The 56146-nt window shown below is 52.9% G+C and carries 63 protein-coding genes, 1 pseudogene and 1 riboswitch (1 of these 65 cut by a window edge); of the genes and pseudogenes, 6 read left to right on the top strand and 58 right to left on the bottom strand.

The genetic code is table 11. The features are described from left to right. The 24 genes and pseudogenes from D3P08_RS08330 to D3P08_RS08215 all read right to left on the bottom strand — a co-directional run. Window positions 1-341, bottom strand: partial view of a segregation and condensation protein A gene (locus D3P08_RS08330; RefSeq protein ID WP_119599049.1) — the start only. 439 nt of this gene lie to the left of the window's left edge; the window shows 341 of its 780 coding nt (coding positions 1-341); it begins with the start codon at window positions 339-341; the stop codon falls past the left edge of the window. Window positions 342-372: 31 nt separating this feature from the next. Continuing rightward, window positions 373-843, bottom strand: a complete 471-nt coding sequence (gene ribH, locus D3P08_RS08325) for a 6,7-dimethyl-8-ribityllumazine synthase (RefSeq protein WP_119599048.1) — start codon at window positions 841-843, stop codon at window positions 373-375. A 40-nt stretch (window positions 844-883) separates the two neighbouring features. Beyond that, window positions 884-2131: a bifunctional 3,4-dihydroxy-2-butanone-4-phosphate synthase/GTP cyclohydrolase II gene (locus D3P08_RS08320; protein WP_119599047.1), complete on the bottom strand. Its 1248-nt coding sequence runs from the start codon at window positions 2129-2131 to the stop codon at window positions 884-886. Window positions 2132-2165: 34 nt separating this feature from the next. After that, on the bottom strand, window positions 2166-2831 hold the full coding sequence (gene ribE, locus D3P08_RS08315; protein WP_119599046.1) for a riboflavin synthase: 666 nt from the start codon (window positions 2829-2831) through the stop codon (window positions 2166-2168). Next, window positions 2816-3968: pseudogene (gene ribD / locus D3P08_RS08310) on the bottom strand (bifunctional diaminohydroxyphosphoribosylaminopyrimidine deaminase/5-amino-6-(5-phosphoribosylamino)uracil reductase RibD). Before ribD ends, ribE begins: the two are co-directional and overlap by 16 nt. 281 nt (window positions 3969-4249) lie before the next feature. After that, window positions 4250-4453: riboswitch (FMN riboswitch) on the bottom strand. Window positions 4454-4694: 241 nt separating this feature from the next. Next, window positions 4695-5126 (bottom strand): peptidylprolyl isomerase, encoded by a 432-nt coding sequence (locus D3P08_RS08305; protein ID WP_119599044.1) that lies wholly within the window; start codon window positions 5124-5126, stop codon window positions 4695-4697. A gap of 53 nt (window positions 5127-5179) precedes the next feature. Next, window positions 5180-6511, bottom strand: coding sequence for a diaminopimelate decarboxylase (gene lysA / locus D3P08_RS08300; protein WP_119599043.1), 1332 nt, complete (start codon window positions 6509-6511; stop codon window positions 5180-5182). 135 nt (window positions 6512-6646) lie between these two features. Beyond that, a complete protein-coding gene (locus D3P08_RS08295; RefSeq protein ID WP_119599042.1) occupies window positions 6647-8275 on the bottom strand; it encodes a spore germination protein in 1629 nt (542 codons plus the stop codon). Between the two features lie 30 nt (window positions 8276-8305). Beyond that, window positions 8306-8734 (bottom strand): stage V sporulation protein AB, encoded by a 429-nt coding sequence (locus tag D3P08_RS08290; RefSeq protein ID WP_119599041.1) that lies wholly within the window; start codon window positions 8732-8734, stop codon window positions 8306-8308. Next, window positions 8727-9380 carry a stage V sporulation protein AA gene (locus D3P08_RS08285; RefSeq protein WP_119599040.1) on the bottom strand — a complete coding sequence of 218 codons (654 nt, stop codon included), beginning with the start codon at window positions 9378-9380 and terminating at the stop codon, window positions 8727-8729. Before D3P08_RS08285 ends, D3P08_RS08290 begins: the two co-directional genes overlap by 8 nt. A gap of 96 nt (window positions 9381-9476) precedes the next feature. Further along, complete coding sequence (gene sigF, locus D3P08_RS08280) at window positions 9477-10232, bottom strand: RNA polymerase sporulation sigma factor SigF (protein WP_119599039.1); 756 nt, start codon at window positions 10230-10232, stop codon at window positions 9477-9479. 21 nt (window positions 10233-10253) lie between these two features. Beyond that, window positions 10254-10700, bottom strand: a complete 447-nt coding sequence (gene spoIIAB / locus D3P08_RS08275) for an anti-sigma F factor (protein WP_119599038.1) — start codon at window positions 10698-10700, stop codon at window positions 10254-10256. Continuing rightward, the gene (spoIIAA, locus tag D3P08_RS08270; RefSeq protein ID WP_119599037.1) at window positions 10697-11050 is read right to left on the bottom strand and encodes an anti-sigma F factor antagonist; all 354 of its coding nucleotides are present in this window, start codon (window positions 11048-11050) and stop codon (window positions 10697-10699) included. Before spoIIAA ends, spoIIAB begins: the two co-directional genes overlap by 4 nt. Window positions 11051-11213: 163 nt before the next feature. After that, a complete protein-coding gene (locus D3P08_RS08265) occupies window positions 11214-12401 on the bottom strand; it encodes a D-alanyl-D-alanine carboxypeptidase family protein (RefSeq protein ID WP_119599036.1) in 1188 nt (395 codons plus the stop codon). Between the two features lie 236 nt (window positions 12402-12637). Next, window positions 12638-13969 (bottom strand): pyrimidine-nucleoside phosphorylase, encoded by a 1332-nt coding sequence (locus tag D3P08_RS08260; protein WP_119599035.1) that lies wholly within the window; start codon window positions 13967-13969, stop codon window positions 12638-12640. Between the two features lie 28 nt (window positions 13970-13997). Continuing rightward, window positions 13998-14171, bottom strand: coding sequence for an aspartyl-phosphate phosphatase Spo0E family protein (locus tag D3P08_RS08255; protein WP_119599034.1), 174 nt, complete (start codon window positions 14169-14171; stop codon window positions 13998-14000). Between the two features lie 110 nt (window positions 14172-14281). Then, a complete protein-coding gene (locus tag D3P08_RS08250; protein ID WP_119599033.1) occupies window positions 14282-15106 on the bottom strand; it encodes a purine-nucleoside phosphorylase in 825 nt (274 codons plus the stop codon). A 70-nt stretch (window positions 15107-15176) separates the two neighbouring features. Continuing rightward, a complete protein-coding gene (deoB, locus tag D3P08_RS08245; RefSeq protein WP_119599032.1) occupies window positions 15177-16361 on the bottom strand; it encodes a phosphopentomutase in 1185 nt (394 codons plus the stop codon). Window positions 16362-16430: 69 nt separating this feature from the next. Continuing rightward, window positions 16431-17321, bottom strand: a complete 891-nt coding sequence (gene xerD / locus D3P08_RS08240; protein ID WP_119599031.1) for a site-specific tyrosine recombinase XerD — start codon at window positions 17319-17321, stop codon at window positions 16431-16433. Between the two features lie 123 nt (window positions 17322-17444). After that, window positions 17445-17678, bottom strand: coding sequence for a DUF4227 family protein (locus D3P08_RS08235; protein ID WP_119599030.1), 234 nt, complete (start codon window positions 17676-17678; stop codon window positions 17445-17447). A 70-nt stretch (window positions 17679-17748) separates the two neighbouring features. Continuing rightward, window positions 17749-18870: an alanine dehydrogenase gene (gene ald / locus D3P08_RS08230; RefSeq protein WP_119599029.1), complete on the bottom strand. Its 1122-nt coding sequence runs from the start codon at window positions 18868-18870 to the stop codon at window positions 17749-17751. A gap of 149 nt (window positions 18871-19019) precedes the next feature. After that, a complete protein-coding gene (fur, locus tag D3P08_RS08225) occupies window positions 19020-19481 on the bottom strand; it encodes a ferric iron uptake transcriptional regulator (RefSeq protein WP_119599028.1) in 462 nt (153 codons plus the stop codon). A gap of 93 nt (window positions 19482-19574) precedes the next feature. Then, window positions 19575-20192: a stage II sporulation protein M gene (gene spoIIM / locus D3P08_RS08220; RefSeq protein WP_240647380.1), complete on the bottom strand. Its 618-nt coding sequence runs from the start codon at window positions 20190-20192 to the stop codon at window positions 19575-19577. Window positions 20193-20306: 114 nt separating this feature from the next. Further along, window positions 20307-20876, bottom strand: coding sequence for an NUDIX domain-containing protein (locus D3P08_RS08215; RefSeq protein ID WP_119599026.1), 570 nt, complete (start codon window positions 20874-20876; stop codon window positions 20307-20309). 94 nt (window positions 20877-20970) lie between these two features. Between D3P08_RS08215 and mciZ the strand changes: the two genes are divergently transcribed. Beyond that, entirely contained in the window at window positions 20971-21180 is a 210-nt protein-coding gene (gene mciZ / locus D3P08_RS08210) for a Z-ring formation inhibitor MciZ (RefSeq protein ID WP_119599025.1), read from the top strand. Here mciZ and D3P08_RS08205 read toward each other — a convergent pair. From D3P08_RS08205 to lpdA, 6 genes are all read right to left on the bottom strand, one after another. Continuing rightward, window positions 21152-22282 (bottom strand): M20/M25/M40 family metallo-hydrolase, encoded by a 1131-nt coding sequence (locus D3P08_RS08205; protein WP_119599024.1) that lies wholly within the window; start codon window positions 22280-22282, stop codon window positions 21152-21154. The two genes, mciZ and D3P08_RS08205, sit on opposite strands and share 29 nt — an antisense overlap. 178 nt (window positions 22283-22460) lie before the next feature. Beyond that, window positions 22461-23153 (bottom strand): lipoyl(octanoyl) transferase LipB, encoded by a 693-nt coding sequence (gene lipB, locus D3P08_RS08200; protein ID WP_119599479.1) that lies wholly within the window; start codon window positions 23151-23153, stop codon window positions 22461-22463. A gap of 18 nt (window positions 23154-23171) precedes the next feature. Beyond that, the gene (locus tag D3P08_RS08195; RefSeq protein ID WP_119599023.1) at window positions 23172-24494 is read right to left on the bottom strand and encodes a dihydrolipoamide acetyltransferase family protein; all 1323 of its coding nucleotides are present in this window, start codon (window positions 24492-24494) and stop codon (window positions 23172-23174) included. 52 nt (window positions 24495-24546) lie between these two features. Further along, a complete protein-coding gene (locus D3P08_RS08190; protein WP_119599022.1) occupies window positions 24547-25530 on the bottom strand; it encodes an alpha-ketoacid dehydrogenase subunit beta in 984 nt (327 codons plus the stop codon). Continuing rightward, the gene (locus D3P08_RS08185; RefSeq protein ID WP_119599021.1) at window positions 25530-26564 is read right to left on the bottom strand and encodes a thiamine pyrophosphate-dependent dehydrogenase E1 component subunit alpha; all 1035 of its coding nucleotides are present in this window, start codon (window positions 26562-26564) and stop codon (window positions 25530-25532) included. Before D3P08_RS08185 ends, D3P08_RS08190 begins: the two co-directional genes overlap by 1 nt. A gap of 100 nt (window positions 26565-26664) precedes the next feature. Further along, window positions 26665-28092, bottom strand: coding sequence for a dihydrolipoyl dehydrogenase (gene lpdA, locus D3P08_RS08180; protein ID WP_119599020.1), 1428 nt, complete (start codon window positions 28090-28092; stop codon window positions 26665-26667). A 220-nt stretch (window positions 28093-28312) separates the two neighbouring features. Between lpdA and D3P08_RS08175 the strand changes: the two genes are divergently transcribed. Together D3P08_RS08175 and D3P08_RS08170 are read left to right on the top strand one after the other, a co-directional pair. After that, window positions 28313-28606, top strand: a complete 294-nt coding sequence (locus tag D3P08_RS08175) for a DUF2627 domain-containing protein (RefSeq protein ID WP_119599019.1) — start codon at window positions 28313-28315, stop codon at window positions 28604-28606. A 135-nt stretch (window positions 28607-28741) separates the two neighbouring features. Continuing rightward, window positions 28742-28906, top strand: a complete 165-nt coding sequence (locus D3P08_RS08170) for a mechanosensitive ion channel protein MscL (protein ID WP_119599018.1) — start codon at window positions 28742-28744, stop codon at window positions 28904-28906. A 1-nt stretch (window position 28907) separates the two neighbouring features. On the opposite strand, the gene D3P08_RS08165 is transcribed toward D3P08_RS08170, so the two are convergent. The 27 genes from D3P08_RS08165 to D3P08_RS08035 form a co-directional block, all read right to left on the bottom strand. Next, a complete protein-coding gene (locus D3P08_RS08165) occupies window positions 28908-30011 on the bottom strand; it encodes a diguanylate cyclase (RefSeq protein ID WP_119599017.1) in 1104 nt (367 codons plus the stop codon). A 128-nt stretch (window positions 30012-30139) separates the two neighbouring features. Further along, window positions 30140-30952 (bottom strand): sporulation transcription factor Spo0A, encoded by an 813-nt coding sequence (gene spo0A / locus D3P08_RS08160; protein ID WP_119599016.1) that lies wholly within the window; start codon window positions 30950-30952, stop codon window positions 30140-30142. Window positions 30953-31218: 266 nt separating this feature from the next. After that, the gene (spoIVB, locus tag D3P08_RS08155; protein ID WP_119599015.1) at window positions 31219-32550 is read right to left on the bottom strand and encodes a SpoIVB peptidase; all 1332 of its coding nucleotides are present in this window, start codon (window positions 32548-32550) and stop codon (window positions 31219-31221) included. A gap of 121 nt (window positions 32551-32671) precedes the next feature. After that, a complete protein-coding gene (gene recN / locus D3P08_RS08150; protein WP_119599014.1) occupies window positions 32672-34384 on the bottom strand; it encodes a DNA repair protein RecN in 1713 nt (570 codons plus the stop codon). Window positions 34385-34408: 24 nt separating this feature from the next. After that, window positions 34409-34858 (bottom strand): transcriptional regulator AhrC/ArgR, encoded by a 450-nt coding sequence (gene ahrC / locus D3P08_RS08145; RefSeq protein WP_119599013.1) that lies wholly within the window; start codon window positions 34856-34858, stop codon window positions 34409-34411. Between the two features lie 21 nt (window positions 34859-34879). Next, window positions 34880-35344 (bottom strand): hypothetical protein, encoded by a 465-nt coding sequence (locus D3P08_RS08140; RefSeq protein WP_119599012.1) that lies wholly within the window; start codon window positions 35342-35344, stop codon window positions 34880-34882. 147 nt (window positions 35345-35491) lie between these two features. Then, window positions 35492-36316, bottom strand: a complete 825-nt coding sequence (locus D3P08_RS08135; protein ID WP_119599011.1) for a TlyA family RNA methyltransferase — start codon at window positions 36314-36316, stop codon at window positions 35492-35494. Between the two features lie 14 nt (window positions 36317-36330). Further along, on the bottom strand, window positions 36331-38229 hold the full coding sequence (gene dxs, locus D3P08_RS08130) for a 1-deoxy-D-xylulose-5-phosphate synthase (protein ID WP_119599010.1): 1899 nt from the start codon (window positions 38227-38229) through the stop codon (window positions 36331-36333). A 120-nt stretch (window positions 38230-38349) separates the two neighbouring features. Then, complete coding sequence (locus D3P08_RS08125) at window positions 38350-39264, bottom strand: polyprenyl synthetase family protein (RefSeq protein WP_206098940.1); 915 nt, start codon at window positions 39262-39264, stop codon at window positions 38350-38352. A 2-nt stretch (window positions 39265-39266) separates the two neighbouring features. Beyond that, window positions 39267-39521: an exodeoxyribonuclease VII small subunit gene (gene xseB, locus D3P08_RS08120; protein WP_206098939.1), complete on the bottom strand. Its 255-nt coding sequence runs from the start codon at window positions 39519-39521 to the stop codon at window positions 39267-39269. Beyond that, complete coding sequence (gene xseA, locus D3P08_RS08115; RefSeq protein ID WP_420819023.1) at window positions 39511-40887, bottom strand: exodeoxyribonuclease VII large subunit; 1377 nt, start codon at window positions 40885-40887, stop codon at window positions 39511-39513. The genes xseB and xseA overlap by 11 nt, the downstream gene beginning before the upstream one ends. Next, the gene (gene folD / locus D3P08_RS08110; RefSeq protein ID WP_119599009.1) at window positions 40887-41747 is read right to left on the bottom strand and encodes a bifunctional methylenetetrahydrofolate dehydrogenase/methenyltetrahydrofolate cyclohydrolase FolD; all 861 of its coding nucleotides are present in this window, start codon (window positions 41745-41747) and stop codon (window positions 40887-40889) included. Before folD ends, xseA begins: the two co-directional genes overlap by 1 nt. A gap of 15 nt (window positions 41748-41762) precedes the next feature. After that, a complete protein-coding gene (gene nusB / locus D3P08_RS08105) occupies window positions 41763-42206 on the bottom strand; it encodes a transcription antitermination factor NusB (protein WP_119599008.1) in 444 nt (147 codons plus the stop codon). Between the two features lie 116 nt (window positions 42207-42322). Further along, window positions 42323-42553, bottom strand: a complete 231-nt coding sequence (locus tag D3P08_RS08100; RefSeq protein ID WP_119599007.1) for a DUF2273 domain-containing protein — start codon at window positions 42551-42553, stop codon at window positions 42323-42325. Between the two features lie 14 nt (window positions 42554-42567). Further along, window positions 42568-43125 carry an alkaline shock response membrane anchor protein AmaP gene (gene amaP, locus D3P08_RS08095; RefSeq protein ID WP_119599006.1) on the bottom strand — a complete coding sequence of 186 codons (558 nt, stop codon included), beginning with the start codon at window positions 43123-43125 and terminating at the stop codon, window positions 42568-42570. Window positions 43126-43224: 99 nt separating this feature from the next. After that, on the bottom strand, window positions 43225-43632 hold the full coding sequence (locus D3P08_RS08090) for an Asp23/Gls24 family envelope stress response protein (protein ID WP_119599005.1): 408 nt from the start codon (window positions 43630-43632) through the stop codon (window positions 43225-43227). Window positions 43633-43749: 117 nt separating this feature from the next. Further along, a complete protein-coding gene (accC, locus tag D3P08_RS08085; RefSeq protein WP_119599004.1) occupies window positions 43750-45123 on the bottom strand; it encodes an acetyl-CoA carboxylase biotin carboxylase subunit in 1374 nt (457 codons plus the stop codon). A gap of 46 nt (window positions 45124-45169) precedes the next feature. Beyond that, on the bottom strand, window positions 45170-45670 hold the full coding sequence (accB, locus tag D3P08_RS08080; protein WP_119599003.1) for an acetyl-CoA carboxylase biotin carboxyl carrier protein: 501 nt from the start codon (window positions 45668-45670) through the stop codon (window positions 45170-45172). 174 nt (window positions 45671-45844) lie between these two features. Continuing rightward, entirely contained in the window at window positions 45845-46462 is a 618-nt protein-coding gene (locus tag D3P08_RS08075; protein ID WP_119599002.1) for a SpoIIIAH-like family protein, read from the bottom strand. 49 nt (window positions 46463-46511) lie between these two features. Further along, window positions 46512-47141: a stage III sporulation protein AG gene (spoIIIAG, locus tag D3P08_RS08070; RefSeq protein WP_119599001.1), complete on the bottom strand. Its 630-nt coding sequence runs from the start codon at window positions 47139-47141 to the stop codon at window positions 46512-46514. Between the two features lie 30 nt (window positions 47142-47171). After that, on the bottom strand, window positions 47172-47891 hold the full coding sequence (gene spoIIIAF / locus D3P08_RS08065) for a stage III sporulation protein AF (protein WP_162848399.1): 720 nt from the start codon (window positions 47889-47891) through the stop codon (window positions 47172-47174). Between the two features lie 95 nt (window positions 47892-47986). Beyond that, window positions 47987-49207, bottom strand: a complete 1221-nt coding sequence (gene spoIIIAE / locus D3P08_RS08060) for a stage III sporulation protein AE (RefSeq protein WP_119598999.1) — start codon at window positions 49205-49207, stop codon at window positions 47987-47989. Then, window positions 49204-49605, bottom strand: coding sequence for a stage III sporulation protein AD (gene spoIIIAD / locus D3P08_RS08055; protein ID WP_119599471.1), 402 nt, complete (start codon window positions 49603-49605; stop codon window positions 49204-49206). Before spoIIIAD ends, spoIIIAE begins: the two co-directional genes overlap by 4 nt. A 9-nt stretch (window positions 49606-49614) precedes the next feature. Further along, window positions 49615-49818: a stage III sporulation protein AC gene (gene spoIIIAC / locus D3P08_RS08050; RefSeq protein ID WP_119598998.1), complete on the bottom strand. Its 204-nt coding sequence runs from the start codon at window positions 49816-49818 to the stop codon at window positions 49615-49617. 15 nt (window positions 49819-49833) lie between these two features. Then, the gene (gene spoIIIAB / locus D3P08_RS08045) at window positions 49834-50349 is read right to left on the bottom strand and encodes a stage III sporulation protein SpoIIIAB (protein WP_119598997.1); all 516 of its coding nucleotides are present in this window, start codon (window positions 50347-50349) and stop codon (window positions 49834-49836) included. Then, window positions 50346-51386: a stage III sporulation protein AA gene (spoIIIAA, locus tag D3P08_RS08040; protein WP_119598996.1), complete on the bottom strand. Its 1041-nt coding sequence runs from the start codon at window positions 51384-51386 to the stop codon at window positions 50346-50348. Before spoIIIAA ends, spoIIIAB begins: the two co-directional genes overlap by 4 nt. Window positions 51387-51477: 91 nt before the next feature. After that, window positions 51478-51744 carry a YqhV family protein gene (locus tag D3P08_RS08035; protein ID WP_119598995.1) on the bottom strand — a complete coding sequence of 89 codons (267 nt, stop codon included), beginning with the start codon at window positions 51742-51744 and terminating at the stop codon, window positions 51478-51480. A gap of 138 nt (window positions 51745-51882) precedes the next feature. Here D3P08_RS08035 and comA point away from each other — a divergent pair, with 138 nt between their 5' ends. The 3 genes from comA (at window position 51883) to D3P08_RS08020 (ending at window position 54012) form a co-directional block, all read left to right on the top strand. Further along, window positions 51883-52710 carry a phosphosulfolactate synthase gene (gene comA / locus D3P08_RS08030; RefSeq protein WP_119598994.1) on the top strand — a complete coding sequence of 276 codons (828 nt, stop codon included), beginning with the start codon at window positions 51883-51885 and terminating at the stop codon, window positions 52708-52710. A gap of 21 nt (window positions 52711-52731) precedes the next feature. Continuing rightward, the gene (locus tag D3P08_RS08025) at window positions 52732-53442 is read left to right on the top strand and encodes a 2-phosphosulfolactate phosphatase (RefSeq protein WP_119598993.1); all 711 of its coding nucleotides are present in this window, start codon (window positions 52732-52734) and stop codon (window positions 53440-53442) included. Window positions 53443-53550: 108 nt separating this feature from the next. Beyond that, window positions 53551-54012 carry a DUF441 domain-containing protein gene (locus D3P08_RS08020; protein WP_119598992.1) on the top strand — a complete coding sequence of 154 codons (462 nt, stop codon included), beginning with the start codon at window positions 53551-53553 and terminating at the stop codon, window positions 54010-54012. A gap of 160 nt (window positions 54013-54172) precedes the next feature. On the opposite strand, the gene D3P08_RS08015 is transcribed toward D3P08_RS08020, so the two are convergent. Then, window positions 54173-55426, bottom strand: coding sequence for an aspartate kinase (locus D3P08_RS08015; RefSeq protein WP_119598991.1), 1254 nt, complete (start codon window positions 55424-55426; stop codon window positions 54173-54175). Window positions 55427-56146 lie beyond the last annotated feature (720 nt).

Genomic DNA, 56146 nt, shown 5'->3' with positions numbered 1-56146 from the left:
TGCTCCGCAATCTGCTTAAACTTGCGGTATTCGACGAGCTTTTGAATCAGTTCATCGCGCGGATCAAAGCCTTCATCCTCCCATTCGTCGAAATGATCCTCGATGACGGGAGGTTTCGGTAAGAGCTGATAGCTCTTAATGGCAAGAAGCGTTGCCGCCATTACGAGAAATTCGCTTGTAACATCGAGCTCCAGCTCTTTCATCGCGTCCAAATATTCCATATATTGAACCGTTATTTCGCTGATCGACACTTCGTGTATATCGATTTCAGCCTTATCGATCAGATGAAGCAACAGGTCGAGCGGACCTTCGAATGCTTCAAGCTTGTAAAGCACAGACACTTATCGCGACCTCCCGCATTTCAGCTCATCGTTACCCTTGAAGCTGCTTCGTCAAATTAGCCATTTCGATTGCGGTTACCGCAGCCTCGTATCCTTTATTGCCCGCTTTCGTTCCCGCGCGCTCGATCGCCTGCTCAATCGAATCAACGGTCAGCACGCCAAAGATCGTAGGCACGCCCGTTTTCAGCCCGACTGCCGCGACGCCTTTTGCCGCTTCATTGCACACATAATCGAAATGCGGAGTTGCGCCTCTAATGACCGCGCCAAGCGTAATCACCGCGTCATATTTGCCGCTTTCCGCCATTTTTTGAGCGATCAGAGGAATTTCGAACGCCCCCGGCACCCACGCAACCTCAACATCGGATTCCGCAGCGCCGTGACGTTTAAACGCGTCCAGCGCGCCGCCAAGCAGCTTGCTCGAAATAAACTCGTTGAAACGGCCTACAACAACCCCATATTTTAAACCTTCGGATACTAAATGTCCCTCATAAAATTTTGTCATCTCGTAAACTTCCTTTCTACTTGTTATCGTTTTTTAGTTATTAATCTTGCTTCGGAGCCGCGCCCTGCTCGATCCCGTCGATACGGAGCATATGTCCGAGCTTCGCTTGTTTTGTGCGGAGATAGTTGCGGTTGCTTTCATTCGCTTCCATTTGAATCGGAACCCGTTCCACGACTTCTAAGCCATAGCCTTCAAGCCCTTTAATTTTACGGGGGTTGTTCGTAAGCAGGCGCATCTTCGAAACGCCAAGATCTTTCAAAATTTGAGCGCCTATGCCATATTCCCGCAAATCCGGAGCAAATCCTAGCTTTATATTCGCCTCAACCGTGTCGAATCCCTGCTCCTGCAGCTCATAAGCTTTCAATTTGTTAATAAGCCCGATGCCCCGGCCTTCTTGTCTCATATATAACAGAACGCCGCTGCCCGCCTCGTCGATTTGCTTCAGCGCCGCCGCAAGCTGCGGTCCGCAGTCGCAGCGGTGAGAGTGGAACACATCGCCGGTCAAGCATTCCGAATGAACGCGCACAAGCGTCGGCACATCCGGCTTGATCTCGCCTTTGACAAGAGCCACATGCTCTTTCTGGTCGACTTGGTTCGTATAGGCGACCGCGCGGAACTGTCCGAAGTCGGTCGGCATCTTTACGTCTACCGCCCGTTCTACCAGCTTCTCCTTCGCGTTGCGGTAGCGAATCAGATCTTGAATGGTAATGAGCTTCAGCCCATGCTTCGCTTTAAATTCGGCCAAATCCGGCAATCTTGCCATGGTCCCGTCTTCTTTTATAATCTCGCAAATAACCGCCGCAGGCTTTGAGCCGGCCAAGTGGGCGAGGTCGATTGCCGCTTCCGTATGGCCTGCCCGGCGCAATACGCCGCCAGCCTTGGCGATCAGCGGGAAGATGTGGCCCGGTCTGCGGAAATCGGAGGCTTTCGCTTCCGGGTCGATTAAGGCTTTAACGGTAAGCGAACGCTCGTACGCGGATATGCCGGTTGTGGTCGATACATGGTCGACCGATACCGTAAACGCAGTGCCGTGATAATCCGTATTGTGCGCCACCATCGGCGGCAGGTCAAGCTCCTCCGCTCGTTCCTGAGTAATCGGCGCGCATACAAGACCTCTCGCTTCGGTTATCATGAAATTGATTACATCCGGCGTCGCCGTCTCCGCAAGGGCGATCAAATCCCCTTCGTTCTCCCGGTCTTCGTCGTCAACAACGATGATAGGACGGCCTTGCTTTAGATCGTGGACCGCTTCTTCAATCGAATCGAATACGTATTGCTCGTTATTCATTTCGTTTCCCTCCCTGTTTCCTTTTATCTATCTTTTAAAGAAAGCCGTGCTCGGCCAAATAGGCGGTCGAAAGCTTGGAGCCGCTGCTCCTCTGAGACGCGTCCGGTTGTCTGAAACGAAGCAAATGATCGACATATTTGCCGATAATATCCGTTTCGATATTGACAACCGCGCCGGCCTGCTTGTGCTGAAGCGCGGTTTCGGCCAGCGTATGCGGAATGATCGAGACGGTAAAGCCGTCATCGCTTGTGTCGACGACTGTAAGACTGATGCCGTCGACCGTAATGGAGCCTTTCGGGATAATGTATTTCAGCTGTCCCGGATCGTCCAGGCGAATCCGGAATACGACCGCGTTCGCATCCGATTGGCGCGAGATGACCGCGCCTGTGCCGTCAACATGCCCTTGGACGATATGACCGCCGAATCTAGCGCCGGCCTGCATTGCGCGCTCCAGATTAACCGCCTCCCCCGGCTTCAGCCGGTGAAGGCTGGAGCGCCGGAACGTTTCCGGCATGACGTCGACGGAGAACGAAGAGCGGTCAAACGACGTAACCGTTAAACAGACGCCGTTAACCGATATGCTGTCCCCAAGCTTGACGTCCTGCGTCACGATCCCGGCGCCGATCGTCATGACCATCGCTTCTCCTTGCTTGACAACCGATTTGATCTGGCCGATCTCTTCTACTAATCCGGTAAACATGATTCCCACTCCTTTTGTTTATCCGTCATGCTGCGCTTCATAGCGAGGATAGCCGGTAACACATATGTCATCCCCCGCCATTTCGACCTGTACATGCTCCAGCACAATGGCGTCCGACATTTTGGGGCGGCCGGGGAAGGAGAAGCTTACAGGCGCTTGATCGCCTCCGATCAGCTTCGGCGCAAAAAATAAAACCATCTTATCGATTAGTCCGGCATCCAGCATTGCCCCGTTAAGCTTTCCGCCGCCTTCCAGCAGGATCGAGCCGATCTCGCGGCCGCCCAGCTCCTTCATCGCTGCGCGAAGGTCGACCTCGGCGCCTTCCCCGCAAGGAATGACCGTTACGCCAGCCTCTTCAAGCTGCCGTTTCTTCGCTTCATCCGAGCCTTGCGTCGTCAAAACAATCGTCGGAGCGGAGCGATCCGTCACAACCTTCGCGGATAACGGAAGCCGCAGCTTGGAGTCGACGATGATGCGCACCGGATGAATTGCCGGAACAACGGCTCTCGTCGTCAGCATCGGGTCGTCAGCCAGCGCCGTGCCGATTCCGACCATAATCGCGTCGTGCTGATGGCGCAGCGTATGCGTCTGCTCGCGGGCGGCAGCGCCGGTCACCCATTTGCTGTGCCCTGTCTCCGCCGCAATCTTGCCGTCAAGCGTGCTTGCCGTCTTCAACGTAACGAACGGCAGCTTCGTAGTGATATATTTGTTGAATTTTTCATTCATGAGCCGGGCTTTGTCGGCAAGCAAGCCGACATCCACCACTATCCCGTTTTCCCGCAAACGTTCGATCCCTCGTCCCGAGACGACAGGATTCGGATCCGCGGCGGCTACAACGACGCGGGATGCCTTGGCCTCTATGATCCGTTCGCAGCATGGCGGCGTCTTCCCATGATGGCTGCACGGCTCCAGCGTGACATAGACGGTCGCGCCTTCGGCCTCGGCCCCGGCCATCTTCAGCGCATGGACCTCGGCATGTCCTTCTCCCCGCTTCAAATGAGTGCCGATCCCGACGATTCGTCCCTCCTTCACGACCACGCAGCCGACAACAGGATTTATACCCGTCTGTCCGGCCGCTTTCGCTGCCATCTCTAGAGCTAGTGACATGTAATACTCGTCATTCAAAACGTCCAGCATAATCAAAAACCCCCCAACCGGCAAGCTTTACCGACGGGGGGTGCAGATTGAGAGTCTAAGGCCATGCGTTAAACCATGAGATGCGCAAATGAAATCGAAGCCTCACCGTTCACGCTTGCGAAAAATAAGCGTAAATGCAGGCCTGTTCCATATTCGCCGATCCCAAAGAGACCGCTACGTAAGCGATCGTAAACACATTTTGCGCGTGACAAGCCAATTCATCCGACTAGTTGTGAAATTATGCACAAATAAATCGGACAATAGCCGGCGCGTTGCCAAAGCTTCTCCTTCTCCCATCCAGACTATACTGTCGGTCCCGGATTCGCACCAGGTCCACCGTTCCAATTCGCGCAAAGAGCTATTGCTCGCATGAGCTCATTAGCCCGGGTCACGGACTTACGGATTGCACAGATCATGAGTTGAATCCCATAAGCTGCGTCCCGATCACCGCCGGTTGGGAATTTCACCCTGCCCCGAAGGAAAGCATCAATTGTTAACACTATATGTTGTGACTTTCATACTTAAAAGCATGAATAAAACGTCATATGATGTTGAAATCTTACCACTCCGTCTAAAAAATTGCAAGGACTTCGCCGCATCTACGAAACTACCGGTTCCATCATACATACCTACGACGCATAATCGACGGCTAACAAAAAATCCGCCAAAACCAATGCCTAACAAAGGTTTTGACGGATTTTCCCTTACGGTCTCGTTACCTCAAGCTTAGGCTTCGAACACTTCGACTTTTTCCATTTTGTCTCCGCCTTTAAGCGCATCGACAAACTCCATGCCTTTCGTCACTTTGCCGAATACGGTATGTCCGCCATCCAGATGCGGCTGCGGCTGGTAGCAGATATAGAACTGGCTTCCGCCTGTGTTCCGTCCGGCGTGAGCCATTGCAAGCGTGCCGCGCTCATGCTTGTTCGGATTGATCTCGCAGTTGATTGTATAGCCTGGACCACCCGTTCCGTTGCCGATTGGGCAGCCGCCTTGCGCGACGAAACCAGGAATGACACGGTGAAAGCTTAAACCGTTATAGAAACCTTCATTCGCCAGCTTCTCGAAGTTAGCGACCGTGTTCGGAGCATCTTTATCGAATAGCTCGAGTTGAACCTCGCCGCCGTTCGCCAGTTTAATTTTTGCTTGTTTTGCCATTGTGACATCTACCTCTCTTTATTCCGAATAAGACTACGTTACCAATTCTGCCCTTATTTCGCAAGTGGCGATTTCTGCAGTCTTGCCGGAATAACGTCGTTGCATACAATATTGTCGAGCGATTCGCGCTTCACCGCGAGGTCGGCCTGGCCGTCCTTCACGAAGACAACCGCCGGTCTGCGAATGCGGTTATAGTTGCTTGCCATCGCGTAGTTGTAAGCGCCTGTGCAGAATACAGCCAGCAAATCGCCGCTTTCCGCTTTCGGCAGATCCAGATCCCAGATCAGCATGTCGCCGCTCTCGCAGCATTTGCCCGCGATGGATACCGTCTCTTCGGCTTTCTCGTTCGCACGGTTCGCCAGAATCGCTTCATATTTGGATTGGTAAAGCGCCGGACGCGGGTTATCGGTCATACCGCCGTCTACGGCGATATACTTGCGCACGCCAGGGATATGCTTGCTTGTCCCAACTGTGTACAGCGTTGTTCCCGCGTCGCCGACCATGCTGCGGCCAGGCTCTACCCAAATTTCAGGCAGCGGGTAATTCGCGTTTGCAAAATTGGTTTTGATTGCGTCTGTAATCGCGCCGACATAATCGCTGATCGGCAGCGGCGTGTCGCCTTCTACGTAGCGGATGCCGAAGCCGCCGCCAAGGTTGATTACCTTAAATGTCAGACCTAGCTCTTCGCGGATGGACACGGCGAAAGCCGCTACCTTGTCAACCGCCATGCGGAAGCCTTCCACCTCGAAGATCTGCGATCCGATATGGGAATGCACGCCGAGAATATTAAGGTTCGACAAATCCATCGCTTCCTGAATCGCCTTCTTAGCCGAGCCGTTGCCCAGGTCGAAGCCGAACTTGGAATCCTGCTGTCCCGTCGAAATGTAGTCATGCGTATGAGCTTCTACGCCAGGCGTAATGCGGAGAAGGATATTCACCTTCTTGCCCTTGTCGCCTGCGAGCGCGTTAAGCAGCGCGAGCTCGTGGAAGTTGTCGACGACAAAGCATCCGATGCCCGCGTCGAGCGCCATATTGATCTCGTCAGGCGTTTTGTTGTTGCCGTGGAAGTGGATTCTCTCCACCGGGAATCCCGCTTGCAGAGCCGTATACAACTCGCCGTCTGACACGACGTCGAGGGACAGGCCTTCTTGCTCCGCGATCGCGCACATTGCCATTACGCTGAACGCTTTGCTCGCGTACGCGACTTGGAATTTCAAGCCGGACGCTTTGAACGCTTCCACGTATTCTCTCGCGCGCTGACGGACGAGCGTCTCGTCAACGATATATAACGGCGTGCCGAACTCCTTCGCCAAGTCGGTTACGTCGCAGCCGCCGATTTCCAGGTGGCCTTTTTCATTTATTTTGCTAGTTCCATGCAGATACATTGCTACCCCTCGCCTTTCGACGCTCCGTATAGTCGGAGCGCTCCTGAAATGTTTGCATCATCTAACATCAGTATAACGCAAGAGGGTGCGATCCGAAATGGATAATTTCGCATTTGATTTGTATTTTTGCGATCGTTACTTTCTCTTCGGCATCCGATCCTGCTGCTGAGCGCGCACGATACTCGGTCTTTGCCGGTTATAGAGCAGCGGCTTCCGGATGATGAGCGAGTAGAACGCCCGGGCGTCAAACGGAATAATCGGCCACAGATACGGGCGGTTCAAGGAGCGCGAACGCGCTAAAAAGATGACAACCAGCGCCGTCGTCACAACAAATCCCGGCGCTCCGAATGCCGCGACCGCAATAAGCAGAAAAAGCCTCACAATTCGATTGGCGAGTCCAAGCTCATAGCTTGGCGTCGCGAACATGCCGATCGCGGCGATCGCCATATAAAGAATGACCTCGTTCACGAACAGACCGGTCTGCACGGCGATATCCCCAATCAAAATCGCCGCTACCAATGACATCGCGGTTGCAAGCGTAGTCGGCGTATGGACCGACGCCATCCGCAGCAAATCCACCCCGATTTCAACGAGCAGAAATTGCACAAAGAGCGGGATTTTTCCTGTCTTATTAGGCCCGATAAAGTCCAAAACCGCCGGTTTGAACTCCGGATGCATAACGATGAGCAGCCAAAGCGGCAGCATAATCAACGAGGAGAGAATGCCGGCGAACCTCACCCAGCGAAGGTATGTGCCGATGAACGGCGTCTGCCTGTATTCCTCCGCATGCTGCATCAAATCGGTAAACGTAGTCGGCAGCGTCATGACGCTCGGAGACGTGTCGACGAATATAGCGATCGATCCTTCCAGCAGATGGGCCGCAACGGTATCCGGTCTTTCGGAATAACGGACGAGCGGAAACGGATTCCACCCCCGCTTGATCGTCGCCTCCTCCAGCTGCTTATCGGCTAAAGGCAGTCCGTCGACCTCAATGGCCTTTATTTTATCCTTGACGGACTCCAGAAGCTCCTTATCCGCAATATCGTCGATATAAGCGATACAGACATCCGTCTTCGTCCGCTCTCCGACCTGAATGACCTCGTATCGCAGCTTCGGATCGCGAAGCCGCCTGCGGACGAGCGAGACGTTGACCATTAACGTCTCGTTAAACCCGTCTCGCGCGCCGCGCACGACCTTTTCAAGAACGGGCTCCTCCAAGCCTCTCGCCGGAAAGTTTTTGGCGTCGATTTTCAGCGCGCTGTCCTCTCCGTCGATAAATAAGGCCGTTCCCCCTGCCAGTACAGCGTCGACCAGTTTATTCCAGTCGCGCTCCACGTCGACCTGCGATGCGGGCACATAGTGCTCGAAGAACGAATGAAGCGCGTCGGCGCTTAAATTGTCCGGATGAAGATAGGTAAGCCGTTTCAATACCTCCGTCAGCAAGTCGTCCTTCACAAGTCCGTTCATGCAGAACAGCGCGGTCCGCTTCTCGCCGAACGTCATTTCCCTGACAACAACATCGAAGCTCGTTTTGTAGCCGACCTCCTCCAGCTTCTCGAGCACGTGGTCAAGCTTGGACGGAATCGCGACCTTTACTTCTTCCTTCTCCTTCTTTTGCGGTTCTTCATGCTTCCAGCCTCTTAGAGCCTCGCTATGTCCCCAATCGCGAGACTCCTCTTGCCGCTGCTCTTCCGGCATATCGAAAGGCGGGACATAACCTGCCGTGCGGCTTCCCTGCTCATTATCCTTTTGCCAATCACTCATTTGCGAGCACCTCCGTGTTAATCCATCGCTTTACCATTGAAAAAATAGCCAGTCGAACAAGGATCCCAGCGTTTTCCCCAGCACCATCGCCATGAGCAGGCCGACCATATAACGAGAAAGCTGCATCCGTCTCGCCAAAATCGGCAGCACGTTCATCACCTCGGTTAACGCCGCCGCCAGCATCCCGACGAAGATCCCGTCGAGCAAGCCCGCTCCGGAGAGGAACAATGGAGCCGGTAAACGCAGCTTCCAATCCATAAAATCCGCAAAGGTCCAGTACAGCGCGCCGAATATAATAGCCGTCTCGAACCAGATCGAAAGCCTGAATGCATTAGCGAGCTGAGCCAATCTCGGAATAAGGTCGAAGACGATCAGGATGGCTACAAGCCCGCTTCCGACCGCAAGTCCCCCCGCGATGCCCAGTATCGCGACGAACAGATTTTCGCACAGCTCAATCATCGGCATTCACTCCATGGATTTGGTCGTAATCCGCTTTTTTGCGCATTTCATCCGCGATCACGTAGTCGTTTACGTTCTCCTGGTACATGAACAGCTCCACTTCAAGCGGATTCGGCTCCTCGTTAAACCGTTTGCGGAATAAGTGGTTGAAAAAGAGCACCATGCCGAGTCCGACCCCCAGCGAATAGGGAATTTGGAACCAAAGCGGGTGCTCGGTTTTTTTGCCCGTAATCAGCTCGACAATACGAATATGGACTTCCTTCATGCTGACGTCGGTGTGAAAATTCATAATGGCGAGTCCAGCCCCGAAAAAAAGCAGCAGCCATGCGAGCGCAAGCACAGCATACCTAGGCTTTACGGGCTTGTCCGCCACCATTAGGAGCACCTGCGGATCGCCGTAAGCCTCGACGCTGACATGCGGGAAGCTGCGCCGAATCGACTTCACGATCTGCAGCAGGTCGATTACGACGCGGTTCCCGTCCGATTCCCGGTGCTTGTAAAGCGCCAGCTCCTTAAGCTGACTCTCCAGCTCCTCATCCTCCGTCGTCAGCCTTGACACTTGTCCAAGCGTCACGGTATGGCCGGACCGGATATAAATTCTCCGTTTCAGCCGAAGATAGAGGACCGAATGGTTTGATGCGCCCATCTGTCATCATCCCTTCTGCATGAACTTGGCGCCTTCGATTCCTCCTTATTATGGAGCAAGGAGGATAAGGATACTCATACAAAAAAGACCAAACCGCTATTGAGCGATTTGGTCCTTGATCGACTGCAATATTTTTTTCTCCAAACGCGATACCTGCACCTGTGATATGCCCAGCCTGCTTGCGACTTCGGATTGTGTCTTATCCCTGTAATAACGCAAGTACACGATAAGCCTCTCCCGCTCGCTTAAGCCTTCTATCGCTTCGACAAGCGCCAGCTTATCGAACCAGCGCTCCTGCGAATCGTCGGCGATCTGATCCATCAGCGTAATCGGATCGCCGTCGTTTTCGAATACCGTCTCATGAATGGAAGTCGGCGGTTTATTCGCCTCCTGCGCGAACACGACATCCTCCGGCGTAATACCGAGCCTCTCCGCCACCTCAGTGATCGTCGGCAGCCGGCCGAGCGTCTTCGACAGCTCGTCCTTCATCTTCCGGACTTTATTGGCGGTTTCCTTCAGCGAGCGGCTAACCTTCAGCGTTCCGTCATCGCGGAGAAAACGTTGAATCTCCCCGATGATCATCGGAACCGCATAGGTCGAGAATTTCACGTCATACGACAAGTCGAACTTGTCCACCGATTTCAATAAGCCGATACAACCGATCTGGAACAGATCCTCGGGCTCGTACCCGCGGTTGATAAACCGCTGCACAACGGACCATACAAGCCGAATGTTGCAATTCACGAGCGTGTCCCTTGCGACGGTATCTCCCGATTGGCTGAGAGCGATAAGACGCTTAACCTCCGCGTCGTCCAAATATGGCTGGGCTGTTTGCTTCATATCGACATCCATGAGGCCTCGCCCCCCTATGCTCTAGTTATAGAGCGCTTTTTTTGACTCGATTCTTTTCTGCATCTCTACTCGGGTTCCGCCGCCGACTGAACTTGCAACCTCGAAGCGGTCCATGAAATTTTCCATAATCGTAAAGCCCATCCCTGAACGTTCCAGCTCCGGCTTGGACGTGTAGAGCGGCTGTCTCGCCAGCTCAACATCCTCGATGCCCCGTCCGTCGTCGCTAACCGTAATCGACACCGTGTCTTTATCGATCGCGGCTTCAATCGTCACTTGCTTGGAGGCGTCATTGTCATAGCCGTGGATAATCGCATTGGTTACAGCCTCCGAGACGGCGGTTTTCAAATCGTTCAGCTCCTCCAGCGTCGGATCCAGCTGAGACACGAACGCGGCGACCGCGATTCGGGCGAACGCCTCATTCTCGGAACGCGCGCTGAACGACAGCTTCATTTCGTTGCGTCCAGTCATGACACCACCTCCAAACTCGTTATGGCACTGCGCTCATTGTCGTGAACCGCGATGATCTTGAACAGACCCGATAGCTCGAACAGGCGGCGTACGCCGGGATTGACGTCGCAGACAACCATTTTGCCGCCCTTCGCTTTCACCTGCTTGTAACGCCCCAGAATAACGCCGATTCCTGAGCTGTCCATGAATGAAAGCTGCTTCAAGCTCAAGATGACATGATGGGCGCTATCCCGCATCAGCGCTTCTTCCATCTTGAAGCGGACGACACTCGCCGTATGGTGATCGAGCTCGCCATGGAGGCGAACAATCAGCATGTTTCGGTAATGCTCCAATTCGATTTGCAGACTCATGTTAGCTGTTCATCTCCTTCAGGGTAATGGTTACTCTTGCCGAGATAGAACTAGCAATTCTCCGAACCCGGGGGCGATTCCTGCATGCCGACAAAACTAGAAGCATACCGCTACAAGCTGACAAAAGACGCGTTAATGCGAATTAGAGCCGAATCCGCTATCGTTAATGGAACAGTCCGCCTACCGAGCGTCTCAGCAGACGCCACCAGTTGGCTTTATCGATCGTTTGCGGCGCCGCCAAATCAAACTCTTTAATCAGCTGGTCGCCTTGATAGACTGCCAGCTTGCCGATTGGCTGACCTTGCTGGATCGGCGCTTTCAGCTTGTCCTCCAGCTTCAGCTCGTAACGGATATCCTTCGTCGAGGTTCCCTTTTTCAGCAAAATGCTGTACGGCTGTTCCGCGCTCAATTCAAGCTCGGATTCCATCCCTTTTTCGATCCGAACCTTGCCGATCGGTTCTCCTTCGCCGACAATCGGGTAATTCATGTACTGAGCGAAAGCAAAGTCGAACATTTGCGAAACTTCCGCATTGCGCTGTTTGGTCGTCGGTTCGCCCATAACGACCGCGATGACCCTTAAATTGTCGCGCTTCGCCGTAGCGGACAGACAGTATTTCGCTTCGCTTGTAAAGCCTGTCTTCAATCCGTCTGCGCCGCTGTAGAAGCGGACCAGTTTATTCGTATTGACAAGCCAGAACGGTTTGTCCGACGTTTTTCTCAAATAATCCTGATACAAGCCCGTATACGTTGTCACTTCCTTATGCTTGAGCAGCTCTCTGGACATAATTGCGATATCGTGCGCGGAGGAATAGTGCCCTTGAACCGGGAGGCCGTTCGGATTGACGAAGTTCGTATCGTTCATCCCCAGCTCCTTCGCCTTTTCATTCATCATGACGACGAACTGCGCTTCCGTTCCGGCTATTTTTTCCGCCATCGCGACCGAAGCGTCATTGCCTGAAGCAAGCGCAATGCCTTTGATCATATCCTCGACCGACATCTCTTCGCCCGGCTCCAGGAAAATTTGCGAGCCGCCCATGGAAGCCGCGTTTTCGCTCGTCTGAACTTGATCCGTCAGCTTGATCTTGCCTTCGTCCAGCGCCTCCATGACAAGAAGCAGCGTCATAATTTTCGTGATGCTCGCAGGCGGAAGCCTGTCATGGCTGTTTTTCTCAAAAATGACGGTGCCGCTTTCGGCATCCATCAAGATCGCGGAACGCGCGGACGGCGCCAAGTCAACAGCCGGCGCGCTGCTTCCCGGCGCCTGGCTTTCCTCTCCATATGCAACCGTAGGAAGCGTCAGCGTTAGGGTTAATGCCAATGCGATTAGCGATGTGACTGAACTCTTCAACAAATTGTCCCTCCTGATGGAAATGTGTTTGCATTACGGTACTATTTTCCTTTCCAGTGTTGACGTCCCGGAGCAAATTTATTCCCATATAGCCAGATCGTATGACATAAGGATGATAAGTTTTCAAAATGGGCTTCAAACACAAAAAGCAAAAGCCCCGGACATCGCCGAAGCTTTTGCTTTTTGGTCATGAAGAAAGGACGGAGCCTTGCGGCGCCGTCCCAGCAATTGCTTGATCGTTAAATAAACCGTTCGATTCCGTCAGCCGTTACGACCGACAGGAGAAGGGGTCTTGTTTCCGGCCGCTCCGTTTGAATGATGTAAGCGCCGCGGACCCGGTCCGCGACTTGCCGCGCAGCATCGTTATTGTCCCGCACATGGAGAATGGCCAGCGTATCCCCCGCTTGAACCGTGTCGCCGACCTTCTTCCGAAGCGTCAATCCAACCGCATAGTCGATAACCGCTTCCTTCGTCGCTCTGCCGGCGCCGAGCAGCATGGCTGCAAGTCCAAGCTGTTCCGCCTGGATGGCGCTGATATAGCCTTCCGCATCCGCCGTAACCTCTACCGCGAATGGAGCCTGAGGCAGCTTGTCGGGCTGATCCACAATGCCGCCGTCTCCGCCTTGCGCCTCGATAAACGCCTTGAATTTAGCGAGAGCTTCCCCATTTTCAAGCTGTTTGCGCAGCTTGCTCTTCGCCTCGTCGAACGTCCGCGCCTTACCGCCGAGCGTCACCATATGCGCGCCAAGCGTTAAGCACAGCTCCGTTAAATCCTCCGGCCCTTGCCCCCGCAGCGTATCCAGCGCTTCTGCCACCTCAAGCGCATTGCCGATCGCGTAGCCGAGCGGCTGATCCATATCGCTGATGACAGCCGCCGTCCTTCTGCCGACATTCGTGCCGATCGACACCATTGCTTGCGCTAGCGCCTCGGCGTCCTGCACCGTTTTCATGAACGCTCCGCTTCCCGTCTTCACATCGAGGACAATCGCGTCCGCGCCTGCCGCAATTTTTTTGCTCATGACGGAGCTTGCAATGAGCGGAATCGATTCGACTGTTCCCGTCACGTCGCGCAGCGCATACAGCTTTTTGTCGGCCGGCGCCAAATCGCTGCTTTGCCCAATGACCGACAAGCCGATATCATTTACTTGCTTCATGAACGCGTCACGCGTCAGTTCCGTATGAAAACCGCGGATCGATTCGAGCTTGTCGATCGTTCCGCCCGTATGTCCTAGACCACGTCCCGACATCTTGGCGACAGGCACACCGACCGAGGCGACCAACGGTCCGATAATTAATGTCGTTTTATCGCCGACGCCGCCAGTGCTGTGTTTGTCGACTTTGACGCCATGAATCGGGGAAAGATCGACTTGATCGCCCGATTCCGCCATCGACATCGTCAGCGCGGCTGTTTCTGATGCCGTCATTCCTTTAAAAAATACAGCCATCGCAAAAGCCGACATTTGATAATCCGGAACTTCCCCGCGGCTATAACCGTGAATCAGGAACTTCAACTCTTCCGGCGTTAATTCGCCGCCGTCTCTTTTTTTCTGAATGAGATCTACTGCCCGCATGTCTTCCCCCCCTGGTGTTCGCTCAAAGCTAAGTTGTTCGTGCGAGAAGTCTGCGTTCCGACTGCACCCGAACGATCATCTCATCGAGCATCTGGCTAAGCGTCAGCACATCCCGGTGAAGCAAATTATTATGCTCCGAGATCGCCGTCTCCACCATTTCGCTGCGCAGCTCTTCCAACTGCGCCAATAACTGCTTGTCCATCGGCTTTTTCCACTCCATCATTCTTTGATCATGGACATTATACGACGATGGCGGTCCGAACACTGTCAGATTGAGTCGATCCAATTATTACAATTCTGTTACAAAGAAGGCTACATTTTGGCGATTAATGCAGTCACAAGACCCAGAAACTGGGACTTGACACGTTCTGTCGTTTCCATCACTTCCGCATGGGACAGCGGCTGATCCAGAATGCCGGCCGCCATATTGCTGATGCAGGAGATTCCGACTACCTCGATCCCGGAATGACGTGCAGCGATGACCTCGGCAACGGTCGACATTCCGACAGCATCCGCGCCCAGCGTTCGAAGCATGCGAATTTCCGCCGGCGTCTCATACGAAGGGCCCAGCAAGCCCGCATATACGCCTTCCTGAACAGCTATCCCCTGCTCGGCCGCTACCTGAAGCGCAATGCCGCGGAGACGCTTGCTGTAAGCCTCCGACATATCCGGGAACCGTGCTCCCAGCTCGTTGTCGTTTGGCCCGATCAGCGGATTTTTCCCTGTCAAGTTCAAGTGGTCCGATATCAGCATCAAATTCCCGGATGCAAAGTTCAGATTGATGCCGCCAGCCGCGTTCGTAACAAGCAAAGAGTTCACGCCCAGCGCTTTCATGACGCGCACAGGAAATGCCGTCAGCTCAGGGCCGTATCCTTCATACATATGGAAGCGGCCGCGCATCAGCACAACCGGCCTGCCCGACAATTCGCCGATCAGAAGCTCGCCGGCATGCCCCTCCACTGTCGAAATCGGAAAATGCGGAATGTCGTGATAGGCGATCACGACGGCATTCTCCAAATGATCGCCCAAAACGCCGAGACCCGACCCCATGATGAGGCCGATCTCCGGTTTTATTGTCACCTTGCCTTGTATGTACTCCGCCGCCTCTTTGATATGCGCTGCTGTTAGTTGATTCATCGTGAATTCCTCCTCAAAGTTTTGCGAAGCAACACTGCTTCGCATCTTTCGCCTTAATCATCGTCTGTCATTATTCCGTCCGAAGCAGCTCCAAAAAGCTCTCTCCGTTCGGCGGAGCGGCCACGCCGAAATTGTCGGCAATCGTCGCGCCCAGGTCCGAATACGTGCTGCGTACGGCAATTTCGCCGCATTGCTTGAATGCTGGGCTGTACAGCAGAACCGGCACATATTCGCGCGTATGATCCGTGCCTGGATGCGTCGGGTCGTTGCCGTGATCAGCCGTCACGACAAGCAAATCCTTTTCGCCAAGCGTCTTTTCGAGCTCCGGAATAGCACGGTCAAACTCCTCTAAAGCCCGAGCGTACCCTTCAGGGTCTCTGCGGTGGCCGTATAACGAATCGAAGTCGACAAGATTTGTGAACAATAGCCCGCGAAACGGCTGCTTCAGCCGGTCGATCGTGCGCTGTATGCCGTCGGCGTTGCTTTTGGTGGACGCCGTTTCGCCAATTCCTTCGCCGTCGAATATGTCGTTGATTTTGCCGATCGCAATCGTATCGTAGCCGCCATCCTGCAGCGCGTTCAGCACAGTAGGCTGCGGAGGCTTCACCGCGTAGTCGTGTCTGTTCGGCGTCCGTTTGAACGCGCCTGGCTCCCCGACGTACGGTCTTGCGATGACGCGGCCGACCGAGTAGCGGTCATCCATCGTCAGCTCTCGGGCGATTTCGCAAGCTTTGTACAGCTCCTCAAGCGGGATGATCTCCTCGTGAGCGGCAATCTGAAACACGCTGTCGGCCGATGTATAGACGATCCATGCGCCCGTCTTCATCTGCTCCTCGCCTAGCTCGTCCAATATTTCCGTCCCGCTTGCCGATTTGTTGCCGATTACTTTGCGTCCCGTCCGCTCCCCGAACGCTTCAATGAGCTCCTTCGGAAAGCCGTCCGGGAAGGTCTGGAAAGGCACAGTCAGCTTCAGGCCCATCAGCTCCCAGTGGCCGGTCATCGTGTCTTTGCCGACCGAAACCTCCGCCATCTTCCCGTAATAAGCGGCCGGCGCGCCGCCGCTCGGCTGCCAGTCATCGATCGGGGCGATACGGTCCAGCCCCCATCGCCTCATGTTCGGCAAAGCTAAATCCTTCACCCGGCCGGCGATATGTCCAAGCGTATGCGAGCCGGCGTCTCCGTAATGCGCCGCGTCCGGAAGCTCGCCGATGCCAACGCTGTCCAGCACGATTACAGCAATTCTGTCAAATTTCATGTGTGGTAACTCCTTTTCATTCGGGTGTCATAGAAATGACCGTGCCGGGAATGGCACGGTGCTAGCCATTTATGCTCTTGGATGAGCTGTCGCGTACGCGTCCTTCAGTCTGCTCCGGGATACCTGCGTATACTTGAGCGTCGTCGCGATATCCGAATGCCCAAGCAGCTCCTGAACCGTCCTGACGTCCGCCCCGCCTTCCAGCAAATGCGCAGCGACGGAGTGCCTGAGCGTATGCGGCGTAATCTCCTCCTTAATCCCGGCTTCCTTGGCATATTTTTTCATCATTTTCCAAAAGCCCTGCCTCGTCATTCTCGTGCCTAAATGGTTGAGAAAAAGAGCGGAGGCGGATTCCCGGCCGGTGAGCAGATCGTCTCTTCCGCCCTCGAGATACTCGGTTATCGCCGCTTTCGCGTGGCTGCCGAACGGCACGATCCGCTCCTTCATCCCGCTTCCGACGCATTGAATATACCCTAAGCTCAAATGAAGATGCTCCATATTCAGAGAGACCAGCTCGGATACCCGAATTCCCGTGGCGTAAAGCAGCTCGAGCATGGCTTTATCGCGTTTGCCTGTCGCGCTTTCTGTTTGCGGCGAATCCAGCAGCGCGGCCGTATCCGCTACGGTCAGCACCATCGGCTGTCTCTTCTCCTGTTTCGGCGCTTCCATATGGATGGTCGGGTCAGACACAATGACGCCATGAACCGCCAAATAATGAAAGAATGCCCGCACGGAGACGACATGCCGGGAAATCGTTGCGGATTTGAAGCCTTGCTCCTTCAGCGCGTGCATATATTTGGCCAGATGGCTGCGTTGAACGAGCCGCCATTCCGTTATCCCCTGCTCCTCCATAAAGCAGATGAACCGAATCAAATCGCGCTCGTAGGAGGAAAGCGAATTCGGGGACAGCCTCTTCTCCGTTTGCAAATAGGATATGTACTGATTCAGGTGAGCTTTCATTCTAACTTCCTTTCGAGTACCGCTTCTTGTTCCTGGTAGTCACCATCAAATTCAACATCGGGAGCGAAATATCCTGCTAACGACGCGAAGATCTCGGAAGGGCTCTGAATCGCAATTCCATCGCTATTCTCCGTACCAGTAAAACCATCTCAGCCGGTCGGCTCCGTTGCCGCCTTCCGGCGAGGGAGGATCCTCCATAAAAACCTTGAGCGCGTCGCCGCTCGGCTTCTCATAGGGATGCACCGGCGATATCACGTCAACGAGCCACCGGTATCCCCCGCCCGCAATAAACAACAGCACGCCAAACAAAGCTAAAAACAATAAGCGGCCCGCCCAGCCGCGAATGGAAAACACCATAGCAAACCCCTCCTCATTAGGATTATAGTCTGTCCCTACCACCATATGAGAAGGCTGTCTTTAATATGTTCTATTGGGCGCTTAAAGCAGTTCCGACCGGCGTATAAGGAAAGCCCGTAGCTTTTGCGACCGGCTCATTCGTGACGAATCCGTTATGCGTATTGACCCCGCGCATTAAAGGCTGGCTGCTCTTTACCGCATTGAGCCCCTCGTTTGCGAGCGAAAGCGCATAAGGCATCGTAACGTTCGTAAGCGCGAAGGTCGAGGTGCGGGGAACCGCTCCGGGTATGTTCGCTACGGCATAATGAATAACGCCATGCTTGATATAGATCGGGTCTTTATGCGTTGTTGGCCGGTCGACCGTCGCGATGGAACCGCCTTGATCAACCGCAACGTCAACAATAACGGCCCCTTTCTTCATCCGCTTTACCATTTCCTCCGTCACCAAATGCGGCGCCTTCGCGCCTGGAATTAAGACGGCGCCCACGACAAGATCCGCGCGGCTGACGGCATCGGCAATATGAAGCGGGCTGGACATTAACGTGCGTATCCTTCCGCCGAACACCTCGTCGAGGTATCTCATCCGGTCGGCGCTTTTTTCGATAATGACAACGTTAGCGCCTAGCCCTAGCGCCATTCTCGCCGCATTAGTGCCTACGATGCCTCCCCCGATGACGACCACGTCCGCTGGCGGAACGCCGGGCACTCCGCCGAGAAGCACGCCCCTGCCGCCGTTAAACGCTTCAAGAAATTGCGCGCCCACCTGTACGGACATACGCCCTGCCACCTCGCTCATCGGCGTGAGCAAAGGCAAGCTGCCGTTGTCGAGCTGGATCGTTTCATAAGCGATGCCGGTCACCCCGCTGTCCACCAGCGCCTTCGTAAGCTCTGGGGCCGCCGCTAAATGCAAGTACGTAAACAGGAGTAGTCCTTTTCGGAAATAACCGAATTCCTCCGGCAGCGGCTCCTTCACCTTCATGATCATATCCGCTTCGCCCCATACGGCTGCGGCGTTTTTGACGATAATCGCGCCTTCCCGCACATAATCCTCATCCTCAAAGCCGCTCCCGCTTCCCGCTCCGGCTTCCACATGCACGCGATGCCCCGCCGACGCCAGCATCGAAACGCCGGCCGGCGTTAACGCGACGCGGTACTCGCTCTGTTTTATCTCCTTCGGCACACCGATAATCATCCGCAACGCCTCCTATTGGAATGTACTATGCGTACCTTCTCCAGCATTGGCATTAATTATGTGTATGCATTCCGATTCAAAGGGGCAACCGGCATATTATGCCTTGAAACGTGAAAAACGGCCTTGCTCTCCACCGGAGGGCTCAGCCGTTAAGTTGTGTGGGAGTTATCGGTTTTTTCTCTGCATCTGCGGCAAACGCCTTGGAAGTCTAGCCGATGGTCAACGACAAAAAAGCCGTATTCCTGCTCCAGCCTCTCCTCCAGCGGAAGCAGCCAATCTTCCTTAATCTCGTCCATCGTTCCGCACTGCACGCAAATCAGATGATGATGATGATGCTTGTTGCTGTCCGTTCGAAGATCATAGCGGGCGACGCCGTCGCCGAAATTCATTTTCTCCACGACATGCATCTCGCTTAGAAGCTCCAATGTCCGGTAGACCGTCGCGAGTCCGATCTCCGGCGCAATATCCTTCACCAGCATAAATACGTCTTCCGCGCTTAAATGATCTTCTTCATTCTCCAGCAATACGCGTACGGTTGCTTCTCGCTGTGGGGTCAGCTTGTAGCCCTGCGATTGCAACTGTTGTTTAATCTTCTCGATCCGGGCTTCCATGTTCTCTCCCCCTGCCGCATGAACGCGCCTTTTCAAACAAGCGTTTCCTTTCATTATAGGCGCTAGACAAAGAGAAAGTCAAACCAGCCGCTGTCAGATCATGCCGTTCTGAGGCGAAAGATAAGGGGTTGCCCAGCCGATGACTGACGGCGAAATATACGCTTCGATCAGCGCGGCCCCGGCCAGCAGCAGAAGCATTAGAAGCGATGAAGAAGTAAGCGACCCGAGCTGCGGCAGCAGCTCGCCGCTTTGCCCGAGCAATCTGTTTTTAACGATAAACAAACCGAAGGAAATGGCGGCAACGCTCGCGATAATGAGCGCGGGAACGGCGATTACGTTTTGCGGGGCCATCGTCAAGAAAGAAAAAACAACGCCTTTCCAGCCATACTGCCCAACAAGCACGCCCAGCGCGAATCCGATTAAGGTCCCCTTGAAAAAATTAAGCGCCAAAATGCCTGGTATGCCCACAACCGTCACACCTAGCAGCCAAATTAAGACGAGCCATTTTAAATGAAAAAAGAAGCGCTCCCAGAAAACCTCTTCCTCGCTTGTGCCTACACCCGCGCCCATATAATGCACATACTGACCCACTTCATCCGCCAAATCCTGCTGCTGCTCCAAAGTCAAGACATTAACGAGGAGAGCCCCGAATACGCCGCCGACAACAAATAAGACGGCGACGAACAGATAGAGATTAAAATGTACCTTCACGGCGCGAAGCCCCCTAACCGACACAAAAGTGAAATAAGCAACCTGTCTCCTCAATCTTAGAGGGTTGTCTCTTTCATTCTATGTCAGCCAAGGGGCCCGTATGACGATAGAGTGCTAGATGGTGCCGGTTAACGCATACAGCTTCCATGCGTAGACGGCCATGATCGTTTTGGCGTCGCTGATGCGCCCTTCTGTGATATAGGCTTCGGCCTGCTCAAGCGTAATGGCCTCCACTTGAATGTCCTCATCCTCATCGAGCTGCTGCTTGCCGGGCATAAGCTCGCTCGCAAAGTAGAGATACAGCTTCTCATCGGCAAATCCCGGCGACGTGTAGAATGCGCTGAGCAGCTTCAAATCCTTCGCCCGATAGCCGGTCTCCTCTTCGAGCTCACGGGCCGCTGCAGCCATGGGATCCTCCCCGCCGTCGAGCTTTCCCGCCGGGATTTCGATTTGGTATTTCTCCAGCGGCTTTCTGAACTGTTCGACGACGAGCAGCTTGCCGTCCAGCAGCGCCATTACAGCAGCCGCTCCGGGATGCCGGACAATCTCTCTTGTCGCGCTCCTGCCGTCCGGCAGCGAAACCGTATCCACCTGAAGCGAAATGATTTTGCCTTGGAAGACCGGCTCCGAATGGAGCGTCTCCTCCCGCCATATCGCATGCGCTCTTTGATCCTTTTCTAACATGCCGTCTCTCTCCCTTGTTCGCTATGCCTGCGAAGCATATCTTGTCTGCCCTCCGCATACCTATCCACTAAATAAGGAGACAGGAGCTGATGATATGAAGCAATACGTCGCCCCGGGCAACTATCGACTAGTCGGCAAAGGATGGGAAATCCGCCGGCAGCTGCGCCAGATGACAGCCGCAGCGCCGCACGGTCTTCTCCTAACCCGCTTTACCGCAGAGCTGCCTCCCATAAAAGTAATGCTTGGAGGTCAAAGCATTGTACAGACGAAATCCGTTACTTCTGAGCCGCTGCCTGCTGGATAATTTCAACGACGAGCCGGGCCGTCTTCACGAGATCATCCGTTTTGATTTGCTCCTTCGTCGTATGGATATGCTCGTAGCCGACGGCCAGGTTCACGGTAGGCACGCCGAGTCCGTTAAAGACGTTCGCGTCGCTGCCGCCGCCCGAATGGAACGTTTTCGGCGTTTCGCCGATATTTACAATCGCTTTTTTCGCCAGCTCCACGACCGGATCCCCATCCGTATATTTGTAAGCGGGATAAATCACGACGCTATCGAATTCCGACCGTGCTCCGAACTCCTCCGCCGCGCTTTCGACCGCTTGTTTCATCGCCTCGACCTGCGCATCCAGCTTGTCTTGAACCAAGCTGCGCGCTTCCGCATCGAGCTTCACAAAATCGCATACAACGTTTGTAGCGCCGCCGCCTTCGAATTTCCCGATATTCGCCGTTGTTTCGAAGTCGATTCGGCCAAGCTTCATCCGGGAAATCGCTTTGGAAGCGACTTGAATCGCGCTGATGCCGTCTTCCGGATTAACGCCCGCATGAGCCGATTTGCCGTACAGCTTGATGGTAATTCTGGCTTGCGTCGGAGCGGCTACCGCGATATCGCCGATTGAGCCGTTGGAATCCAGCGCATAGCCGAAATCGGCCTTCAGCTTGGAAGCGTCCATATGTCTGGAACCGAGGAGGCCGGATTCCTCGCCGACCGTAATGACGAATTGGATAGGACCGTGGGGAATGTTATTTTCCTTCAGCACACGGATCGCTTCGAACATTGCCGCAAGACCCGCTTTGTCGTCGGCGCCTAGAATGGTTGTGCCGTCACTCCGAATATAACCGTCATCATCAAGCTGCGGCTTAATGCCGTTGCCTGGTGCCACCGTATCCATATGGCTCGTGAAAAGCAAGGTCGGCGCGCCTTCGGAGCCTTTGGCCTCCAGCAAGGCGAACAAGTTGTTTGCGCCATGTCCGATTTTGGCACCGGCGTCATCCTCCGTGATCGAAAGCCCCAGCTCGGTGAACTTCCGCTTCAGCACCTTGCTGATTTCGGCTTCGTTTTTTGTTTCGCTGTCCACTTGAACCAATTCCATAAATTCCTGAATTAATCGATCTTTTTGGATCATCCTGTTTCCTCCGTCCGTCTCTATCGTTTACAATAGAATATAGTCTTCTTATATTTCGTTTATGAAAGGAGAATCTCTCCATGCGCCAACAAAAGGTCATACGCATCGTAGCAATCGTTGTCGCTTCCGCGCTTTTAATTACGACGATATTTGCCGGCATCGGCTCGCTGTTTTTAGGCTAGATCCGTTTAAATCCGAATTGCTTCAGGAAGAGCGGAAGCAGCTCGTCCGCGGCCGCTTCCACGCTTAAATCGCGGCCCGTCAAATCGTTAAACGACGTAACGCCATATTGCTGGATTCCACAAGGAATAATGCCCGCGAACCCTTCGGAGGCGATTCCGGATTTAATATTAAGGGCAAATCCATGGCTCGTAACAAACCCTCTGCGGTGGCGCGCTTTGTTAAACTTAACGCCGATCGCCGCAATCTTTTCGTCTCCGACCCATACTCCTGTATATTCCGGCTTTCGGCCCGCTTCTATACCATATTGGCCAAGCCAATCGATAATGACTTGCTCCAGGCTCCTTAAATAAGCGTGAAGATCGAGACCGACCGCGTCCAAATACAGGAGCGGGTATCCGACGAGCTGCCCCGGTCCGTGGTAAGTAATGTCTCCGCCCCGGTCGATTTCGAAGAGCGATATTCCTTTTGCGTTTAACTCTTCCTCATTCAGCAGCAGATGCTCGGGGTGCCGGTCGGATCCCATCGTATAAGTCGGCGGATGCTGAAGAAGGAGAAGCGTCTCCGGACGCTCCTCCCTATCGATTTCCTTCACATATGTCTTTTGCAGCTCCCACGCTTCCGCATATGGAACCATCCCTACATAACTGGCAGCGAGCGGCGTTGCTTCAAAATCCGTTTCGGCTTCCATCATGCCCATTCCTCTTCTCTAATACAATTTGCTTTCAATCGTGAAGCTTTCCAAATTGTCCTTCACCCGTTGAAGGAACCGGCCGCAGATGACCCCGTCCAAGATCCGATGATCTAACGACAAGCAGAGGTTCGCCATCGAACGGACCGCGATCATATCGTTGATGACGACAGGCCGCTTCACAATCGATTCGAATGTCAGAATGGCCGCTTGCGGGTAGTTAATAATCGGATAAGACAGGATGGAGCCGAAGGAGCCTGTATTATTGACCGTAAACGTGCCGCCCTGCATATCCGAAAGCGTCAGCTTGCCTTCGCGCGTCTTACGCGCCAGCTCGTCGATTTCTTTGGCCAGGCCGGCGACGTTTTTATGATCCGCGTTTTTGATAACGGGCGTCAGCACAGAGTCCTCCGTGCCAACCGCGAGCGAGATGTTAATGTCGCGTTTAACAATAATCTTATCAACAGCCCACGTCGAATTCATGATCGGGAAATCCTTAATCGCGTTAACGACGGCCTTTAACAGGAATGCCAAGTACGTTAAGTTAATTCCTTCCCGCTTCATAAACTCGTCCTTTAATTTGTTGCGAAGGATAACCAAGTTGGTTACGTCCACCTCGATCATCGTCCAGGCGTGCGGAATTTCGCTGACGCTTTGGCGCATATTGCGCGCGATCGTATTGCGAATCGGCGTCACGTCGATAAACGTTTCGCCGCGCCCCGGCGCAGCGCTTTCGATCTCGATCTTCGGAATTCGCGGCGTCTCGGACAGGTGAATGCCGGATGAGCGGACCTGCACGACCGGATCCATCGACGCCGGGGCGGCTGGAGCAGCGTGAGCCGCATTGTTCTTATGCGCTCCGCTTGCCACGTATGCCAGCACATCCTTGCGCGTAATTCTGCCGCCAAGCCCCGTTCCCGGAACATCCGCCAGCCGGACGCCGTGTTCGGCGGCGAGCTGCTGCACGGCCGGAGAGAATCGGCCGCGCATCGGAGCGTCTTCACTCAGGAGCGTCGATGCCGCAGGTTGTACGGAAGCTCCCGCGTTAACGCTAGGAGCTTGCGGCGCCTGCTGCGGCATAGACGCTTCCGCGCTTTCTGTCTCGATCAAGCAAACGGGGGTTCCGACCGGAACCGTCTCTCCGTTGCCTACTAAAATTTTTACAAGCTTGCCGGAAACCGTGGACGGCAGCTCGGCATTCACCTTATCCGTTACGATTTCACAGATCGGCTCATAGATGTCCACCATATCTCCAGGCTGCTTCAGCCATTTGTCGATCGTTGCGTTCACTAGCGATTCGGCCAGCTGCGGCACGACGATTTCCATTATCGATTTATTCATATCACCAACTCCCAACTATCCATGCCTTCTTCGTTCGCACTCGCGATACCGATTAATATAAAGCCAGGTTTCTCATCGCTTCTTTTACTTTATCCTTGTTCAGCAGGAAAAACTTCTCGCCGGGCGGATTAATCGGCATCGCCGGCACATCCGGTCCGCATAGACGCATAATTGGGGCGTCAAGCTCATACAGCAGTTCTTCTGCGATAATGGCGGATACTTCGGCTCCTACGCCGCCTGTTTTGTTATCCTCATGAATAATCAGGACTTTACCGGTTTTGCGGACGGCCTCCAAAATCGCTTCCTTATCCAGAGGCTGAAGCGTGCGCAGATCGAGAATATGAGCGCTGATCCCTTCCTGCTGCAGCTCTTCCGCCGCCTGTTCGACGAAGCGAAGCGGCATGCTGTAGCCGATAACGGTAATATCATCGCCTTCGCGCAGCACATTCGCTTTGCCGATCTCGACGATGTAGTCGTCCTCCGGCACTTCGCCGTTAATGAGCCTATAGGCTTTTTTATTTTCAAAGTAAAGAACCGGATCTTCGTCCCGCACGGCCGCTTTCAGCAGTCCTTTAGCATCGTAAGGCCGGTATGGGGCTACAATTTTAAGTCCCGGAGTGCCGAAAAACACCGATTCCGGGCACTGCGAATGATAAAGTCCGCCAAATATGCCGCCGCCGATCGGAGCGCGGATGACAACCGGACAGCTCCAGTCGTTATTGGAGCGGTAACGGATTTTGGCCGCTTCGCTAATGATCTGATTCGTCGCCGGGAACATAAAATCCGAATACTGCATCTCCGCAATCGGCTTCATGCCGTACATCGCGGCGCCGATTGCAACGCCGGCAATCGCCGACTCGGCAAGCGGCGTATCAAGCGCCCGGTACTCGCCGAACTGCTCGTGCAAGCCTTTTGTCGTTGTAAAGACGCCGCCTTTGACGCCGACATCCTCGCCAAGGACGAAAACGTCCTCGTCCCGTTCCATCTCTTCCTTCATCGCAAGCCGGATCGCGTCGATATAATCCATTACAGCCATTAACGGTTCCCCCTTTGCGCGCTATCATTCGCGTAAACGTGAAGCAGCGTCGTCTCCGGCGCTGGGAACGGCGCGTTATCGGCGTATTCCGTCGCTTCGTCCAGTTCTTTGCGCACCTTTGCAAGAAGCTCCGCGTCAAGCTCTTCATTCCAAATGCCGCAATCGATCAAATATTGCTTGAACTTCGGAATGCCGTCTTTGGCGCGGTGCTCTTCCACTTCTTCCTTCGTCCGGTAAGCCAGATCGTTGTCGGAAGTCGAATGCGGAGACAGACGGTACATCATCGCTTCGATCAGCGTTGGGCCCTCGCCCGCTACCGCCCGGTCTCTCGCCTCTTTCACGACCCGGTACATCTCCAGCGCGTCGTTGCCGTCCACCTGTAAGCCAGGGAAGCCATAACCGATCGCGCGGTCGGCCACTCTGCCCGCTAGCTGCTTATGGATAGGCACGGATATCGCGTATTGGTTGTTTTCGCACATTAAAATTACAGGCAGCTTATGAACACCCGCAAAGTTGCAGCCTTCATGGAAATCGCCCTGATTGCTGGAGCCTTCGCCGAACGTGACAAAGCTGACTATCGGTTTTTTCTTCATTTTAGCGGCCAGCGCGATGCCGACGGCATGCGGCACCTGCGTTGTCACCGGGCTGGAGCCCGTTACGATCCGCAGCTTCTTGTGGCCGAAATGGCCCGGCATTTGACGGCCACCGCTGTTCGGGTCCTCCGCTTTCGCAAATACAGACAGCATGAGCTCGCGAAGCGTCATGCCGACGGACAACACGAAGCCGTAGTCGCGGTAATAGGGCAAGAAGTAGTCATTGTCCCGGTCCAGCGCGAACGCGGCCGCCACTTGGGCAACCTCCTGCCCGATGCCGGATACGTGAAAATTAACTTTGCCGGCGCGCTGCAGCAGAAGGATGCGCTCGTCGAACTTCCTTGCTTTAACCATCTGCGTATACATATTGATAGCCTGCTCATCGCTAAGCCCTAATTCCAAATGGCGAACCTTTTGACTTGCAGAAGACATCCCGGTCATAAAGGTATTCCTCCTTCATTTGCCCATCAATTATAACCTGGTACTAAGACCACATCACATTCATTATAACCGTTCCTCGGCTAAAAAGAAAATCTTCCCTTCAAAACGCGATTGCCTTCCCGTCCACAGCCAGCATCGCTTCGCCTATCGCTTCCGACAGCGTCGGATGAGGGTGCACCATTGCGCCTACTTCCCATGGCGTCGCGTTGAGCCATCCCGCAAGGGACGCCTCGGCGATCAGATCCGTCGCATGCGGTCCGATCATGTGCACGCCGAGAATATCGTTTGTTTTACGATCCGCAATGACTTTCACGAACCCTTCCGCCTCCCCCAGCACAAGTGCTTTACCGATCGCTTGGAACGGGATTTTGCCAATCTTAATATCATGTCCTCTTGTGCGCGCCCCGTCTTCCGTGAAGCCGTACGACGCAATTTCAGGGCTGGAGTAAATGCAGCGCGGTATCATATGATGAGGCAGAATATCAGGCTTCAAGCCGTTGATATGATCCGCGGCAATCAATCCTTCGTGGGCCGCCGCATGCGCCAGCTGAACGCCCCCGATGACATCGCCGATGGCATAAATATGCGGTTCTGTCGTCTGGCCGTATTCATTCACTTCGATAAAGCCATCCTTAGTCCGAACATCCGTATTTTCAAGTCCGATCCCTTCGATGTTGGCGGTCCGGCCGACCGATACGAGCAGCTTGTCCGCGGTAAGGTTGACATTGCCATCCGGCGTTCCCGCTTGAATGCTGACGCCTTCCGTTCCTGTCTCAAAGCTGGCGGTGTCCAGCATGACACTGGTTAAGACGCGAACACCGCGGCTTCGAAGCGACCTCATCAAGGCGGCTGACACTTCGGCGTCCTCTCCCGGAAGCAGTCTGGCGCCCGCCTCTGCAAGCGTGACATTAACGCCGAAATCCTGCAGCATGGAAGCCCATTCTACCCCAATGACGCCGCCGCCCACGATCAGAATCGAGCTCGGAAGCTTGTCCAGCTCAAGCGCATCGTCGCTGGTCAATATGTATTCCCCGTCTGCCTTAAGCCCTGGAAGCATTCTCGGTCTGGATCCTGTGGCGATAATCAGATTCGAAGATACAACTGACTCCATCTCGCCATCCGCCAGCTCGACGGCCAAAGAACCGCTTTTCGGCGAAAAGATCGATGGTCCGATCACTCTCCCTTTTCCATGGATAACTTCAATGCCATTTTTTTTCATTAAGCCTTGAAGACCGCGATGAAGCTGTTCGACTGTCGAAGATTTGCGAAGCTGTACTTTATTGAAATTAAGCGATACCGCGTCTTCCGATACGTCAATCCCGTAGGCTGCCGAATGCAGCAGCGTCCGGTATACCTCTGCGCTGCGAAGCAGCGATTTGCTTGGAATGCATCCCTTATGTAAACATGTGCCGCCTAGCTTATCCATCTCTACGATGGCAACCTTTTTGCCTGCCTGCGCAGCCCTAATCGCCGCCGTATACCCGCCAGGCCCTCCGCCAAGCACAGCTACGTCCACTGTAATAGCCAATCCCTTCGCCTCCTGTATATCATCAATATATGTTTGTCCAGTATGATCATGCATTGCGCGCATCTTATAGCATAAAGCCGCAGTACCATTGTACCCCTTTTTGCCCGTCTTTTCACCGTCATCTTCGAAAATAGACACCTTTCATAGAAAAAGGTATGATAGAGGGAAGAGTTCAGATTTACTTAACCGAAGAAGATTGGAGCAAGGAGTCTGCAACAAAATGAAATTAATGATCTCCCGTTTTATCGCCATTATTATGCTTGTCGTTCCCGGCATTATCGCCTGCTTCGGATTTCTGAAGATGAAAGACGCTGTCTTCATTTACTTTTCCGATTTTGGCAACGATGCGGTGACACCTGATTTTCAGTGGCTTCGCTTTCTCCTCGGCCTCGTTATGTTCGCTGCAGGAGCCGGTTTTATCGGCGGATGGATCTTCTTCCGTGACCGCAAACGCAATTATGTAGCGCCAAGATTCAAAGAGAAGCGCCCTCGACCTCCCAAGCCTCAGGCTTAGCGTCGATGGCGCTTTTTCATTTTACATGGTGATAATGATCTCGTCCAATATTTACAAAAAGCCGGAATAGGCTTAATTCTTCGGTAACGATAACAACCTACAATGGACTCATCTGAACGAAGGGAGGCGAGCGCATTGCACATTGTGTTTGATGTGATGGTTGACGGCAAAAAAACAGAGACGCTTCGGCCTAATAAGCAGAAGCTCCAAGATATCCGCGCTTTCATGCGAGAGGAAGCAGTACGGCTGATCCGCAAATATGGAAGCAACGTATATGTCAATCGCAGATTTGAATATTAATTCAAATCTGCTTTTTTATTGCGCGGCTTGAACGAACGGCATTTCTGCCATCCGTCTTTGCTTGATACAAGGCGCCATCGGCTTGATCGATCAAGTCGTCCCGGTTCGTATCGGGATAAGTCGCTACGCCGATCGATACCGTCAGGCGGATGCTCTGGCCGTCGTTCAATCGAAAATGATGTTGTTCAACGGCAATTCGAAATTTCTCTGCAATGGAAAGCGCATGCTCATGAGGCGTGTCATACATCAGCACCGAAAACTCTTCCCCACCGTTTCGCGACACGATATCAAAGGTTCGGGCAGTTTGCATCAGCAGATCCCCCAATTGTTTAAGTACCGCGTCACCGTTGCTGTGGCCGTACCGGTCATTTACTTTTTTGAAATAATCGATGTCCACCAATGCGATGGACAAGCAATCCTGTTTCTCCTCTGCCGCTTGAAGAGAGGTGTTAAATTTTTGATCAAACGTTCGATGATTGTGAAGCCCCGTCAAAAAATCCACTGTCGCTTCCCGCTCTACTTTATCGAAATACGCTTTCGCTTTTGCAAGAAATTGACTTAAATACGCCGTGAACCATCCGCCCAATGACATCATGATTATATAAATGAAGATAGGTAATAGGCTCTTCTCGCGAAGATTGACATAAAACACGATACTGGTCAAAACATTGCAGACGAGCAGCGCATAAGTCCATTTCTTCCAATAGGATAATTTGCTTTTAAACAACAATCCGACCACAACCGCAATCAACAGCGTATTAGCCGATGCGACAACGGTTGCTGTCGAGATCGCGCCGAACGCAAACATCCTCATTAGAAATACTATAAGTCCCGTAATGGCCGAAGCGGCTACTCCTCCGTGCAACGCTGCGATAACAAGAGCAATTTGGCGAAAATCAATAAAAGAACCGTCGGTTTGCACGGTAAACACCATGAGCAAGATACCGAGAAGACCAGCAATGAACCCAATAAGCAATTGATTTGCGAACGATGTCGGAGGTCCTAACGCGCGCTTGCGAAAAACGAATTGATTGACCAGAAATAAATAAGCGGTGACGATCGAAAAATTGGCGATTACATCTTGGACGGTGTTAAAAATATTCAATGCTGTCTTCCCTTCAACGTATAAAAGTATGTCTGTCCCTATTATAAAGTATTTTCATTTCTCAGCACACAAATAAAAAACCACCCTCTAGAACCAATAATGGATTCGTAAAAAGGTGGTTAATGCCTTTAGCTTACCTTATGCTCGATCCGCAGCTTGTCGGCGACCATCGCGATGAATTCGCTGTTCGTCGGCTTCGACTTGCTGATGTTAATGGTGTAGCCGAACAGGTGGCTGATGCTGTCGATGTTACCCCGCGTCCATGCTACCTCAATAGCGTGACGAATCGCGCGTTCCACTCGTGATGGCGTTGTTTTGAACTTTTCGGCAATCGCCGGGTAAAGCGTCTTCGTAATCGCCCCAAGAATCTCGATGTTGTTGTACACCATCGTAATCGCTTCGCGCAAATACTGATATCCTTTAATGTGCGCAGGTACGCCAATTTCGTGAATAATACTGGTAATATTCGCATCCAGGTTTTTGCCCTTCGCGAGCGGTACGACATTCGATTTCACTGTCGTTGTGCTTGTGCTGTAAGACGAGGATGAACTGAATGTCGAATTGCCAACCAGCTGACGGATTCGGTTTGCCAAAATATCCATGTCAAATGGCTTCAGTATGTAATAGGATGCTCCGAGCTGTACAGCCTTCTGCGTAATATTCTCCTGGCCAAAGGCAGTCAGCATAATAATTTTAGGCATCGGAGACAAATTCATTTCTTTTAAACGCTCGAGTACGCCTAAACCGTCCAAGTGCGGCATAATAATGTCCAGAATCAGTATATCCGGAACGTTCCTGGATTGCTCCAGGTGACGAATGACCTCTTCACCATTGTAAGCGACCCCGCTTACATGCATATCACTTTGTTCGGATATATATTCCGATAACAGGTTGGTAAATTCTCGGTTGTCATCTGCCAATAATACTTCGATCTTATGCAAAATGTAATCCTCCCTTAAATGATATTTATGACTTCGATCATTAGCTGCCTGCCTTTACGTTTTCGACACTGCTTACCGAATTCCTTCTGTCGAAAATCTTTTTTCTTTATTTTTTTATTAGAGTTCGATATAATTAATAATTTGTTCCATAAGTCGAAGTTTTTCGTAATGGTTCGACAAAAACACATGTCGAATGACGAAAAAGAAACGCCCTCCGCTAAAAGGCTTTGCAGAAGACGTCAAATCCAATATTTAATTCATTTCAGTTATGCTGCTTCATCTCTTTGGTTAATGGTTGGGGATTTCAACAGCACACCGGCATCTTGAAGCATCCATTCAATAAAACATCCGTAACCCGAGGACGGGTCGTTAACAAAAACATGGGTCACTGCGCCGACTAGCTTTCCGTCTTGGATAATCGGGCTTCCTGACATCCCTTGCACAATGCCGCCCGTTTTTTTGAGCAGACGATCATCCGTAATTTTGATGACCATCCCTTTGGTCGCCGGTCCGGACTGCTTGGAGACATGAACGATTTCGATATCAAACCGTTCAACCTTTTGACCGTTAACAACGGTAAGGATTTGAGCAGGACCTTCCTTTACGTCCTCCGCAAAAGCTACCGGCAGCGATTTGCCGTTATAGCCATGATCCGGGGCCTCCTTCATCTTTCCGAAGATGCCGAAAGGCGTATTGCGTTCAATGTTGCCAAGAACTTTGCCTTCCTTCACAAAATTTGCTCTTTTTGCGCCCGGCTCGCCTGTCTGGCTTTTGTTAATGGACGTTACGCTGGATTGCAGAATATGTCCTTCTCCGACTTCGATCGGCGTCTGCGTATCCATATCCGTAATAACATGTCCAAGCGCTCCGTACACGCCTTGTTCCGGGGCGTAGAAAGTCAAAGTACCTACCCCTGCAGCCGAATCGCGAATATACAAACCAAGCCGCCAAGCTCTGTCTTCCGCGTCGTACACGGGGCTTACTTTTGTTTTGCCAATGTGGCCACCGCGCTTATAAGTCACTTCAAGAGGCTTACGGTTGAGGCCGTATTTTTCGCACATCTCTCCAACCTTATGGACCTCGTTGACGGGTAAGCCATTAATATTCGTAATCAGATCGCCAAGCTTTAACCCGGCTTCCTCACCCGGAGACTGCTTGGAGCCGCTGCCGTCTCTCACCTGATGGTGGCCGACAACGAGGACACCCGCCGACTTCACTTTCACGCCGATTGTTTGTCCTCCCGGGATGACGCGCAAATCCGGTACAACATTGACTTTAACTGTCCTGAAAGGAATTTTACCAAATAATTTCACCTTCATGTTGGTCTGACCGCTTTGATTCGGTTGCAGTGACAGCGGTTCGTTCAAGTTAACGGACAAAGATTGTTTGGATGTGCCGTTCACTTGCAGCATTTGGGGATCCACCGTAACTTCCGCATGGACGGGTACTCCAACTTGCAGACGTTTCATTTGGCCAGAGAATAAACGTAGTTCATTCGGAAATGCGGCGAATTGTTGAAACGGGGTGGAGAAACCGACCATGCAGACGAAGGACACGAGGATCAGCCCAAACCATCGCTTCCGTGGATTGGAGTTCAATGATTTCACGCTCCCTGTCATTCCATCGCATGACGAAAAAGGTTTTCGCCAATGGCGTACCTTTAAGTTACCCTGCACCCCATCTTTTATGTCCGCAAAAACATTCCCTGAATACCTTCCTTTACGCCCCCTTTAAACCATGAGCCAAATCAAGCATTTCTTGCGCGTGATGCTTTGTTTTTTCCGTTACTTCCACTCCTCCGAGCATGCGCGCAAGCTCCTCTATGCGCATATCCAGCGAAAGCTCCGATACCGATGTAGACGTTCGGTCATTATAAACCTGCTTCTTTATTTCATAATGATGATCCGACATGCAAGCGACTTGCGGCAGATGGGTAATCGAGAACACCTGGCATTTCGAAGATAAGCTCGACAGCTTCTCAGCGATTGCCTGAGCCGCTCTTCCGCTGACGCCGGTATCGACCTCGTCAAATATAAGCGTAGGAATTTGATCGATCTCCGCGAATATGCTCTTGAGCGCCAGCATAATGCGGGACATCTCGCCGCCTGACGCGATTTTGTTCAGCGGCTTAACCGGTTCCCCCGGATTGGTGGACAGCATAAATACCGCATCATCCATTCCGCTAGCATGCAGCTTGACGCGTAATCCGTCTGACTCTCCATCAGCCTTATTGGCCAGGGCAACCTGAAATCTTGCCGCCGGCATCTGGAGATGCCGCAGCTCGTGCTGGACGGCATCAGCAAGCCGTTCGGCTGTATGCTGCCGCAATTTCGATAATTCGCGCGCGAGCTGCACCGCTTGTTTAAACAGCGCTTCTTCCTGCTGCTTTAACATCGTCAGCATCTCGTCCCGATTTTCGATTTTATCCCGTTCTTTTATGGTTTGTTCCAGATAAGCCAATATATCTGGTATGGTTTCTCCGTATTTCCGTTTTAGTCCGTTAATTAAATCCAGTCTGTCTTCGACGATGGAAAGCCGCTCCGGGTCTGATTCGATTCCATCTCTGTAATCTCTAAGCTGGAAAGCTACATCCTCCGCTTGGTAATAAGCGGATTGCAGCTGCTCCACAAGCGGACCTAGCACAGAAGGATCGTAAGATTGGATATCAGTAAGCTTAGAAATCGCTCGGCTGAAAGCATCAAGCCCCTTGTCGCCGTAAAGCAGTCCATACGCGTCGGAAGCCGCGTCCATACGCTTGCCGGCGTACATTAGCTTCTGTCTTTCTTCTGCGAGCTCTTCGTCTTCGCCTGGCTTTAGCTTTGCGCTTGAAATCTCTTCGATCTGAAAACGGTATAAGTCCAGCATTTGCACATTTTGCCTTGAAGTATCCTCAACCTCGCGCAGAGACTGGCGAACTTGAGACAGCTGTGCGTAAAGATGCTTATATTGTTCCCTCCGCTCCAGCAATAGATCGCCGCCGAACTGGTCAAGCCATTCCAAATGCTGGTCGGTGCGAAGGAGTGATTGATGCTCATGCTGTCCGTGAATATTAACCAAATATTCGCCGATTTCACGAAGCATGGTAATCGTAACGAGCTGTCCGTTCACTCTGCAGCTGCTCTTGCCCTGGGCCGAAAGCTCTCTGCGAACAACCAGCATCTCCTCCGCCTTGTATTGAATGCCGAGACGATCCAGCTGCTTCCACACCGGATGCTGCTGCGGAAGATCGAACATGGCTTCCATTTCGGCTTTGTCGCAGCCGTAGCGAACCATGTCTGCGGAGCCTCGTCCGCCTACAATAAGACTTAGTGCATCAATGAGAATCGACTTGCCGGCTCCTGTCTCTCCGGTTAATACATGAAAGCCGTGATGAAAAGCAACATGAATCTCTTCAATAACCGCTAAATTTTTAATCGATAACTCGCGCAGCATGGGTTTGTCCTCCTTATCATGTCCTTAATTCATAACGCCAAGCAATCGCTCTACGATTTGAGCGCTTTGCTCTTTCGAACGGCAAATAATGAGAATGGTGTCGTCGCCGCATATGGTGCCCATCACTTCGGACCATTCCATGTTATCGATCAGGGCGCCAATCGCGTTCGCCGTACCCGGCAGGCACTTGAGCACAACAAGATTGTCCGTGTAATCGATATGCGCAAAATGGTCCAGCATTGCCCGTTTGAGCTTGTGTACAGGATTTTGCCGTTGTTCGAGAGGCATCGAATATTTGTATCGGCCCTCGCTTACTGGGACCTTCACGAGCATCAGTTCTTTGATGTCCCTGGAGACAGTAGCCTGCGTCACTTGCATGCCGGACGCGCGAAGCGCCTCGACGAGCTCTTCCTGCGTTTCAATTTCGTTATTAGAAATGATCTCTCTAATTTTAAACTGCCGAATACTTTTCATGATTGAAATCCCAACCTCCGCCTAATCGGCTATATGGAATGTAATTTTTTTTACGGTCTTCTCGTTCGCGTCGGCGTACAATATTCCTGCGCAATCGGGAAGCAGCAGCGCGTAGACCAGCAAGCGCTCTCTGAGTCCGCTAGCGGTCCAATCCATCGGCATTCTCTCGCGGGCCGTCTTCACGATATAAGTTAGCTCATCCTTCTCTGCTATGTAATCAATATAGATGCGGGTTCCCTTGCCAAGGGGTTTGTCGTCTAGCTCGACCGGAATCGGAACGACGTGTTTGCCTGACACAACCTTATACCCGTGACTTTCCAGCAAGGCGACATTAACATCATCGTCGTCAATGGCGCCGCCTTTCCCAAGCTTCACTCGATTCAGGGCCGCCGGCGCGTGAAGCCATCGATAGAAGGCCCCATACAACCAGATCAACAGGAGTAAACCGGCGACCGCCATAATAAACCAATCCCCATACTTACCCATCGGCTGCTCTCTCCCATCCGATTAGGAATCATATAAGCGAACGTCTGTTTGGTCTTAGTGTATCAAATAATGGACAGGCCTGTAAAGCAAAAAGATGCCTAAACCGTTCAAAACTGGTCGGCATCCTTCTTGGCTGCAAATTATTATTTATGATTTAAACGTATCGTTCGCTTCTTTCACAAGCTTGCTGAGCTCCGCCTCCGCAGGCTGTGGGGCTCCCGGCTCGCCCCGCCACACCCAATAAGCCAAAAATTCGATATTGCCTTCCCCGCCTGTTATTGGCGAGAACGTCATATCCCGTAATTCGTAGCCCAGCTCAGACGCCATAGACAGCACTGACCTCAGCACATCTAAGTGGACGCCAAGCTCGCGCACGACGCCGGATTTCCCCACTTTATCGCGACCGGCTTCGAACTGCGGCTTAATAAGCGCAACAACGCCGGAACCTATCTGCATTAACGTGGCAAGCGTAGGCAGTATGAGCTTTAGTGAAATAAAGGAAACGTCAATACTCGCAAAGGTTGGCTCTGGACCCTCCAGCTGGGATCGCTCCAAATATCGGAAATTCGTTTTTTCCATTACCTTCACTTGCTCGTGCTGCCGAAGGGACCAATCCAGCTGATTGGTGCCAACGTCGATCGCATATACATAAGCCGCGCCGTGCTGAAGCGCGCAATCCGTAAACCCGCCAGTGGAAGCGCCGATATCAAGCATCACTTGGCCATTCATGTCGATGCCAAACGTTTTGATCGCCTTCTCGAGCTTAAGACCGCCGCGGCTGACGTACGGATGTACGGCGCCTTTCACTTTAATGTCGGCAAGTCGCGGCACTTTCATGCCGCTTTTATCAATCGGCTCGTTGTCGACGAGAACAAGACCTGCCATCAGAGCTTTTTTTGCTTTCTCCCTGCTGTCGAAAAAACCGCGCTCCACCAGCAGCACATCAATCCGTTCTTTTGCTGTTGTCGTCATAATATTCCTCGCATTTAGGTCTGTCCGGTTACCCGCTTCATTCGGCGCGGCGCCATCGAACGAAGCTCGTTTGCGACGCGCTCGGCCGTCAAACCGACTTCCTCACGCTGCTGCTGAATGGAGCCGTGCTCCACGAAAATATCGGGAACGCCGACGATTTTGACCGGTACATCATAGATCCCCTTTCGGGAATAAAACTCAAGCACCGCGCTGCCGAAGCCGCCAAGCTCGGAGCTCTCCTCCAGCACCAGAATGCGTTTGCCTTCCTCCGCGAGCGCGAGCAGCATCTCTTCATCAAGCGGCTTGATGAACCGCGCGTTTACGACGCCGGCGCTTATGCCTTCGCGCTTCAAAATGTCCGAAGCCTGCTCCGCCACTTGAATCATCGGACCAAGAGCGAGTATCGTAAACGCCTCTCCTTGTCTCAGCGTCTCCCAGCTACCGATCGGAATCGAAGTCGGTTCGGCATCGAGCGGTACGCCGACTCCGTTAATTCTAGGATAACGAACCGCTATCGGCCCGTCGTTATATTCGATTGCCGTCTTCATCATGCGGCGCAGCTCGTTCTCGTCCTTCGGCATCATGATGACCAAATTCGGAATATGACGAAGGAATGCGATATCATAGACCCCTTGATGCGTCTCGCCGTCCGGTCCGACAAAGCCGGCACGGTCAATGGCGAACACGACATTTAAATTTTGTCTGCAAATATCGTGGACGACCTGATCGTAGGCGCGCTGTAGGAAAGTGGAATAGACGGCGTAAACCGGCTTCAACCCTTCCATTGCCATTGCGGCGGACAATGTGGCCGCATGCTGTTCGGCAATGCCGACATCGATCATGCGGTCCGGGAATCTTTCCGCAAAATCCATAAGTCCCGAGCCGCCGGGCATCGCAGGCGTAATCGCTACGATCCGCTTATCCTTCTCGGCCAGCTCAATGAGCATATCTCCGAAAATTTTCGTATACATTGGCGGTCCGACAGCCTTGACCATCTGGCCGGATTCAATCTTGTAAGCGGACGCGCCGTGCCATTTGTGCGAATCGGCTTCCGCCGGTTGATAGCCTTTTCCTTTCACCGTGAGCACATGTACGAGTACAGGCCCCGGCACCGTATCCGCCTGCTTCAAAATTTCAAGCAAGCCTTCCATGTCGTGACCGTCTACCGGGCCAAGGTAGGTGAGCCCGAATTGCTCGAACAAAATGCCGCTGACCAGCAAATACTTCAGGCTGTCCTTAAACCGTTCCGCTGTCTTCGCCAGCTTGCCGCCGATCGCCGGGATTTTGTTCAGGAAATGCTGCAGCTCATCCTTCGCCTTCTGGTAATGGCGGTCCGTACGAATTTTTCCTAAATAGTGATGCAGGGCGCCGACATTCGGCGCGATCGACATCTCGTTATCATTAAGAATAACCATCATATTGCGCTTCTCGTGCCCGATATGATTCAGCGCCTCCAGCGCCATGCCGCCCGTCAAAGCTCCGTCGCCGATTACGGCGACTACGCGGTTATTCTCGCCTTTCAAATCTCTGCTAAGCGCCATGCCCATTGCAGCGGATAAAGATGTGCTGCTGTGCCCGGCTTCCCAGACGTCATGCTCGCTTTCGGAACGTTTGACAAAGCCGCAAAGCCCTTTATATTTCCGGAGCGTATCGAATTGATCCTTCCGGCCCGTTAAAATTTTATGAACATAGGACTGATGTCCGACATCGAAAATAAATTTATCTTGAGGACTATTAAACAGATAATGCATGGCGAGCGTTAATTCCACAACGCCTAAATTAGGCGCGAGATGGCCGCCCGTAACGGACAGCTTCTCGATTAGAAACTGCCTAATCTCCTCGGCTAGCTGTCTGAGCTGAGCCGCCGTCAATGCTTTCAAATCTTGTGGTGCGTTAATTTGATCCAGCAGCACGATGCTTTCCTCGCTTTCCGCTTTCGGGGACAGATGTTGTCCTTTGAACGTCTACATTTTACCTATTATAGCATATATACGATAGTAATCCCAATCAGGTAACAGCAGCGGATAAAGCTGTCAATGATCGCGTTGGACGAGATAGTCGGCTATACGCAGCAGCTGCTCGGGCGAGGCCAATCCGGCTTCCGTCACAGCATCTTTGGCTTCTTGCGTCAGTCGTGACACCATCGCAATGCTTTCTTCCATGCCTACAAGAAACGGATACGTCACCTTCTGCTGAGCCACATCGCTGTTTGTTCGTTTGCCCAGTTTTTTCTCGTCGCCGATTACATCCAATATATCGTCCTGAATTTGAAATGCAAGACCGATATTGCGCGCGTAGAGAGATAGCAGTTCCAGCTGCTTAACGGATGCGCCTCCAATGCGCGCGCCTGCCTTAACGGAAAAAACAATGAGATCGCTTGTCTTGTGCAAATGAATGTACTCGAGCTGCTCTATTGTTGTAATGCCCTGTTCACCCTGCATATCGGCTGCTTGTCCGCCAACCATGCCGGCTGCTCCCGCGTATGTCGCCAAATCCTCGACGATGGCAAGCCCGGCGTCAAGCGGCACGCCATCTTCGCGAACGGCTTGCGGAATAAGCCGGAAAGCATGAGTGAGCAGCGCGTCGCCCGCGAGAATCGCCATCGCTTCGCCGAATACCTTATGATTCGTCAGTTTGCCGCGGCGATAATCGTCGTTGTCCATGGCTGGCAGATCGTCGTGGATTAAAGAATACGTATGGATATATTCGACGGCACAGGCAATGCGCATTGCAGATTTCCAAGCATCGGCAGAACCGTTAATTGCATGGGCGGCCGTCAGGACGAGCGCCGGACGAATCCGTTTGCCTCCCGCTTCAAGCGAATAATTCATCGCCTCGCGGAGCGAGACCGGCACATCCCAGTCGGACGGCAAGGACGTTTGCAGCGCTGCTTCCGTCGCTTCGGCGCATTGCTTTAAATATTCGCGAATATCAACGCTTGCGTTCAAGCTTATTCCCCTTTATCTTCGTTTGCCGAAACAAACGGTTTTTTCTGGAAGCCGTTCTCCGACTCCACCAGCAGCTCGATCTTGCTTTCTACCTGCTCCAGCTTGCCTCCGCAGAGCTGAGAAAGCTTCATGCCTTCTTGGAACAAATCGATGGCGGTCTCGAGCGGCACATCGCCATTCTCCAGCTTGGATACAATAGACTCCAGACGCTGCATCGCTTCCTCAAAGCTTAGCTCTTCTAAAGATTCAGCCTTCATTCTGCTTACCTCCTTCAATCGATCGGACATGACACGCCAACTGCCCGTCTGCCAGCTTGACCTGAATCTCATCTCCGGCCGACAACTGCCGAACGGATTTCACGAGACGGCCTTCCTTCGTATCGTATACAAGACCGTAGCCGCGCGCCATGACCTTCAGCGGGCTTAACGCGTCTAGCTGACCGATCATCCCGTGCAGGCGAAGCTTATGCTGCTTGACCAATGCATTCGCAGCCAGCTCCAGCCCTCGAGCCGCCGCTTGCAATCGCTTCGAAGCATGATCCAGCGCTTCACCGGGATGCTGGCCTGCCAGCCTCGCTTGCAGCTTGTCCAATCTTGCGCTCTCGCGGCTAGTTCTTCGCATCATCCGTTCGCGGAGCTGCTCGGTCAACCGGTCAAGCCGTTGCGCTTGGTCGAGCATATAGCGCTTCGGATGCAGGAAAAACGGCGATCTTCTAATACGGCTCAGCCGTTCCTTCTCCCATTGCGTGCGCTGGCTCATCGCGCCTGCCAGACGCTGCTTCAGCCGATTCACTTGCTGCTTCAGCTCCGCAATATGAGGCACAGCCAGCTCTGCAGCTGCAGTCGGCGTAGCTGCGCGCAAATCAGCGACAAAATCGGCAATGGTGAAGTCCGTCTCATGCCCTACCGCGCTTATAACCGGCACTGAAGATGCGGCGATCGCCCGGGCGACTGCTTCCTCATTGAACGCCCACAGCTCCTCAAGGGAGCCGCCGCCCCGGCCGACGATCAAAACGTCGCAGCCGCCGAACCGGTTCAACGCGTCAATTGCGCTTACGATCGATGGAGCCGCGCCCTTCCCCTGCACCAGCACCGGGTAGATATAGACCGGAATAAGCGGATATCGGCGCTGGAGCGTGGTCATAATATCTCTAACCGCCGCCCCTGTCGGCGACGTAATAACCCCGATCGCTTTCGGGTAGGCGGGAATCGGCCGTTTGCGGGATGCCGCGAACAACCCTTCGCCCTCGAGCTTGCTCTTCAGCTGCTCGAACGCCATATATAGACTGCCGATTCCGTCAGGCTGCATCGCCATAACATAGAACTGGTAGTTTCCATCCCGCTCAAACACCGATATATTGCCGCGCGCGATTACCTTAGCTCCTTCCTTCGGAATAAAGGGCAACCGGGCGTTGTGCGATGCGAACATGACGCATTTCAGTCTGCTGTCGCTGTCCTTTAACGTAAAGTACATATGCCCGCTCGAATGATGCGTAAAATTCGAAATCTCCCCGCGCAGCCACACATCGCCCAGAACAACGTCGGACTCCAGCTTCATCCTTATGTAGCGGTTTAGTTCCTTGATGGAATAAATTTTCGTTTGCTGTTTCCCCATCGCGGTCATTACACCTCGATTCCGTTAGCCCTCTTCGCAGCAGTAATCGTATTTTTCATCAGCATCGTAATTGTCATCGGGCCTACTCCGCCGGGAACCGGCGTAATATAGCCTGCAGTATCGAGGCAATCCTCATAATCGACGTCGCCTGCCAGCTTGCCGTCCGCCATTCGGTTAATGCCCACATCGATCACTACGGCGCCTGGCTTTACAAAGCGGCTGTCAATCGCTTTCGCTTTGCCGATCGCCACGACCAGAATATCCGCCTGCTTTGCGATCGCCTCCATATTGGCCGTACGGGAATGACAGATCGTAACGGTTGCATTTTCGCGAAGAAGCAGCATAGCTACAGGTTTGCCGACGATATTGCTTCGGCCGATTACAACGGCATGTTTGCCGGATATTTCGACGCCGCTTCGCTTAATAAGCTCAATAACGCCTGCAGGCGTACAAGGCAGCAAGCTGTCGTCGCCGATCGTCAAGTTGCCTACGCTCTCCGGATGGAATCCGTCGACGTCTTTGTCTACGCGAATGGCGTCGATCACCGCTTTTTCGTTAATATGCTTAGGCAGCGGCAATTGAACCAGTATGCCGTTAATCGTAGATTGCTCGTTCAATTTTTGGATAAGGGCCAAGAGCTCGCCTTCGGACGTTTGCTCCGCCAAACGGTGCACCTCTGAATAAATGCCCAGCTGCTGGCACGCCTTCTCCTTCGAGCCGACATACACCTTGGAAGCCGGGTCTTCCCCCACCAGAATAACTGCAAGTCCAGGCACAACGCCGCGAGATGTCAGGGATGCCACTTCCTCCACCATCTCCGTGCGCATTTGATCCGATATTTTTTTGCCTTCAATAATGTGAGCGCTCATTCGTAACCTCTCCTTTTACGATTTCAACTCGTCGATTCCTTGCAGCAGCTTGCCGAGCACGCCGTTAACAAATTTGCCGGACTCCTCCGTGCCGAAATGCTTCGCCAGCTCGATCGCTTCGTTAATCGCGGCTTTAGGCGGCACATCATCGCGGAATACCATCTCATAGCAAGCAAGACGCAACACTTGGCGGTCAACGCGCGACAAACGGTCTACCTGCCAGCCTGTCAGGAACTGCTGCAGCATGCCGTCGATCGCTTGCTTTCTTTCCAGCACGCCGTGTACCAGCTCGCGCGCAAATTCGTCGGTGCTTCCGATTTCCTTCGGATCCGCTCCGATTTCATTATCCTGCCGAAGCTCGTCCATCAGCATATCCACGGCCTCCGACGCCGTCACTTCGTTCATTTCCATTTGATACAAACTCGATACCGCGATTTCTCTAGCAAGTCTCCGTTTCATGTGACCTCCACATCCGTTCATTCCGAAATAGGTTGTTATGTAAAAAAAACTATGATCTCCTCCCTGCCCCGAATTAGCGGCTGTCCGAAATCCGGAGAACGGAGGAGACCACAGAGTTAACGGAACGGGCGGAACCTTTCTAGCAGAGCATACCACACTCGCTGCCAAGGTATGACCGGTCCTTCCGAATGCTCTTTCTGCTTGCCAAACCAATAGCCGATGAAAACGAGAAGCGCTACAAACAGCATATCCCAGAATCCAAATGCTAAATAGATGATGCCGAAAAATAAACCTGCAGCTGCGCCAACCAGACGTTTCCAATATGCGTCCCAGAATGCCTTCCACATCGGCTTATTCACCTCTATTCCACGCGGCTCTTAAATGTATTCGTCTGTATCACATTTGCGACAAAGACAGCCACATTGATAACCGGAATGCCGGTAATATCCTCGATATGGGTTTTTACAGCGCGCTGAATCTCTTCGGTAAGCGAGGGGATCGCCGTTTCTCCGTCAACCACCGCTCGGAGGACAATCTCCAGACCCGCGTCGGACGCGCGTACTCTGGCGCGTAAATCTTTAACGCCTTTCTGTTTGGACGCCGCCTTTAGCGACAAATTCTCAATCGTCTCAATCGATATCCGGATATCGCCGAATTCGGTCCGCTGATCGATAGAATGCGCGTTTACGCTTCCCCGCATAAGCGACACGATAAAGAATCGAAGGCTGATCAGGAACAAGACGACGCCAATGATGCCAACCGCGATCGAGAACGCATCCTCCGCATACAGCTCCATGATGAAGTCGCCGGCTATGTCTCTGGATATCCAATGGAAGCCTACCCCGATCATGACGACGGAAATGACGCCGATCACGATGCTATACAGAAATAATAAAAGCTTGTCCACAACTCTAATCAAAGCGGCTTAACCTCCCGACCGACCGAATGAAAACCCCCAAGCGCTTAAGCGGCATGCCCAATCACGAGGGGGTTGTACAAATGCAATGGTTGCTCTATTCTATTTCACGCGATGTTGGGATTCCTCATCATCGAATCGCTCCGCAGGCTTGAAATAAACGTCATGGATATGAACGTTTACCTCCACTACCGTAAGTCCCGTCATCATTTCAATGGAACGCTTGACATTCCGTTGAATTTCAGACGCTACCTCCGGAAGTTTGTTTCCGTACTCGACGATAATCGAGACATCAACTGCAGCTTCCCGCTGGCCAACCTCGACTTTGACGCCTTTGGATAAGTTCTTGCGGCCGAGCAGCTCTGCAATTCCTCCGGCAAATCCGCCGCTCATGCCCGCAACGCCGTCAACCTCGACCGTTGCCAGACCGGCGATCACTTCAATGACTTCAGGTGCAATCTGAATCGTACCGATTTCTGTTTTCTCATATTCAGCAGCTATCGTACTCATGCTCGTAATACACCTCCCTAATGTCGTGTGAGCTTGGTTTCTTGCCAAGCCGTTTCCGCGCCATATTTCTATACTATAACATTCAGCTCGAATTATGACAAACTTGCCAAGCTGGTTTTATTCCGCGCTGACTGCAGTTTCCGGAGCGTTAATATCATGCTCCTCCAGAAACTTAATGTCGAAATCGCCCTTCACGAACTTAGGATGGCTCAGCAGCTTCAAATGGAAAGGAATCGTCGTACGAATGCCCTCGATTGCAAATTCGGACAAGGCGCGCTTCATCCGGGCAATCGCTTCTTCACGGGTCGGTCCCCATACGATCAGCTTCGCGATCATGGAGTCATAATGCGGCGAAATCGTATAACCGGGATAAACCGAGCTGTCGACGCGCACGCCAGGTCCGCCCGGCGGCAGATAGAACGGGATGTTGCCCGCCGACGGCATGAAATTGCGCTCCGAATCCTCCGCGTTCACGCGGCACTCGATCGCCCAGCCGTTAATGGAAAGATCCTCTTGTGTGAACGACAGCGGATTGCCTTCCGCCACGCTGATCATTTCTTTGATCAAGTCGACGTTCGTAATCATCTCCGTAACCGGATGCTCCACCTGTATGCGCGTGTTCATTTCCATGAAATAGAACTTTCCGTCCGGACCGAGCAGGAATTCAAGCGTGCCCGCGCCCGAATATTGTACGGCAAGCGCGGCGCGTACGGCCGCCTGCCCCATCTGCTCGCGCAGCTCCGGCGTGAGAATTGGACAAGGCGCTTCCTCTACCAGCTTCTGACGGCGCCGCTGAACCGAGCAGTCCCGTTCAAACAGATGGACGGCATTGCCGTGCTTGTCCGCCATAATTTGAATTTCAACGTGCTTCATTCCCGTCAAATATTTCTCCAGATAGACGCCAGCGTTGCCGAACGCCTTCTGCGCTTCCTGCTGGGCCGTTGAAATTTGGCTGATCAGCGATTCCTCGTCTTCGGCGATCCGGATGCCTTTGCCTCCGCCGCCTGCTGTCGCCTTGATAATGACAGGGTAGCCGATGTCCCGCGCAACCATAATGGCTTCCTCCAGGTTCTCGATCAACCCGTCAGAGCCTGGAATAATCGGCACGTTCGCCGCTTTCATCGTCGATTTGGCGACCGCTTTGTCCCCCATCTTGCTGATCGCGTCCGGAGAAGGACCGATAAACGTAATGTTGCAGGATTCGCAAATTTCCGCGAAGTCCGCGTTTTCGGCCAAAAAGCCGTAGCCGGGATGAATCGCGTCGCATTCCGTTAAAGTCGCCACGCTCATAATATTCGTCAAATTCAAATAGCTGTCCTTGGATGGCGTCGGACCGATGCAATACGCTTCATCCGCCAAGCGGACGTGAAGCGAGTCCCGGTCTGCCTCTGAATATACGGCTACCGTGCTGATGCCCAGCTCGCGGCAAGCCCGAATAATTCGTACCGCGATTTCGCCGCGGTTCGCGATTAGTATTTTTTGGAATTTCACGTAGGAACCCCTTTCGAACACAGTTACCCGAGGCCGGGCTGAATTGTTAGTCCGCTTTCACGAGGAAGAGCGGCTGGCCGTATTCAACCAACTGACCGTTGGAAACCAGTATTTCCACGATTTCGCCGTTTACTTCGGCTTCCAGCTCATTCATCAGCTTCATCGCTTCGAGGATGCACACGACCGACTTCTCATGCACGCGGTCGCCGACCTTCACGAATGGCGCCGCTTCTGGCGACGGGGCGCTGTAGAACGTACCGACCATCGGCGAAACGATTTGATGCAGATCAGCTGCCGGCGCTTTCGCGGGCGTCGCTTCCGCAGCAGCGGGCGAAGCGGCCGCCGCGACAGCCGGCTGCTGCGGCGCTGCCGCAACCGGTGGCTGTGAATATGTATGCGTAATTGGAGCCGTTTGCACACTCACCACTTCGGTTTTACCCGGTTTACGGATATGCAGACGCGCGCCTTCGTTTTCAATTTCGAGCTCCGAAACGGACGTTTGATCAACCAATTTGATCAATTCTTTAATCTCGCTCAACTTGAACATGAACGTAATCACTCCTCTTTTTCACATAACGTTTTGTATTATACCATAAATAGGCGTGAACACGAATCATTTTTTGAACAAGCCGGCAAGCGCTGCCAAACCGGGGAACAAAAAGCTCCGGACGCCCGGCATAAGCCTAAGAACGATCGGAGCTTTGTTCGCTTGTACGAGTCTTTATTGCGGTTCAGGCACGTATTGCACAGACACTTGTTCCGCCTTCACATCCATAACCGTCATTACTTGATCGATAATGCTGGCCGCTTCTTTTTTCTCCAGCTTATCGCTTGCCACAACTACCTTGTAGCGGTCGTTCTCTTCATCAATCATCGCGATTTGGTAATTCTTCATCAACGCCGATTCCAGCTCGGCGATTTTGGAATGCTTCTCCTCCAGCTGCTCGATCGCCGCGACAGCCTCAGCCGACTGCTCCGGATCGTTGTTCACATTCGCAACCTCTGCCATCAGACGGCTCTCCTCCTCGGAATACAGCTGGTCGCGCTTTGCGATAATTTCGCTGAACACCGAGTTTTCGCCGTAGCCTTGACTTTCCACCATCGCCAAGATTTCTTCGTCCGTCAGCTTCTCCGTTGCCGCGCCCTCTTCCTGCGTCACTTCGTCCACGACCAGCGCCCCGTCGTTGCCGGAGGCTTCGCTCACATCTTCCGTCGGCGTTCCCGTTCCCGAGAGCTTGTCAGCGTCGTCCAAATCCTGCGTGAACAAATAGTAAGCGGAGAGCACCACCATCAAGCTGAGCATCGATACAAGCCAAATCGTTTGTCTTTTCGTATTCATTTCCTATTCCTCCTCAAATGGGTATAAGTTCGCCTTGCATGAGTCCTGCTTATTGCTTGCTTGGAATAACTTCGATTCGGTTAACGGGAACGCTGAGCCCTTTCTCCACCGCGCTGATGATGAGCCGCCGGACCGTTGCGTTTTCGGCTCCCTTAGCGACGATTAGCACGCCTCGTATACGAGGGTTAATCGTTTTTGTAATAATCGGTTTCTGATCGCCGGACACTTCGTACAGGACCACTTGCCCTTCCTTGGTAATCGACGTGATGTGCCTCACCCCCCCGTTTTTATCGTTTTCGTCGGTTATCGATTGGGTTTCCGTCTTGTTTTTTTCAAGCACGATCTCTTCGGTCGAATCGACGGTTACCAGCACATCAACCGTTCCAACCCCCACAATTTTTTCCAAAATATCTTTTAACCGGGACTCCAGCGTGCCTTCAATCGTTTCAAACGGCGTGCTTGGCGAAGGGCTACGATTCCAGGCCTCCTCGGCCGTCGGCGGCGGATTCGCATCCTGGGAGGGCGACTCTACATTTTTCTGCGGAAGGAAGGAATTAAGCAGCATGAGCGCGGCGCCTATACCGCCTACGATCATCAAGATACGCAGCGTTCTGATCCGTTTCGGTCCGCCTGGACCGCCGCCTACCGCCGCCTCCAGTCCATCCAGCCACTTTGCCATGCGCAAGCTTCCCCTTTCTTCAACTATGAATTAATGGCCGGCGCCGTCTCCCGCGCGTTCCCGGATGACCGTTTGGGCCGCCTGAACTCCAAAGCCTTTTGCCAATACGCCGTAAATCGCGTTCGCTTCTGATTGGCTGACCTGCACAAAGCCATTCTCCTGTTGCTCCATCTGCCCGCTTACCGGTTCCGCTGTATCCTGGATGCTCACATCAACTTGAACGGGCGCCACCGCTTCAATATCGACCGGTTCTTGTCCGGATGACTCGCGCGCCGCCTCCCGCGATTCAAGCGTCACGGTTACGGAAGCGAGCTCCGGCTGCTTCTCTTCTTCGCCCGCTTTCGGGAGGATAAGCTTAACGTCAACGGATTCGACCTTCATCCCGGTTTCTTCCGCAATGGCATCGCTCATCGATTCCTCAAGCGCCATCGCGGTTAGCTTGGCCGCTTCGACATTTCTCTGGGCCTGGATCGCGTCGGCTCTTTTCTGAATATCTTCCAAGCTCGGCATCTTGATGTCGCGAGTCATCGAACGTTCATCCCATAGCTCCATGCCAGCCTCGAGCCGGTCGCTCATATCGGTTTGCAGCAGCTTTAGGATGGGCGACAAAATCGTCAGCAGGATGAACAGACCGACCACCAGCCTCGCGTAACGCTGCATCGCCTTGTTCGGGAGCAGCAGCTCCACCAGCATCGCCAGCAGGATTACCGCGATAATATTCCGCAGCCAGTCGCTTAACCAACCGATCACATTTAGCTCACCTCCTCCAGTGTTTTCCGACGGAAAACACACTTCGTAAGCATTCGCTTAAGTTTTGCGGAGCAAAACTTGCTTCGTAAGCCTCCCTACCGAACCATCAAAGCCGCGTTGCCGGCCGTCAGGATGATTGTCACCGCCAAAAAAAACATAAGGCTGACGGCGGCCAACGCCCCAAATACGTAGACCATCGTTTTTCCGATCGTCTTCAGGCACGTGACGATTGGCGAATCCCCAAGGGGCTGCATGACGGCTGCCGATACATTGTAAATAAGGGCCAGCGTTAATATTTTCAAAGCCGGGAACGCGCATAAGAAGATGAGAATAATGACGCCTGCAAGTCCGATCGCGTTTTTTGCCAGCATAGATGCCGAGATTACGGTATCCGCAGCGTCCGAAAACATCCGCCCGACGACCGGCACGAAGTTGCCTGTGACGAACTTCGCGGTGCGAAGCGTGACGCCGTCCGTCACCGCGCCCGTAATCCCCTGAACGGATATGACGCCGAGAAAGATCGTTAAGAGCACCCCCAGCGTGCCTACTGCGATCGTGCGAAGCAGATTGGCCAGCTGCGTTACTTTGAACTTATCCGTCAGCGCGCTTGCGATATGCAGCACCGCCGAGAAGAACAGCAGCGGGAACACGACGGTGTAGATCACCGTGCCAACTACATGAATCATAAAAATAATGAGCGGATGGAGCACGGAAACCGTCACGACATTCCCCATCGAAGCGAGCAGCGTGAGGAGCAACGGCACCATCGCCAGCATAAAGCTCATCATGTCCTCAATCGCGTTCCTCGCATAGCCGATCGCGACGTGAAAGCTGTTGACCGCGATAATGACGAGCACCAAATAGGTGATGGAGTATGCGACCCTGCTGATGGTGTTCCGTTCAAACGCGTTCTGCAGCGTTTCGAGCACCATGCTGAACACCGTCAGCATCACGATCGTGACCAGCAGCTTGCCGTTGTACAGCACCTCGTGAAGTAGGTAACGGAGGAGACCCTGCAGCACTTCCGTTACGGACAATCCGCCGCCCGGAAGCAGCATCTCGCTAAAGCTCGGCACCTTCTGGTCCGGAAAGTAGCCCCCGTATTCCTCCCGAAGCCTGTTCCAATAATTTTCGACGGGCTCCGTGCCGACTAGGCCCGCTTGCTCCTCCACCATTTGTTTCATGTCGGCCTCTTGTTTGGCGGCAGGCTCCTCTGCGCTCGCATTTCCGGGAACCCACGAGAAGAGCAGGATACAAATCCAAAAAAACAATTGAAGCCTGGCTCTTCCGCTCGAATCCGTTCCCCCGATCCTCATGTCCCGCCTCCCGCCGGCAGCAAGCCGATTACCGTTTCAACAATGACGCTTATAATCGGGATAGCCATGACAAGGATGAACACTTTGCCGGCAAACTCGATTTTCGAAGCGATGCTCTCCTGTCCGGCATCCCTTACGATCTGCGCGCCGAACTCGGCGATATAAGCGATCCCGATTATTTTCAGCACGGTCTTCAAATAAACGGAGGGGATGCCTGCGCGGTTCGCCAAATCCTCTAACACGGTTATGACGGCCTCGATTTTCCCGATGACGAATAAGAAAATAAATAATCCCGTAAAAGCCGCCAGAAGGAACGCAAACATCGGTTTCTGCTCTTTGACAACTAGAATCAGCACCGTCGCCACCAGTCCGAGACCGACGATTTGAATAATATCCACCGCGTTCACCTACTGGAACAAAAAGATCGACTTAATTTCCTGAAATAAATCGTTAAGCAGTCGAACCACCATAAACAGCACCACAACAAATCCGATTAACGTAACCCAATGCGCCATGTCTTCCTTCCCCATCTGCTTCAGAACGGAATGAATCATTGCGATAATGATGCCGATTCCCGCGATTTGAAAGATGGCGCTGACATCCATATTCATAAGTAGCGCACCCTCTTACAACATCAAAATGATGATCAGCACAGCGAGCAAAGCCCCGAGACTTTTCCACATCTTCTCATACTTCCCTTGTTCGTCCCTTGCCGCGTCCTCTTCTGCCTTTAGCTGCGTTAATGCCATCCGCAAATGCTTCATCTGGTCCTCTTTGTCGCTTATGCCCAGCGTTGAACCTAGCCGCAGCATTACGCTTTGTTCATTGCCTTTCATCGATGTGTCGATCCAGTTGGCTTTCACGGCCCGTTCCCAGCACTCTTGGAAGGAATGGCCTTCCGGCTTCCACAGCCATTCCGCCGTTTCCCGAAAGATCGATGCAACCGGTCCAGCGGAGGCGTTAGCCGTTCTCTCCAATGCTTCGGGAAGCGGCGTATGGCCGTAACCGATCTCGGTTTCCAGACGCTGCAGCGCATGAGCGAGCTGCCTCAGCTGTCTCGGCCTATCCGCGTACCTGGCAGCTTGCTGAAAGCCGATCATTGTGCCTGCAATGAGGATGAGCACCGCTCCAAGAAGCTTCATAGCTCCTCGTTCCGGCCTCGTCCCATACCGGCAAGACTGAGGGCGCTTGCTCCTGTTGAATGCTCCCTTTTTGCCGCTTGCGGCTGAAGCGCGCCTGCGTTGATGATGCGGTGCATAATGCCGTCTGCCGACCGTCTTAGCTCCACGATATGCGAGAAGGCGCCTTCCTTAATCAGCTTGTACAGCTCAGGCCGGGCTAAGGCGTCTTGAATGTCGTAGGCATGAGCCGTTGCGACGACGCTTACCCCGGCGTGGCTTGCTTCGCGTATCGCATCCGCGTCCTCTTGTCGGCCAATCTCATCGACGATAAGAACCTCGGGCGACATGGACCGGAGCAGCATCATCATGCCTTCCGCCTTGGGACAAGCATCCATCACATCCGTCCTCGGTCCGATATCAAAGGTCGGTATGCCTCTGACGCAAGCCGCAATCTCGGATCTTTCATCGACGATGCCGACCTTTTTGCCCGCTTGAGCCGCTCGGTTCAGGCCGCCCGCCAATCCATAGCTGAGCGATCTCGCGATATCGCGGATAAGCGTTGTTTTTCCTTGCTGCGGCGGAGCTAATAATAACGTTGAACCGATTGTGGCTTTGGCCGCGTCCATCAGCTTAGGCAGAAGATGAGATGCCGCCCCGATCACTTCGCGCGCAATACGGATGTTGAATCCTCCAATATCGCGAATGCCGCGCACGACGCCGCCATCCAGTATCGTCCGGCCGGCCAGTCCGATCCGGTGCCCGCCTGACACCGTAATATAACCTCTCCGAAGCTCCTCCTCCATGGCGTACAACGAATAATTGGTAATACGCTCCAGCAGCTTGCGGCAATGCTCGGCCGTTGGCTTGAACGCTCCGTCAGCCTGGAGCTTCATGGCGCCGTCCGGCGCAATAAATCGAAATCCGTCCCGATAAGCGATTTCCAAAGGGCGGTTCTCCCGAATCCGGATTTCTTCCAGCGTTCCTTTGACCTCTGCCGGCAGACTCTCCAGCAGCTTCTTCATCTCCAGCGGCAATAGATGAGCTACATGAGACAGCATCATCTTCACTCCCCAATGTTTGTCTTATGTCGTTACATGTGTATGCTTGTCTAACGGATTTATGTACAAATCTGCTAGATTCGTCATTCTACTATTTTTTCAAAATACCGATCATCAAACATATCACGCCTGCCGCTACCCAAACGAATTTGCTTGGCGACAGCTTATCTGACAGGCCGACCAGGCCGATCGTCGTTGTAGCAATTAGAATGAGCGGCCCTACTAAAGCCAGCGACGAATTGACGACCAGCGCTTTATCGATTTGATTCAGACGAAGCATTAACAACGCCGCGCATATTTCGATAGTGCCGGACATCAGTCTCAAACTGGCCATGCTCAGAACGATTTTATTCAGCATTTGATCGTACCTCCTTTCTTCGTCCGTCGTTTTTTTATGTATATGCGTGCTTGTCTGCATTTCATGACGGACACCTGCCTAGCGCGACCTGCATATAGTGGAGGGTACGTTCATCAAGCAAGCGAGGAGATTGGTAAGATGAGAATTGCTGAACTAGACAACTGGCACCAGCTCTTAAAGGATCCGAGCGGCAAACGTAACGACGACAGAAATAAAGGACTCGGCAAAACGATGGTTATCGACAAAGGGCTTGGCTTCCACGCATTCACCGACTTTGTGCAGGTGGCCGGCCCTTATGTCGATTTCGTAAAGCTGGGCTTCGGCACCGCTGTCTTGTACGATACGGTTCTGCTTCGAGAGAAGCTGAAGCTCGCCGCGTCCCAAGGTATCATCTCTATGCCCGGCGGAACGCTGCTTGAGGCCGCAGTCCAGCAAGGCACCATAAACTCCTTCCTGGATACGGTATGCTCGCTTGGCTTTACGGGAATTGAAGTATCCGACGGAACGATTGAAATGGATCGCATCCGCAGAACTTCCATCATTAAGGAAGGCGTGAAACGCGGACTTACAGTTATGACGGAATACGGAAAAAAAGCGGCGGGCTCCCAGATCGATCCGGAAGAGCTTGCGTTCACCGCCCACTGCGACCTGGAGGCAGGCGCAGAGCTCGTAACAGTCGAAGCGAGGGAATCCGGCGTAAATGTTGGGTTATTTGATGAAAGAGGCCAATGTAAGGAGTCCGTGCTGACGGAAGTGATCGGCAAGGTTGGCCAATCCGGCCGATTGATGTGGGAAGCGCCCCTCAAGAGCCAGCAAGCCGATCTAATGCTGCAATTCGGCGCGTCCGTTCACCTCGGGAACGTAGCGCCTGCGGATGCGCTCGCTTTGGAAGCGATGCGGCGCGGACTGAGATCCGACACGTTTCAATTCGGGTATCAAGCTGATTTCTCCGATTATATGATTTAACGAGGAAAGGACTAACACAACATGCATGTCCAGGTCATACCTAGCGTAAAGGAAGCGGGATCCGCCAAATTTAACCATAAGACAGCGATTGCGATCGATGTCCTTCGAGCGACCAGCACAATCGTTACGGCGCTTGCCGCAGGAGCGGTAAGCGTTATTCCCGCCGAGACCGTCATGGACGCCAGGGCGCTTCAGCGCCCTGGGGACATTGTCGGCGGCGAACGCTTCAGCCGCAAAATCGCCGGTTTTGAATTCGGCAATTCGCCAAGGGAATATACGGAGCAGGCTGTAGGCGGCCGAAGAGTCATTTTGACGACAACAAACGGCACGCGGGCCATCCATAAGTCGATGCGAGCCGATACGGTAATCGCGGCCTCTTTGCTGAATGCGGAAGCGAGCGCCCGGTTTGCGCTCGAGCAGCGGCGCGACATCGTAATCTTGTGCGCAGGCAGCCATGACGATTTTGCCATTGAAGACGGATTATGCGCGGGACTGCTTGTCGAGCATTTGAAGCAGATGTGCCCGTCCGCCGTTGAGCTCGATGATTTCGGCGGCGCCATGCACGCGCTCTACCGGGCTAATGCTGATTCCGTGCTGGATACGCTCATGAACAGCCAATCCGGCAAGCGTCTGCAAAAGCTTGGTTCAGCCGAGGACATTTATGAATGCGCCAAGGTGGATTCCATCTCCATTGTCCCTTATCTGAACGGGGATCAATTGATTCTGAAGTAAATGGAAAGCATGATCGGATAGACATATTAAAGGATGCCCGTCCATATAATGAGCGTAAGCCGCCCAGCCCGGGTGTAGCGTTCATATAAGACAGGAGCATAAGCCCCGATGATTGGTGAAATTATTCTCGTCATTCTTATATTGGTTGGCGTAATCGGCCGATCCCCTATTATAGCAACGGCAGCGTGTCTGCTGCTCGCGGTTAAGCTCATTCATCTGGAACGGTACTTGCCCGCTATCGAACGCCGCGGCCTTGAGCTCGGACTCCTCTTTTTGACGCTTAGCGTCCTTGTCCCATTCGCGTCAGGCCGTATCCATCTGAAGGATTTTACGGCAGTCCTGACGTCCTGGCCCGGTATTCTTGCGCTCGCAGGGGGCGCGCTGGCCACCTATATTAACAGCAAAGGACTCGACCTGCTGAAGCTTGACCCTCAAATTGTGGTCGGCCTCGTGCTCGGTTCCATCGTCGGCATCATTCTCCTGCGCGGCATACCGGTCGGCCCTCTAATGGCAGCCGGTATTACGGCAATCTTGTACAAGCTGTTCAAAATGATCGGCGGATCATTGTGAGAGGAACACAAAAAAATCCCAGTCGGAAAGGTCGGCGCCTTCCCTGACTGGGATTTATGTTTTGATAAAGATCATCGATAATTGCAATCATTTCATGATCCAAAATATATTCCGGACCAAATGCCTGCGGATTTGAATGGATGACGCAAGCTCCTGAAGGTTACCTGCGCTCCGAAGGGCCGCCTACGAAAGCTTGCTCTGCCGTATCCAAGCCGTAAGCCGTGTGCAGAACGCGCACGACTTCGTTAAGAGGCTCAGCCGTAATGACGCAAGAAACTTTAATTTCCGATGTGCTGACCATCTTAATGCTCACGCCGAGCTTGGAAATTTCAGAGAACATCTTAGCCGCAACGCCAGGGTTGCTGACCATGCCCGCGCCTACGATCGACACCTTCACAAGGCCGGATTCCGACGTCGTTTCCCGGTATGGAACGACCGAACGGATGCTTTCGATGACGGAGATCGCTTTCTCCTTATCGTCGCCCGAAACGGTGAACGAGAAGTCGGCTTTGCCGTCCAATACGCCGCTCTGTACGATCATATCGACGTCAATTCCGTTTTCCGCTAGCGCGCCGAATACGTTCGCCAGAACGCCCGGCACATCCTCTACGCCCATAATGCTGATCCTTGCCACGTTTTTATCAAAAGCGATTCCGCGAACGACCACGCCTTGTTCCATGACCGCATCCTCCTTCACACTAGTCCCTTCATTCTGCGTAAAGCTTGAACGAACGACAAGCTTCACATTATAATGCTTCGCGTATTCCACCGCGCGCGGATGCAGTACCGCCGCACCCAAATTCGCAAGCTCCAGCATCTCGTCATAAGAGATTTCATTCAGCTTGCGCGCATTTTTGACAACGCGCGGATCCGTGGAATAAACGCCGTCCACATCCGTATAAATTTCGCAAACATCCGCCTTCAGTGCAGCAGCCAGCGCGACCGCGGTCGTATCCGAACCGCCGCGTCCTAGCGTCGTTATTTCGCCTTCCGCGCTCATTCCTTGGAAGCCGGCTACAATTGCCACGTTACCCGCTTGAAGCGAATCAAATATTCGCTGCGGCTGAATGTCCGTAATTTTAGCTTTACCGAATACGTTATCGGTTTGAATGCCCGCTTGCCATCCTGTAAACGACATCGCTTTGCCGCCTAATTGGTGGATCGTCATGGATAACAAAGCAATCGATATTTGCTCGCCTACGGTTAGAAGCATATCCATTTCCCGGCTCGGCGGATTTAAATTAAGACCTTTCGACTGGTCGATCAGATCATCCGTCGTATCGCCCATGGCCGACACTACAACGACAATTTCATTGCCTTCCTGCTGCCGCTCCATAATACGTTTTGCTACACGCTGCATTCTCTCTGGCGTTCCGACAGAGCTGCCGCCAAACTTCATCACGATCAAAGACAAAGCTGTCTCACTCCCAACCTTGACATCTGCATACAAGTTAATATTATAGCACAGTTATCCGCCTTCTGGGTATAGTAATCGACAAAAATCCTCTTCGCCTTACCGCGTTAAAGAAAAGCAGGCGACCTAATGCTATGGCCACTTGGCAGAGCTATATTCGTCGACGCCGTTATCTTACGGTTCCTCTTATTTGATAGAGCTGGCAGATATTTCGAAAACAGAGACAGGCGGCCCTTGCTCTTCGCCAATACATCGGCTTATTCGCCATCAGCGCTGATAATATCGTGTGGCGGGATTATTTGCTTGAGAGTAGCTTACTCTATGCTTTTAGTATCGTGTGACGTGATTATTTGCTTGGGAACAGCTAACTCCGTGCTTTTAGTATCGTGTGACGTAATTATTTGCTTGCGAGCAGCTAACTCCATGCTTTTAGATCGGGTGACGTGGTTATTTGCTTGGGAACAGCTCACTTCATACTTTTAGTATCGTGTGACGTAATTATTTGCTTGCGAGCAGCTAACTCCGTGCTTTTAGTATCGTGTGACGTGGTTATTTGCTTGGGAACAGCTCACTTCATGCTTTTAGTATCGTGTGTGCAACTAGAATAAAAAGTGGACACCCAATTAAGAGAAGCTAGATAATAAGCTTATCGAGGAGGTGTTCACATTGGGTGAACAACGGCAACGCTTTAACGAAGAATTCAAGCAACGCACAGTAAGG

It is taken from the genome of Paenibacillus nanensis (assembly GCF_003583765.1).
GTDB classification, from domain to species: domain Bacteria; phylum Bacillota; class Bacilli; order Paenibacillales; family Paenibacillaceae; genus Pristimantibacillus; species Pristimantibacillus nanensis.
The sequence above is the reverse complement of the archived record's forward strand: the minus strand, read 5'-3'. Positions and strand labels throughout refer to the sequence as shown.

Excerpts from the sequence above, each read along its gene's own strand:
- D3P08_RS08285 (WP_119599040.1), bottom strand. The coding sequence starts at position 9,380 with ATGGGCGCATCAAACCATTCGGTCCTCTATCTTCGGCTGAAACGGAGA.
- folD (WP_119599009.1), bottom strand. The coding sequence starts at position 41,747 with ATGAGCGCTCACATTATTGAAGGCAAAAAAATATCGGATCAAATGCGC.
- D3P08_RS08035 (WP_119598995.1), bottom strand. The coding sequence starts at position 51,744 with ATGCTGAATAAAATCGTTCTGAGCATGGCCAGTTTGAGACTGATGTCC.
- lysA (WP_119599043.1), bottom strand. The coding sequence starts at position 6,511 with ATGTATCTGCATGGAACTAGCAAAATAAATGAAAAAGGCCACCTGGAA.
- ribE (WP_119599046.1), bottom strand. The coding sequence starts at position 2,831 with ATGTTTACCGGATTAGTAGAAGAGATCGGCCAGATCAAATCGGTTGTC.
- spoIIIAG (WP_119599001.1), bottom strand. The coding sequence starts at position 47,141 with ATGGCAAAGTGGCTGGATGGACTGGAGGCGGCGGTAGGCGGCGGTCCA.
- spoIIIAC (WP_119598998.1), bottom strand. The coding sequence starts at position 49,818 with ATGAATATGGATGTCAGCGCCATCTTTCAAATCGCGGGAATCGGCATC.
- comA (WP_119598994.1), top strand. The coding sequence starts at position 51,883 with ATGAGAATTGCTGAACTAGACAACTGGCACCAGCTCTTAAAGGATCCG.
- D3P08_RS08250 (WP_119599033.1), bottom strand. The coding sequence starts at position 15,106 with ATGAATCAACTAACAGCAGCGCATATCAAAGAGGCGGCGGAGTACATA.
- lipB (WP_119599479.1), bottom strand. The coding sequence starts at position 23,153 with ATGGAAGCCGAAACGGATTTTGAAGCAACGCCGCTCGCTGCCAGTTAT.
- spoIIIAB (WP_119598997.1), bottom strand. The coding sequence starts at position 50,349 with ATGAAGCTTCTTGGAGCGGTGCTCATCCTCATTGCAGGCACAATGATC.
- D3P08_RS08205 (WP_119599024.1), bottom strand. The coding sequence starts at position 22,282 with ATGATCCAAAAAGATCGATTAATTCAGGAATTTATGGAATTGGTTCAA.
- D3P08_RS08100 (WP_119599007.1), bottom strand. The coding sequence starts at position 42,553 with ATGTGGAAGGCATTCTGGGACGCATATTGGAAACGTCTGGTTGGCGCA.
- spoIIIAA (WP_119598996.1), bottom strand. The coding sequence starts at position 51,386 with ATGCTGTCTCATGTAGCTCATCTATTGCCGCTGGAGATGAAGAAGCTG.
- xerD (WP_119599031.1), bottom strand. The coding sequence starts at position 17,321 with ATGAAAGCTCACCTGAATCAGTACATATCCTATTTGCAAACGGAGAAG.
- xseB (WP_206098939.1), bottom strand. The coding sequence starts at position 39,521 with ATGAAGGCTGAATCTTTAGAAGAGCTAAGCTTTGAGGAAGCGATGCAG.
- D3P08_RS08290 (WP_119599041.1), bottom strand. The coding sequence starts at position 8,734 with ATGATTGAGCTGTGCGAAAATCTGTTCGTCGCGATACTGGGCATCGCG.
- D3P08_RS08140 (WP_119599012.1), bottom strand. The coding sequence starts at position 35,344 with ATGGGTAAGTATGGGGATTGGTTTATTATGGCGGTCGCCGGTTTACTC.
- D3P08_RS08190 (WP_119599022.1), bottom strand. The coding sequence starts at position 25,530 with ATGGCTGTAATGGATTATATCGACGCGATCCGGCTTGCGATGAAGGAA.
- spoIIAB (WP_119599038.1), bottom strand. The coding sequence starts at position 10,700 with ATGACTGGACGCAACGAAATGAAGCTGTCGTTCAGCGCGCGTTCCGAG.
- D3P08_RS08235 (WP_119599030.1), bottom strand. The coding sequence starts at position 17,678 with ATGGTGTTTTCCATTCGCGGCTGGGCGGGCCGCTTATTGTTTTTAGCT.
- D3P08_RS08135 (WP_119599011.1), bottom strand. The coding sequence starts at position 36,316 with ATGACGACAACAGCAAAAGAACGGATTGATGTGCTGCTGGTGGAGCGC.
- D3P08_RS08185 (WP_119599021.1), bottom strand. The coding sequence starts at position 26,564 with ATGACCGGGATGTCTTCTGCAAGTCAAAAGGTTCGCCATTTGGAATTA.
- D3P08_RS08215 (WP_119599026.1), bottom strand. The coding sequence starts at position 20,876 with ATGTTAGAAAAGGATCAAAGAGCGCATGCGATATGGCGGGAGGAGACG.
- D3P08_RS08255 (WP_119599034.1), bottom strand. The coding sequence starts at position 14,171 with ATGGACAAGCAGTTATTGGCGCAGTTGGAAGAGCTGCGCAGCGAAATG.
- D3P08_RS08320 (WP_119599047.1), bottom strand. The coding sequence starts at position 2,131 with ATGAATAACGAGCAATACGTATTCGATTCGATTGAAGAAGCGGTCCAC.
- D3P08_RS08295 (WP_119599042.1), bottom strand. The coding sequence starts at position 8,275 with ATGAGTGATTGGCAAAAGGATAATGAGCAGGGAAGCCGCACGGCAGGT.
- ald (WP_119599029.1), bottom strand. The coding sequence starts at position 18,870 with ATGATTATCGGTGTGCCGAAGGAGATAAAACAGAGCGAGTACCGCGTC.
- ribH (WP_119599048.1), bottom strand. The coding sequence starts at position 843 with ATGACAAAATTTTATGAGGGACATTTAGTATCCGAAGGTTTAAAATAT.
- nusB (WP_119599008.1), bottom strand. The coding sequence starts at position 42,206 with ATGAAACGGAGACTTGCTAGAGAAATCGCGGTATCGAGTTTGTATCAA.
- D3P08_RS08305 (WP_119599044.1), bottom strand. The coding sequence starts at position 5,126 with ATGGCAAAACAAGCAAAAATTAAACTGGCGAACGGCGGCGAGGTTCAA.
- accB (WP_119599003.1), bottom strand. The coding sequence starts at position 45,670 with ATGTTCAAGTTGAGCGAGATTAAAGAATTGATCAAATTGGTTGATCAA.
- fur (WP_119599028.1), bottom strand. The coding sequence starts at position 19,481 with ATGGAAGCCCGGATCGAGAAGATTAAACAACAGTTGCAATCGCAGGGC.
- sigF (WP_119599039.1), bottom strand. The coding sequence starts at position 10,232 with ATGGATGTCGATATGAAGCAAACAGCCCAGCCATATTTGGACGACGCG.
- D3P08_RS08090 (WP_119599005.1), bottom strand. The coding sequence starts at position 43,632 with ATGAGTACGATAGCTGCTGAATATGAGAAAACAGAAATCGGTACGATT.
- deoB (WP_119599032.1), bottom strand. The coding sequence starts at position 16,361 with ATGAAATTTGACAGAATTGCTGTAATCGTGCTGGACAGCGTTGGCATC.
- D3P08_RS08075 (WP_119599002.1), bottom strand. The coding sequence starts at position 46,462 with ATGAATACGAAAAGACAAACGATTTGGCTTGTATCGATGCTCAGCTTG.
- D3P08_RS08020 (WP_119598992.1), top strand. The coding sequence starts at position 53,551 with ATGATTGGTGAAATTATTCTCGTCATTCTTATATTGGTTGGCGTAATC.
- spoIIIAE (WP_119598999.1), bottom strand. The coding sequence starts at position 49,207 with ATGAGGATCGGGGGAACGGATTCGAGCGGAAGAGCCAGGCTTCAATTG.
- D3P08_RS08025 (WP_119598993.1), top strand. The coding sequence starts at position 52,732 with ATGCATGTCCAGGTCATACCTAGCGTAAAGGAAGCGGGATCCGCCAAA.
- D3P08_RS08195 (WP_119599023.1), bottom strand. The coding sequence starts at position 24,494 with ATGAATAAATCGATAATGGAAATCGTCGTGCCGCAGCTGGCCGAATCG.
- spoIIAA (WP_119599037.1), bottom strand. The coding sequence starts at position 11,050 with ATGAGTCTGCAAATCGAATTGGAGCATTACCGAAACATGCTGATTGTT.
- ahrC (WP_119599013.1), bottom strand. The coding sequence starts at position 34,858 with ATGAAAAGTATTCGGCAGTTTAAAATTAGAGAGATCATTTCTAATAAC.
- D3P08_RS08175 (WP_119599019.1), top strand. The coding sequence starts at position 28,313 with ATGAAATTAATGATCTCCCGTTTTATCGCCATTATTATGCTTGTCGTT.
- mciZ (WP_119599025.1), top strand. The coding sequence starts at position 20,971 with ATGAAGCAATACGTCGCCCCGGGCAACTATCGACTAGTCGGCAAAGGA.
- D3P08_RS08260 (WP_119599035.1), bottom strand. The coding sequence starts at position 13,969 with ATGCGGGCAGTAGATCTCATTCAGAAAAAAAGAGACGGCGGCGAATTA.
- recN (WP_119599014.1), bottom strand. The coding sequence starts at position 34,384 with ATGCTGCGCGAGTTATCGATTAAAAATTTAGCGGTTATTGAAGAGATT.
- xseA (WP_420819023.1), bottom strand. The coding sequence starts at position 40,887 with ATGACCGCGATGGGGAAACAGCAAACGAAAATTTATTCCATCAAGGAA.